Source organism: Bradyrhizobium sp. Arg237L (assembly GCF_029990105.1).
In the GTDB taxonomy this organism is placed as follows: domain Bacteria; phylum Pseudomonadota; class Alphaproteobacteria; order Rhizobiales; family Xanthobacteraceae; genus Bradyrhizobium.
The window spans coordinates 1-45,611 of record NZ_JAQMIL010000083.1; the positions used below are offsets into that span (position 1 = coordinate 1).

Annotated in this window: 41 protein-coding genes; 15 read left to right on the forward strand and 26 right to left on the reverse strand. The window is 59.4% G+C overall.

The window, feature by feature from the left end; translation table 11 throughout:
• The first annotated feature begins 523 nt into the window (after positions 1-523).
• On the forward strand, positions 524-1,534 hold the full coding sequence (gene galE, locus OZ411_RS35850) for a UDP-glucose 4-epimerase GalE (protein ID WP_282531721.1): 1,011 nt from the start codon (positions 524-526) through the stop codon (positions 1,532-1,534).
• A 260-nt stretch (positions 1,535-1,794) separates the two neighbouring features.
• On the forward strand, positions 1,795-2,886 hold the full coding sequence (gene gmd, locus OZ411_RS35855) for a GDP-mannose 4,6-dehydratase (RefSeq protein ID WP_282531722.1): 1,092 nt from the start codon (positions 1,795-1,797) through the stop codon (positions 2,884-2,886).
• 85 nt (positions 2,887-2,971) lie between these two features.
• On the opposite strand, the gene OZ411_RS35860 is transcribed toward gmd, so the two are convergent.
• The 4 genes from OZ411_RS35860 to OZ411_RS35875 all read right to left on the reverse strand — a co-directional run bounded on the left by OZ411_RS35860 (position 2,972) and on the right by OZ411_RS35875 (position 7,131).
• Positions 2,972-4,291 carry a WcaI family glycosyltransferase gene (locus OZ411_RS35860; protein ID WP_282531723.1) on the reverse strand — a complete coding sequence of 440 codons (1,320 nt, stop codon included), beginning with the start codon at positions 4,289-4,291 and terminating at the stop codon, positions 2,972-2,974.
• 64 nt (positions 4,292-4,355) lie between these two features.
• Entirely contained in the window at positions 4,356-5,333 is a 978-nt protein-coding gene (locus OZ411_RS35865) for a GDP-L-fucose synthase (RefSeq protein ID WP_282531755.1), read from the reverse strand.
• Positions 5,334-5,594: 261 nt separating this feature from the next.
• Positions 5,595-5,867: a hypothetical protein gene (locus tag OZ411_RS35870; RefSeq protein ID WP_282531724.1), complete on the reverse strand. Its 273-nt coding sequence runs from the start codon at positions 5,865-5,867 to the stop codon at positions 5,595-5,597.
• Positions 5,868-6,039: 172 nt separating this feature from the next.
• Positions 6,040-7,131 carry an ABC transporter substrate-binding protein gene (locus tag OZ411_RS35875; protein ID WP_282531725.1) on the reverse strand — a complete coding sequence of 364 codons (1,092 nt, stop codon included), beginning with the start codon at positions 7,129-7,131 and terminating at the stop codon, positions 6,040-6,042.
• Between the two features lie 186 nt (positions 7,132-7,317).
• Between OZ411_RS35875 and OZ411_RS35880 the strand changes: the two genes are divergently transcribed.
• The 4 genes from OZ411_RS35880 (at position 7,318) to OZ411_RS35895 (ending at position 10,948) form a co-directional block, all read left to right on the forward strand.
• Positions 7,318-8,817 (forward strand): undecaprenyl-phosphate glucose phosphotransferase, encoded by a 1,500-nt coding sequence (locus tag OZ411_RS35880; protein WP_282531726.1) that lies wholly within the window; start codon positions 7,318-7,320, stop codon positions 8,815-8,817.
• 13 nt (positions 8,818-8,830) lie between these two features.
• Positions 8,831-9,112: a sugar transferase gene (locus tag OZ411_RS35885; RefSeq protein ID WP_282531727.1), complete on the forward strand. Its 282-nt coding sequence runs from the start codon at positions 8,831-8,833 to the stop codon at positions 9,110-9,112.
• A gap of 112 nt (positions 9,113-9,224) precedes the next feature.
• Positions 9,225-9,872: an FkbM family methyltransferase gene (locus OZ411_RS35890; protein ID WP_282531728.1), complete on the forward strand. Its 648-nt coding sequence runs from the start codon at positions 9,225-9,227 to the stop codon at positions 9,870-9,872.
• 425 nt (positions 9,873-10,297) lie between these two features.
• Entirely contained in the window at positions 10,298-10,948 is a 651-nt protein-coding gene (locus OZ411_RS35895) for a glycosyltransferase (RefSeq protein ID WP_282531729.1), read from the forward strand.
• A 45-nt stretch (positions 10,949-10,993) separates the two neighbouring features.
• Here OZ411_RS35895 and OZ411_RS35900 read toward each other — a convergent pair whose 3' ends face one another.
• The 12 genes from OZ411_RS35900 to OZ411_RS35955 form a co-directional block, all read right to left on the reverse strand.
• Complete coding sequence (locus OZ411_RS35900) at positions 10,994-12,391, reverse strand: hypothetical protein (RefSeq protein WP_282531730.1); 1,398 nt, start codon at positions 12,389-12,391, stop codon at positions 10,994-10,996.
• A 75-nt stretch (positions 12,392-12,466) separates the two neighbouring features.
• On the reverse strand, positions 12,467-13,951 hold the full coding sequence (locus OZ411_RS35905; protein ID WP_282531731.1) for a hypothetical protein: 1,485 nt from the start codon (positions 13,949-13,951) through the stop codon (positions 12,467-12,469).
• 58 nt (positions 13,952-14,009) lie between these two features.
• On the reverse strand, positions 14,010-14,774 hold the full coding sequence (locus OZ411_RS35910; protein WP_282531732.1) for a glycosyltransferase family 4 protein: 765 nt from the start codon (positions 14,772-14,774) through the stop codon (positions 14,010-14,012).
• A gap of 494 nt (positions 14,775-15,268) precedes the next feature.
• Positions 15,269-16,552: a polysaccharide pyruvyl transferase family protein gene (locus OZ411_RS35915; RefSeq protein ID WP_282531733.1), complete on the reverse strand. Its 1,284-nt coding sequence runs from the start codon at positions 16,550-16,552 to the stop codon at positions 15,269-15,271.
• Positions 16,553-16,562: 10 nt separating this feature from the next.
• A complete protein-coding gene (locus OZ411_RS35920) occupies positions 16,563-17,402 on the reverse strand; it encodes a glycosyltransferase (RefSeq protein ID WP_282531734.1) in 840 nt (279 codons plus the stop codon).
• Between the two features lie 370 nt (positions 17,403-17,772).
• Positions 17,773-18,996, reverse strand: a complete 1,224-nt coding sequence (locus tag OZ411_RS35925; protein ID WP_282531735.1) for a hypothetical protein — start codon at positions 18,994-18,996, stop codon at positions 17,773-17,775.
• A gap of 609 nt (positions 18,997-19,605) precedes the next feature.
• Positions 19,606-20,322: a hypothetical protein gene (locus OZ411_RS35930; protein ID WP_282531736.1), complete on the reverse strand. Its 717-nt coding sequence runs from the start codon at positions 20,320-20,322 to the stop codon at positions 19,606-19,608.
• A gap of 25 nt (positions 20,323-20,347) precedes the next feature.
• On the reverse strand, positions 20,348-22,654 hold the full coding sequence (locus tag OZ411_RS35935; protein ID WP_282531737.1) for a polysaccharide biosynthesis tyrosine autokinase: 2,307 nt from the start codon (positions 22,652-22,654) through the stop codon (positions 20,348-20,350).
• A 390-nt stretch (positions 22,655-23,044) separates the two neighbouring features.
• Positions 23,045-23,683 (reverse strand): hypothetical protein, encoded by a 639-nt coding sequence (locus tag OZ411_RS35940; protein ID WP_282531738.1) that lies wholly within the window; start codon positions 23,681-23,683, stop codon positions 23,045-23,047.
• A gap of 120 nt (positions 23,684-23,803) precedes the next feature.
• Positions 23,804-25,297: an O-antigen ligase family protein gene (locus OZ411_RS35945; RefSeq protein WP_282531739.1), complete on the reverse strand. Its 1,494-nt coding sequence runs from the start codon at positions 25,295-25,297 to the stop codon at positions 23,804-23,806.
• Positions 25,298-25,333: 36 nt separating this feature from the next.
• On the reverse strand, positions 25,334-25,918 hold the full coding sequence (locus OZ411_RS35950; protein WP_282531740.1) for a hypothetical protein: 585 nt from the start codon (positions 25,916-25,918) through the stop codon (positions 25,334-25,336).
• A 101-nt stretch (positions 25,919-26,019) separates the two neighbouring features.
• Positions 26,020-27,219: a polysaccharide biosynthesis/export family protein gene (locus OZ411_RS35955; RefSeq protein WP_282531741.1), complete on the reverse strand. Its 1,200-nt coding sequence runs from the start codon at positions 27,217-27,219 to the stop codon at positions 26,020-26,022.
• A gap of 302 nt (positions 27,220-27,521) precedes the next feature.
• Between OZ411_RS35955 and OZ411_RS35960 the strand changes: the two genes are divergently transcribed.
• The 3 genes from OZ411_RS35960 to OZ411_RS35970 all read left to right on the forward strand — a co-directional run bounded on the left by OZ411_RS35960 (position 27,522) and on the right by OZ411_RS35970 (position 29,881).
• A complete protein-coding gene (locus tag OZ411_RS35960; RefSeq protein WP_282531742.1) occupies positions 27,522-28,082 on the forward strand; it encodes a hypothetical protein in 561 nt (186 codons plus the stop codon).
• 142 nt (positions 28,083-28,224) lie between these two features.
• Positions 28,225-28,500: a hypothetical protein gene (locus OZ411_RS35965; protein WP_282531743.1), complete on the forward strand. Its 276-nt coding sequence runs from the start codon at positions 28,225-28,227 to the stop codon at positions 28,498-28,500.
• A gap of 106 nt (positions 28,501-28,606) precedes the next feature.
• Entirely contained in the window at positions 28,607-29,881 is a 1,275-nt protein-coding gene (locus tag OZ411_RS35970) for a hypothetical protein (protein ID WP_282531744.1), read from the forward strand.
• A 70-nt stretch (positions 29,882-29,951) separates the two neighbouring features.
• Here OZ411_RS35970 and OZ411_RS35975 read toward each other — a convergent pair whose 3' ends face one another.
• Positions 29,952-30,569 (reverse strand): transglutaminase-like cysteine peptidase, encoded by a 618-nt coding sequence (locus tag OZ411_RS35975; protein WP_130584203.1) that lies wholly within the window; start codon positions 30,567-30,569, stop codon positions 29,952-29,954.
• Positions 30,570-30,837: 268 nt separating this feature from the next.
• Between OZ411_RS35975 and OZ411_RS35980 the strand changes: the two genes are divergently transcribed.
• Positions 30,838-31,575: a metallophosphoesterase family protein gene (locus tag OZ411_RS35980; protein WP_282531745.1), complete on the forward strand. Its 738-nt coding sequence runs from the start codon at positions 30,838-30,840 to the stop codon at positions 31,573-31,575.
• A 96-nt stretch (positions 31,576-31,671) separates the two neighbouring features.
• On the forward strand, positions 31,672-32,301 hold the full coding sequence (locus OZ411_RS35985; RefSeq protein ID WP_282531756.1) for a hypothetical protein: 630 nt from the start codon (positions 31,672-31,674) through the stop codon (positions 32,299-32,301).
• A gap of 210 nt (positions 32,302-32,511) precedes the next feature.
• Here OZ411_RS35985 and OZ411_RS35990 read toward each other — a convergent pair whose 3' ends face one another.
• The 5 genes from OZ411_RS35990 to OZ411_RS36010 form a co-directional block, all read right to left on the reverse strand.
• Positions 32,512-32,838 carry a hypothetical protein gene (locus OZ411_RS35990; protein ID WP_282531746.1) on the reverse strand — a complete coding sequence of 109 codons (327 nt, stop codon included), beginning with the start codon at positions 32,836-32,838 and terminating at the stop codon, positions 32,512-32,514.
• A 993-nt stretch (positions 32,839-33,831) separates the two neighbouring features.
• Positions 33,832-34,653 (reverse strand): DUF2182 domain-containing protein, encoded by an 822-nt coding sequence (locus tag OZ411_RS35995; RefSeq protein ID WP_282531747.1) that lies wholly within the window; start codon positions 34,651-34,653, stop codon positions 33,832-33,834.
• A 49-nt stretch (positions 34,654-34,702) separates the two neighbouring features.
• Positions 34,703-35,332 (reverse strand): DUF1326 domain-containing protein, encoded by a 630-nt coding sequence (locus tag OZ411_RS36000; protein WP_282531748.1) that lies wholly within the window; start codon positions 35,330-35,332, stop codon positions 34,703-34,705.
• Positions 35,333-35,541: 209 nt separating this feature from the next.
• Complete coding sequence (locus tag OZ411_RS36005; protein WP_282531757.1) at positions 35,542-36,915, reverse strand: SagB family peptide dehydrogenase; 1,374 nt, start codon at positions 36,913-36,915, stop codon at positions 35,542-35,544.
• A gap of 94 nt (positions 36,916-37,009) precedes the next feature.
• Complete coding sequence (locus OZ411_RS36010) at positions 37,010-39,256, reverse strand: TOMM precursor leader peptide-binding protein (RefSeq protein ID WP_282531749.1); 2,247 nt, start codon at positions 39,254-39,256, stop codon at positions 37,010-37,012.
• Between the two features lie 873 nt (positions 39,257-40,129).
• Between OZ411_RS36010 and OZ411_RS36015 the strand changes: the two genes are divergently transcribed.
• Entirely contained in the window at positions 40,130-40,999 is an 870-nt protein-coding gene (locus OZ411_RS36015; protein WP_282531750.1) for a VOC family protein, read from the forward strand.
• 59 nt (positions 41,000-41,058) lie between these two features.
• Here the strand turns inward: OZ411_RS36015 and OZ411_RS36020 are convergent, their stop codons facing one another.
• From OZ411_RS36020 to OZ411_RS36030, 3 genes are all read right to left on the reverse strand, one after another.
• Positions 41,059-41,493 carry a hypothetical protein gene (locus OZ411_RS36020; RefSeq protein ID WP_282531758.1) on the reverse strand — a complete coding sequence of 145 codons (435 nt, stop codon included), beginning with the start codon at positions 41,491-41,493 and terminating at the stop codon, positions 41,059-41,061.
• 189 nt (positions 41,494-41,682) lie between these two features.
• The gene (locus OZ411_RS36025; protein ID WP_282531751.1) at positions 41,683-42,060 is read right to left on the reverse strand and encodes a hypothetical protein; all 378 of its coding nucleotides are present in this window, start codon (positions 42,058-42,060) and stop codon (positions 41,683-41,685) included.
• A gap of 341 nt (positions 42,061-42,401) precedes the next feature.
• The gene (locus tag OZ411_RS36030) at positions 42,402-42,647 is read right to left on the reverse strand and encodes a hypothetical protein (protein ID WP_282531752.1); all 246 of its coding nucleotides are present in this window, start codon (positions 42,645-42,647) and stop codon (positions 42,402-42,404) included.
• 370 nt (positions 42,648-43,017) lie between these two features.
• Between OZ411_RS36030 and OZ411_RS36035 the strand changes: the two genes are divergently transcribed.
• On the forward strand, positions 43,018-43,968 hold the full coding sequence (locus OZ411_RS36035) for a hypothetical protein (protein WP_282531753.1): 951 nt from the start codon (positions 43,018-43,020) through the stop codon (positions 43,966-43,968).
• A 29-nt stretch (positions 43,969-43,997) separates the two neighbouring features.
• Here the strand turns inward: OZ411_RS36035 and OZ411_RS36040 are convergent, their stop codons facing one another.
• Positions 43,998-44,258 carry a hypothetical protein gene (locus OZ411_RS36040; RefSeq protein ID WP_282531754.1) on the reverse strand — a complete coding sequence of 87 codons (261 nt, stop codon included), beginning with the start codon at positions 44,256-44,258 and terminating at the stop codon, positions 43,998-44,000.
• Positions 44,259-44,538: 280 nt separating this feature from the next.
• Here OZ411_RS36040 and rfbA point away from each other — a divergent pair, with 280 nt between their 5' ends.
• A complete protein-coding gene (gene rfbA, locus OZ411_RS36045; RefSeq protein WP_130584238.1) occupies positions 44,539-45,414 on the forward strand; it encodes a glucose-1-phosphate thymidylyltransferase RfbA in 876 nt (291 codons plus the stop codon).
• A gap of 12 nt (positions 45,415-45,426) precedes the next feature.
• A partial coding sequence (locus tag OZ411_RS36050) for an NAD-dependent epimerase/dehydratase family protein (RefSeq protein ID WP_282527841.1) occupies positions 45,427-45,611 on the forward strand: 185 nt, incomplete at its 3' end.

Below are 45,611 nucleotides of genomic sequence, written 5' to 3' on the forward strand. Positions count from 1 at the left end.
AACAAGCCGGAGCTCGTGGTGGTGGTCGAAAGCCCGGTCAGCGAGCAGCGCATGCGCGACATGTTCGAGACCGTGGATAGCGTGCTGCGCACGCATCCGGAGGTCGGCGAGTACAATCAGAAGATTTGAGATGGCGGCGCCCGAAGAGCTGAGCGCTTCGCTCGCCGCAAACAACACTGTCATCACCCCCGAACGCGGGTGATCCAGTACGCGGCGGCCTTTCAATCGAAAACGAACGCCTCTGCAATACTGGATCGCCCGGTCAAGCCGGGCGATGACAGTGGAGTGACAACTTACGCGGCCGCTCCGATGCAATCGGCCATTACCTATCGGAGCGGCGCCGGCAACAGTCTTGGTCTGGCTAGGGTTAACAACAGCGTCAAATTCTCTCCGATCGACCTTGACAGGGCAGCTTCTATCCCGCTGTCTACCCCTCACATCGCACGTTTGCTTTCAACAGCTCTAGATTGTAGTGACTGTCTGCGCCGCGGACAGCTCCTTGAGAACCCAATCTAGCGGAGAAATGACGATGATCCTTGTGACCGGCGGGGCCGGCTATATCGGCTCGCATGCTTGTGTGGCCTTGCTGGCTGCGGGTGAAGATGTCGTCGTATTCGATAATTTCTCCAACAGCAGTCCGATTGCCCTGCAGCGCGTGCAGCAGATTTGCGGCAAATCGCTGATTGCCGTTGAAGGCGACATTCGCGACGAACGCGCGATCGAGCAGGTGTTGACGCAATACAACTGCACGGCGGTCATGCATTTTGCCGGGCTGAAATCCGTTCAGGACTCCGTTGCGGAGCCGCTCGAATATTACGATCAGAACGTCATCGGATCGCACCGGCTGCTGCGCGCGATGCAACGGTCGGGCGTCAAGACCATGGTGTTCAGTTCATCGGCCACCGTCTATGGCACCCCGAAATTTCTGCCCTATACCGAAGACCATCCCCTCAATCCCGTGAACCCCTATGGGCGCACCAAGCTCATCATCGAGGACATGCTCCGCGACCAATATGTCAGTGACCCAAGCTGGGGGATCGCCATATTGCGCTATTTCAATCCAGTCGGCGCACACGAGAGTGGACTGATCGGCGAGGATCCCCGCGGCGTCCCCAATAACCTGGTCCCCTTCGTGGCTCAGGTTGCAATCGGACGACGCGAGCGACTGAACATATGGGGCGCCGACTACGACACGCCTGATGGAACAGGCGTTCGCGACTATATCCATGTCATGGACCTCGCGCTCGGACACCTGTCCGCACTGAAGGCATTGGACAGTCCGAAATGCTTCTCGGTAAATCTCGGAACCGGTACCGGCAGCAGCGTGCTCGAAGTCGTTCGCGCGTTCGAAAAGGCGTGCGGCAGCACCATACCCTATGACATCAAATCGCGTCGCCCGGGCGATATCGATGCCTACTACGCCGCCACCGAAACCGCATCCCGGCTGATGGGATGGACAGCGGCCAGATCGCTCGAGGCGATGTGCGCGGATCATTGGCGCTGGCAGAGCAACAACCCCAATGGATATTGCTGATCGTGACGACTGAAGGCGCCGCTGCGCACGGCGATATCCCGCCTCGCGCGCAGGCCATGATCAAGAATGGTTGCCGATTCTCATTGCGCGCAGCGCCGCCTTTTCAGGCAGAGCCCTGCACAACGTGGTGCCTTTTACCAAGGGACACGCTTCCCGATTAATCCTATTGGTCCATCGCACAACATGATCCGCCGGAAATGTCTATTCTGGCGGAATTATTGCGTTATGTAACGGCGCTGAAATCTCTGTTTGGGGGCTTTATGACGAAGAAGCGGGCTTTGATTACCGGCGTTACCGGTCAGGACGGCGCCTATCTGGCAGAACTGCTTTTGCAAAAGGGATATGAGGTCCACGGCATCAAGCGTCGGGCTTCGCTTTTCAACACCGATCGAATTGACCACATCTATCTCGATCCCCACGAGGCCAATCCGCCATTCCGTTTGCATTATGGCGACCTCACGGACTCTTCGAGTCTGGTCCGTATCGTCGGGCAAGTGCAGCCGGACGAGATCTATAATCTCGCGGCGCAGAGCCACGTGGCCGTTTCATTCGAGGAGCCGGAATACACCGCAAATTCCGACGCCCTGGGCACGCTGCGCCTGCTCGAAGCCATCCGCATTGTCGGCCTGGAGAACAAGACACGCTTCTACCAGGCCTCGACTTCCGAATTGTACGGACTTGTGCAGGAAATCCCGCAGAAGGAGACGACGCCTTTTTACCCCCGCTCGCCCTACGCCGTCGCCAAGCTCTATGCGTACTGGATCACGGTCAACTACCGTGAAGCGTATGGAATGTACGCCTGCAACGGCATCCTGTTCAATCACGAGTCCCCGGTCCGCGGCGAGACATTCGTGACGCGCAAGATCACGCGGGCGCTGGCGCGCATCCATCTCGGGCTGCAGGACCGCCTCTACCTCGGCAACATGGACGCGCTGCGCGACTGGGGGCATGCGCGCGACTATGTCGAGATGCAGTGGATGATGCTGCAGCAGGACAAGCCGGAAGACTTCGTGATCGCCACCGGCAAGCAGTATTCAGTGAGGGATTTCGTCAACCACGCCGCGGCCGAGATCGGAATCAAGGTCCGATGGGAAGGCAGCGGGGTTCGCGAGAAAGGCTATGACGACGCGACTGGCAAATGCATCGTTTCGGTCGACCCCCGCTATTTCCGGCCGTCGGAAGTCGCGACCCTGCTCGGCGACCCCTCCAAGGCAAAGCAGAAGCTCGGCTGGGAGCCGAAGACCTCGTTCGAGGTGCTGGTCAAGGAAATGATGCAGGAAGATCTTGAATCGGCCAAGCGGGACGAACTGATCAAGCAGCACGGCTTCCGCTACTACGCGCGGCACGAGTAGGGAAAGGGCCGCTGAACGGGGACCGCTTGCGGCGATTGATTGCTCGAGCGCATTGGTCATCCAACCGCTCGAGCGTCTGACCGCCTTATTTGCCCGTCACGCGCACCTGCTCCTTGACGGGAAGCAACAGCGCTTCCGGCTGGAGCCGTGTCCCACCGCTGCTCTGCGGCCTGGTGCTATCATCATCGATGGAGAGCATCTCCCTCAGCCACTGATGGATGATGCTTTCCCTGTCCCAACGTTCGAGCGCGCGCGTCCTGCCCTGCTTGCCCAGGACATTTCGAAGCGGCTCATCTTCGCCGAGCGTTCGGACAGCCTCGGCCAGCGCATTCGCATCGCCCGGCGGAACGACCAAACCGGCGCCTTCCACTTCATCGGCCAGCCCAGTGCCAGATCCCGCCATAGCGATCACCGGCCGACCGGACGAGAAGATGGCTCCGAGCTTGGAAGGCAGCACCAGATCTGCCGCCTCTGCTCGCTGCGGGATCAGGTGAATATCCGCGCTCGCCATCAACGCGGCAAAACGATCGTTGGGCTGCACCCCGAGGAAATGGATGTTGCCGCGCCCCTGTGACATCTCCAGGAGCTTGGGCTTGTGAGGTCCCTCTCCGGCGAGAATGAAATGAACGTTGGGGTGACTTTCCTCGATAACGGAGGCCGCCTCGACGACGAGGTCCAGCCCCTGCTTGTTCGACATCGTTCCCGAGTAGAGGGCGACGACGTCGTCTTCTCCAATCTTGAGCTCAGTCCGGAAATTGACCGTTGCGGGACCCGGAGTGATTGCGTCGGTGTCGATCCAGTTTCGGACCTCCCTCACCTTCTCCTGCGGAATTCCCTTCTCTTTGAGACGTCGCAACATCTGCGGTGAGATTGTGGAGACGCGGTCGAAGGATTTCAGGATTCTCGCTTCCGCGCGCAGCATCAGCCGACGGAGCCTTTGGTCCTGCAAAAGACCGAGGTCAAAGGCCGCGTCCACCTCAAAGTCCTGCACATGAAGCCAGGACTTCGCCCCGGTCAGGCGCGCGGCGACGGCGACGAGGGCCGCTGATGTCAGCGACGGAGCCACCGAAAGCATGATGTCGGGTCGCCACGAGAGCGCCGTCCGCACCAGAGGGATCGCACTCGCCAGCGCAAACGACGCATGGTGAACGAGCCGCTTGGCCCCTGACGGACGAGCGGGCACGTAGATTGGCGTACGGATCACCTGCACGCCATTCAGCTTTCTCGACCGGAAGTACCAGGATCTGAAGCCCCGAGGAATTCGCCACGCTGGATAATAAGGCGGTGCGGTGATCACTCGGACGTCGTGGCCTTCGGCCACGAGACTTTCGCAGAGCTCAGTGTTGTATTTCGCGACACCGACAAGATCGGGCGCGTAGTTGATGCCCACCAGAAGTATGCGCATTAAATGCAGACCAAATCAAAGATGTTAAGTTTCTTAGTTTTTAGGCGAGATACCGCACTCTTGTTCAGTTTGACGCGTTTGGACTAAGCGCGAGGTTGCGGCCGTATCCCCGGAGAAAATCGGCGTAGGCCGCGGCGAGGCCGGCACGCATCGAAATCTGCGGGCGCCAACCGAGTTCGCGGATACGCGAGCTATCAAGAAGCTTGCGCGGGGTGCCGTCGGGCCTGCTGATGTCGAAGACGAATTCGCCCCGATAGCCGACGACCTCGGCGACCAGAGCCGCGAAGTCGGCGATCGAGAGTTCGTCACCGCTGCCGACATTGATCGGCATGTCCTGCGAGTACCGCTTCAGAAGGAAGGCGCAGGCATCCGCCAGATCATCGACGTTGAGGAATTCGCGGAGTGGCGTTCCGGTGCCCCATACGGTAACCGTCGGCGCTCCCGCGAGCTTGGCTTCATGAAAGCGGCGGATCAACGCCGCCGGAACGTGGCTGTGGTCCGGGTGATAGTTGTCGCCCTTGCCATAGAGATTGGTCGGCATGGCCGAGATGAAGTCGTCGCCGTATTGACGGCGATACGCCTGGCACATTTTCAGCCCGGCGATCTTGGCGATCGCGTACCACTCGTTGGTGGGCTCAAGCGGGCCCGTCAGCAGTTGGTCCTCGCTGATCGGCTGCTCTGCGTGCTTGGGATAGATGCAGGAAGAGCCCAGGAACAACAGGCGCTGAACCCCGATCGCGTGACTGGCACGGACCACGTTCAATTCGACCGAGAGATTGTCGCAGAGAAAATCGACCGGGAAATTGTTGTTGGCGCCGATACCACCGACTTTTGCGGCGGCGTGCACCACGACTTCAGGCCGGTTTGCCTCGAACCAGCGAAGCGTCGGCTCTTCCTTGGCGAGATCGAGCGTGCTTCGGTCGGCCGTCAGGACCGTGCAACTCTCGGTTGAAAGGCGACGTACGATCGCTGAGCCGACCATACCTCGGTGTCCTGCAACAAAGATTCGCTTACCTGCAAGATCGTAATGAAAGGGCGCCATCATGCGCCCCCTTCCGCGTGCCCCGCGCGGAAAAACAGACAATCAAAAGTCATTTCAAAAAAAGCCCACTACGCACTGCGCGCTTGCAGCCCCAAGCGCGGGAACTTGCTAACACAAGCTTCACCATTAGACAGCCCCGTGCCCAACGTCACCATAGTTCATGGTGAATGCAGAGAGCCGCACAAACTTGTGGCAACACACGGCGCAAGAAGGCAGCAGCGATTTAGCTATTGCGCCGGTGAAGCAGCTTCGTGCGGTGATCTAGTAGGCGCGCCGAAGGACTGTTGTGCCGGGATTCACGCAGACACGATCCCAATACCATCCGTACGGCGTTTCAACGCGGACGCGTGGACAACGACGCCACGGCACATAGCCGTAAGGATAAGGTTGCCCCCAGAAGGTAACGGCCTGCACGCCATTGTCTGCTCGAAGCATGGCTGCCGTTGCCGGCATCTGAACGGCGGCCGTCGCCGAACTTGCCATCATGGCAACGCCAAACGTCAACCCAATAACCCCAGCGAATGTCTTGAGCATCAAAACCCCCTAGCCCCAACAGCGCATCCCAAGGCCCCGCCGTTGCTGGCAGTCATAGGGACGCGAGAAATCACGGAAATAAAGCCCCAATGGCGTTAGCTTTATCAATGCCAGGAAGCGAGCGCAACTTGACCATGACGATCTGCGCGCTTCTGTGGTTTATCGGCATCGGTCAGGGGTTGCCGGGCCACGCCCCTGGGCCTTCGAGATCGGGCGAACGGCGGTAGACGTCGCGGACGAATCCGTAATTTACCGCTTGCGATAGCGGTACCGTCTCCTCCCCCAGCTTTGCGAACATCAAAATGTCACGCAACGTTCGCCAGCGGCTTTCGTCATATTCGGCGATTCGCATCCCTGTCGGCGAGACGAGGTCGCGCTGCTGCTGAAGGTCGAAGGTAACGCGCTCTGCCCGCAGGCGAGCGGGATCGAATCCCACGATCAGCGGCACGCTCCGTGCATAATCACCATAGGCGAGCTGCCAACCGCGGATGATGGCTCGCAGGGCCTGGCCGACGATGGAGGGGCGATCGTGGACGAGATCGGAGCTGGCAAAGTAGACTTGGCCCGGCACGTGGATCGCGTATTCCTGCGGCCTGATCATGTTGAGGCGGGGCATGGCGGCGTCGGAGGGCATTGGCCGCGCGCCGATGTCGGTGATGATGGCGTCGACCTCGCCTGCGCGCAGCGCCTCCAGATTGTCGCGGTCGGCGACCTTGGTGATCTGGCTTCGCGGCAGGCCGAGCTGCGCCATCATGGCGTCGAAGATCACCTCGCCCTCGCCTCCCCTGAGGACACCGACCCGCTTGCCGACGAGGTCGGCGGGACGCCGCAGCCCGGAGCTCTCGAGGGTGAGGATCACGACGGAGGTGTCGAGGAAGCTGGCGGCGAATGCCGTGACGGGCACGCCGCGCCAGGCCGCCAGCAGGAACTTCTGCCCGGTTGTCACACCGATGGCATGCTCGCGTGCGACCATCTCGACAAAATCCGCGGTGGCCTTCTCCGCGACCGTGATCGTATGACCATCCTGGGCGAACAATCCCTGCTGCTTGGCAAGCATCTCGCCGGCGAAGCGCGCACCGAAGCGGCCGTCGAGGAAGATCGTTGTCTCATTGCGCGCAGGCGCCGGCTTCCGCGCAGGAGCAACGTCGTCGCGTTTGAACGCCAGATAGGCGGCACTGAGGACGACGAGCGCAGCGACCGCCAGCCAGGCCTGGCGATATCTGCGTCGCGCGGCCTTGCGCGGGCGTCTGGACGTCCTGCTCAATGGGAAACTCCGCGAGATTTTCGCAACGCGCGCACGGGTGAGATGCAAATGGGATACAATGCCAGCATATTGAGTAAGGTTACCGTTCGGTATCCCTTGTTTTCGTTTACGTTTGGATTGATACGCTGAGGCCCGGCTGAGCAAGTATTTTCATCGATTTTGTTTTGGCTGGCGGATACTTTTTTCATGACGATATTGGCGACGCGTCCGGCCTCCCTACCCACGGGGGGCCCACCTCTCCAGCCGGCACAAGTTAACGGCCAGCTTCCGGAATGGTCCGGGCGGAGCTGGCTGCGGCCCGCGCTGGTGGAATGGCTGGTGACGCTGGCGGATGGGCTGTTGATCTTCGTCTGCGGTGTCGGCTGCACGGTAGCATATCACCTTTCCATGCAATCGACGCTCGGCAAGACCGACATCTACGCTGCCGCCAGCCTCATGGTGGCGATCAATTTCGGGCTGCTGGTGACGGTGCAGAAGGGTTACGAGCTGACGGCGATCACCGATCTGCCGCGGCAGCTTCGGATCACGCTGACGACCTGGACCGGCGTGTTTGCCGCGCTGCTTGCGATCGCCTTCACGATGAAGGTGAGCGAGGAGTTTTCCCGCGGCACCACGATCTCGTTCTACCTGGTCGGGCTGATCGCGCTGTCGCTCTGGAAGACGGTGGCGGCGCGCTGGACGCGGCGGGCGCTGCGCGAAGGCGCGTTTGCCAACAGCCGCGTGGTCGTGATCGCCGAGCAGGGGCTGCAGGCGACCTCGGCGGCGATGCTGGAACTGTGCCAGCACGGCTATCGGCTGATGCGCGTGTTCGAGATCCGCTCGAGCGAGCTCGCCTCGCCGCTCCTGATGTCGTCGATCGGCCCGCGCTTCGACGAACTCGTCGCCTACGCGCGCGAGCAGCGGATCGAGCATGTGTTCCTGCTGATGAACTGGAGCCGCCAGCACGCCATCGACAGCCTGCTGGACGGGCTGAAGATCCTGCCGATCCCGGTGCACCTGGTGCCCGACGCCAACGTCTCGCGCTTCCTGAAATACCCGCAGGTGCACAGCGGCAGCGCCTGGACGGCGGAGCTGCGCCGGGCGCCCTTGAGCTGGAAGGAGCGTGCGGTCAAGCGCGCGCTCGACTTGGCTGGGGCCTCGCTCGCTTTGATCGTGTTCGCGCCGATCATGCTGTTCACCGCGCTCTTGATCAAATGCACCTCGCGAGGTCCGGTGTTCTTCCGCCAGACCCGCAACGGCTTCGGCGGCCGGGCGTTCCGCATCTTCAAATTCCGCACCATGCGCGTGCTGGAGGACGGCCCGACGATCCGGCAGGCGACGAAGAACGACCCGCGCGTGACGCCGATCGGCAAATGGCTGCGCCGGACCTCGATCGACGAGCTGCCGCAGCTCTTCAACGTGCTGAAGGGCGACATGTCCCTGGTCGGCCCCCGCCCCCACGCCGCCGCCCACAACTCCGAATACGAGCAGATCATCGGCAACTACGCCTTCCGCCACCACGTGAAGCCGGGCATCACGGGATGGGCGCAGGTGAACGGGTATCGGGGGGAGACGAGGACGGTGGGGATGATGGAAAAGCGGGTGGAATATGATCTGTGGTATATCAATAATTGGACGGTGTGGTTGGATCTGCGGATCCTGCTGGGGACGCTAATGGTTACATTTACACGGCCGACAGCCCACTAACGAGCTAAGCGGGATGGGATCAGGTCTGAACCGGGCGCTTTCGCGACCGTCCAATCAAAATGTCGAAAACAACCCCATGCAAAGTAGCAATCACGCCTTCCGGCATCACGTGAAGCCGGGCATCAGCGGCTGGGCCCGGGTTAATGGTTACCGCGGGGAGACCCGCGGGCTCAAGCTAATGCAGAAGCGCGTGGAGTTTGACGTGTGGTATATTAATAATTGGAGCTTGTGGTTGGATGTGAAGATACTGATGCGGACTGCAATGATCGCCTTTGCCCACCACGCAGCCTATTGATCACCCGCCGACTTCCCGCCGCGTTTTCCTGATGAATCTTTTTCTGATCCGAATCCGGAAACTCCTGCATGCGCTCGGGTCCCCGTTAGGGAGACGAGCCCTAAGGCTTGGCGTGGCTGCAAGCATCGAACACAGCTCATCCCTCGGCGCAGTTGATTACAAGACTATTGTTGACGTCGGCGCGAACGTTGGACAGTTCGCACTGTTCGCACGCGAACGCTACCCGACCGCAACGATCTTCAGCTTTGAACCACTTGAGGATTGCTGGGGCGTTTTCAGCCGCATCTTCGAAGGCGATAAGCATCTGCAACTCCATCGCTGTGGTATCGGTCCCTCGAACGAAGACGCTGCCATCAACGTCACGAACGAGAACGATTCCTCTTCGATCCTTGCGCCAGCTCCTACACAAGTCGAAGTTTTCGGAACAGCAGTCCATACAACGAAGAAGGTGGAGTTGCGACGGCTCGCGTCCGTTTTGGATAGCGGGCAGATCGCCGCTCCGGCGCTGCTCAAAATAGACGTTCAAGGCTTCGAATTGGACGTATTGAGAGGATGCGAGGAATTGCTGACGTGCTTCGATTCGATCTATGTCGAAGCCTCTTATGTCGAACTTTATCAAACGCAAGCGCTCGCTGGCGACGTGATCGAATTCCTGCGGGCGCGAGGATTCGCGCTTCGCGGTGTGTTCAACCAGCATCTGGATAGATCCAGAGGCCCACTACAAGCCGATTTCCTGTTCAAGCAGGCGCACAAATCGTGATTGGTCAGGCTTCCTACGTCGTGGCGATTGGCCAACTCCCGCCACCTGTAACCGGGCTGTCCTACATAACTTCGCGCATGATCGATGTAATTAAAGAGACCCACCCGGTCCAGACCGCGAATACCGCCGCCGAGCCTGGGCTGAAGGGACTATCAAAGCACACCCGTAGAGTCCTTCGAGTCCTTGCTGGAGGGATTTTGCTCATAAGACATTGCTTCAGGCCTAATCGCCTCTGCTACCTCGTCTGTGAAGGCGACTGGGGGCTGATTTACATAATCTTCCTTGTAGCTCTGGCTCGCGTTTGCGGCTATCCAACACTATTACACCATCACAGCTTTGCCTATATCGACCACCCAAGGAAGTTGATCCGCGCTCTCCTGCGCGCCGGCGGCCCCAGTCTTTCGCATGTATTCTTGTGTACCCTCATGAGCACGAAATTTGCTTCAGCTTATGGTATCCAACCCCGAGCATGTGTCGTTTCAAACTCAGCTTTCGTTTCCCCTGAAGCTGAGTTCGAGGTTCCGGCCGGACCGCTAACAATTGGACTCCTAAGTAATCTGACCAAAGAGAAGGGCCTCCACACTTTTCTCGAGCTGGTACGAATACTTCGGGCGGACGGTTTTCCAGCAAGAGCCATTCTGGCAGGACCAGTTGAAAGTGACCTGGATCGCAATCTTGTCGATGCCGCATCGGACGATATGAACGAGATTCTCGAGTATCGCGGACCCCTGTATGGCTCTTCGAAAGAGACGTTTTATCGCGATATCGATGTGTTCGTATTTCCAACGGAATACTCGCACGAGGCCGAGCCGACGGTGGTGTTTGAAGCGCTAGCGGCGGGTGCACTCCTCATCGCATTTGACCGGGGCTGCATAACCAGTCAGGTTGGAACGAACGGGCTTGTCCTTCCAGCTGGTGCGAACTTCATCGAGAATTCGGTTGAGTATCTTCGAGAAGCAGCGCACCAGCTCACGCCCCTCCGCAACGAACGGTGTTCACGGATCGAGGCATACCGCAATCTTCATTCATCCAGCTCTGTCGTAGTCAGGCGACTATTTCGCGAGTTGGCCGGATAAGAGCGATGGCCGGCGTCGAAGCTTCGTGTCAAACGGCGACTTTACTTAGCCAGCTGCCTTCCTAGTACGAGGCAGCGCACCTGCTGCACGATGATCCTGCCGCGTTCGCACAAGCATTGGCTCGCGCTGGAGCCTCACTCCCCCGACAATGATCAAAATAGCCGCGGCGATCATCGAGAACGCCCAAAAGTACACTACGGTTACTCCTCCGTCTCTCAAGATAGTCTTGAAGTAAATGAGGAATATCCAGAAGAAAGCGAACACGAGCGGGCTCGTCGTCCTTACCGCTGTGTCGTAGAGACGACTTTGAACGACTCCTAGAACAAACATCATTGGAATGAGCGAAATAAATCCATAGACCATATAAACGTCGACGTACAAAGTCGTCGTCATCGACGTAAAATTCCCATATTCATTGAGATTTACAATCGATGTGAATACTGGCTTATCTGGCCAAAGCTGTCGCGGGATTGGCCAATATAATAGTCGAAGATATTGAGTGCCGTACGAGTAGCCAGCTCGTTCGTCTACCACCATCGCAGCAACCGTTGCACTGTCGAACTCTACTACGTCCATCGAGCTCTTGCTGCCGCGATCTGCCACATACGAGGTCCAGATCGACGAAATATCGGCATCCCCGAGCACAACTCGACGTACGACGTATCGATCATGCCCGACGATGTCGAACAACAACGCAGCGAACAATACTCCAGCGACGATCAAAGCGCCTGGATATCTCCTTCGCGCCTCGATCAGCGACACAAAAAATACGCTAACGAGAACGACGACGAACGAAAGGCGCTGCGCGCCGATATACGCTCGAAGGGCCACAAATGCGGCTATAAAGAGGATGGAAAGCGTTCTTATAGACCCCTTGCATAGATACAGCACGATGCAAATAATGGGAAGAAATTCGGCCAACGCCAACGTGTAACCGGATATGCCAACGAGACGCTGTCCTCCCTCCGCGTCCCTCGTGACTTGGAACGCATTGACCGACTGGAGTCCTGCCTCGCCATAGGCACGATAAGTTCCGTAAAGTCCGGCTACGCCGAGCACGAGCACGGCGGCGTAGAATGCGAAAGGTCGCAGCACAACGAAACGGACGGGAGAGAATGCCGGAATGAGGTTCTTGGTACGCTTCGCAAACGTAAAGCCAAGGAATGCCGCGATGAGAGCGACGTTCGCAATCGCCGTTACGCGGATAATATCTTCGGCAGTCGGAGTGATTCCGACGCGCAGCCAGATGAACGATTTCCCATCAATGTAGATCAAGAATGGTCGAACAATGAATCCCACAAAGTGGTAGAGCAGGTAAACTACGAATGGATGATAGATAGGAGCCTGCCAGACCCTCACAACAACAAAGCCAATCGCGAACCACACCAGCAAATTGAACAAGGCCGCATATATCAACGGCGTGTCTACGAGATTCTCTACCATGCTAGCGCTTTCGGCGAACTCATAAATCTACTCTGATAGCTAATTCTGCATGATCAGATTTTCGTACCATGCGGTCTACGACTCCAGTTTGACGGAAACGTTAGACGCGTCGTCTAGATTGCCATATTGAGATACGAGTTGGGCAAAACGAAACTGGCTCGCGGGCTGTTCTAGCTTAACTCTTATCTTGATATCCTTGATCAGATTTGGAACGCCCTCTCCCGCAGTAATGGAGACGACACACGGCATACTCTTCCTGCGACAACGCGCCGAGATGCTAAGAATCACATCTGATATCTTGGGATAAACTTTTGTCGACAGCGCCAGGAAGCTGTCGGTCATATCGATCTGTCCTCTTATCCAGCTCCCAATATACACGGGTCCGCAATCGATGATCCTGATATCGAGATCGACCCATGGAATTTCTCCTGGCGAGAACCGCGTCGGCTCATTCCAACCACCGCGAACCTTGCTCGGCTTTGCCCTTCCGCCCTGAAGCCCACCCAGGCGCCTACAACTCTCGAAGGTACAGTCCTTTAACCTTCCGTGGGCTCCACCCCAGCCCTCCCAACCCTGATTACCATCGAAGAAATAACCTCGCTCTATGTCCAAATTTGTTCCGCAGGGGTTGAGAATATCGGCGTTGGTTTGACCCATAACTATGTCCCGCCCGGTGAATGACCCGTGATGGGAACCTCCTTGATAGAAAACTTCTCCCCGAAAGCGCACGACTTTCGAGCGCATCAGCGTCCAATCACCGGTTGCCCGGTCGTTTTCGGCCCAGAGGCCTTTGTGCGTGAGGTCCCAGCCGTCGCCGCTCGAGACATCAGCGGGGAAGTTATATGTGTTAGTTCGATCGCATCCCCCGTCCAGTTCTATATCGACGAGTGTCACTGAGGGTAGGTTCGAACGATCAGAAGCTGGCGACGGCCGCCCCTTTAGGAATATGCCGGGCCCTCGCCAAACCTTTCCGTTCACGGTTTGCCAGTTCGATTGAAGCTCGCCGCCATCATGATTCCGAAATAGAATTCGACTCTTGTTCTTTTCTCCAACAAGAGCGATTTGCCGCTCGATGATGATAGAGTGGCCATCATATGCGTTATTTTGCCTCGGATCGCTAGTTCGCTTTGGGCACCAGACGGCATAGGCGTGCCGCCTAAACCGTACAGTTCCCGCACCAAACGTCTCGGCATACCTGATAGCTTGCTGTATAGCTGGCTGATCATTGGCGAGACCATCTCCGATGGCCCCGAACGCTTCAACAAACACAGTGTCGGCGCTCAGACGGAAATTTCGTCCGTCCGAGGCAGCAAAGGCTGCTGATGGGTACTCCGCTAAGAAAGTAGAGTCGACGCTCGCGTCGCTTTCGAAAATCAGGTTTACGGGATCCGGTCCGTCTCCCAGGCACTCTATTCGCGTTACGGAAGACGGAATTCGCTCGTTGCGTAGCTGCCCGATCGGAACCGGTCGCTTCGAGGCCTCTTCCCAGTATCCAGATCCACTCGTCAGCCACCCGACCGCCAGTCCTCCCAAGACAACCCGTCGATCCAGCGGCTTCATAGTGCTCAGGTTCCTTGCCTTGTGGACGTTCACAACGGGAAACGCCCTATCCGCGAAGCTAAAATGGGCTTGCAAGCAACGATTCAATGGACGATTGATAACGCGCGAACGTGTATTTTTGAGCCTCTTGCTGCGCATTTGCTTTGAAAGCGGACAGCCTCTCACGATCGGATATTAGTTGCATCACAGCTCGCTGGAGCGCTTCTTCTGTCAGCTCCGGCAGCAAAATGCCCGTTTCGGGCGTGACCGCCACACCAGCATTTTTCGATTGAATCAGCGCCAATCCAGAAGCCATTGCTTCATAGAGCACGATAGCGGAGCCCTCGAAGTAGCTCGGAAAGATCAGGACGTCCGCGTTCCTCATGATGGAAGGAACATCGGCACGAGGAACAGTCGGCTGGTAGCTTACTCGTTCTGAGTATCTCGAAAACACAGCTCTTGGTACAAGTAGATCTCCGACAATCTGCAAAGAAGCCAACTCACGTGGAATTTTTTCGAAAACTTTCAGAATGAGATGAATCCCTTTCCGGACCCCGACCTGGCCAAGAAATAAGAAACGAACAGGCCCGGAATAGGACTCATCATCAACTCTATTGGGCCCTCCAAACAGACGGTCGTCGAAACAATAATTCAAAACGCGTAGCCGATCGCCAACCGAACGATCGGACGCGTGTCTCCTCACGGAGTCAGCTGCAAACGGCGATCCCGTCACGATGACATCCGCAAGGCTATACTCCTCGTCATCTCGTTCAATACGATCAGCAGGTATCTGGTACGGTGTGCTGGAAAAGAATTCCGGATACTCTTCGTACACTTCATCCATTATCCGATTATGCTCTCGTCCATCGCCTATCGTCCGATCGAGGATGCAAGCCCTTCCGGCGGCTTTCGCTGCTCGAAACGCTTGCACTGACGAGCTGCTGTATCCCCATAGATCAAAGCTACTAGAAGATTCGATCTCGGATCTCAGCAGTTCTGCAAATCTTGCATTTCCAAACTGATCTATCCTCCGCGCCAAGTGCCGGAAACCCGCGCGATGGGCCAATCGTTCAATCCACTCGGAGGCTCCGATTGTCCTGACCAGACTTGTGTCGAGGGCGGGATTGCTGAATCGACGAAACTCGTAGTGTACCCTCTCCCGCATCGGCGACGGCATCATCCGTTCAATCCGATATGGCCACCTGTCTGGCTGATAGAAAATCGATGTTGCATAGAATTTCAAACGACCAAGCCGCTGTAGCGCTAGCGCAGTCTGCCACGAATGCTGTGTGCCAGGATGGAAGACGGCAAGCTCTTCCACAAATGAGGTTCTGCGAGTCAACACACGGCCTCTATCAGCTGCGGTTGCCCCTTGTTCGCCGCTACAACCTCGGCCAGTGCTTCGCCAAAGTGTATCTTTGTACTCCGATAGTCTTTGACGGCGCGATCTATTCGCGCGGAAAGCGCGTCTTCTTTTTTCAGGCTCTCAATCACCAGGCGGCTTAACAACTCGGGGCTAATTGAATCAATGTCAATAACCCGGTCTTCCAGGCGGAGATCCTTCATGATGAACTCCGTCTTTGGGAGGTACGAAATAGCGGTTAACGGCCGCGCTTCCATCATCGCGAAAATGCAAGAATGAAAACGTGTCCCGACGAAGATGCGCGCCCTTCCAATGGCTGCCCGAAGGATCTCCGGCTCTGTTTCTGTCTTGTGCACGAGAACATGTGCACCGGAGCGAGCTGCAACTCGGTGGGCTAAATCAAGGTCAGTCGCCACCTGATTGAAGATGACAGTCCTTAGACCGTGCTCGCGATAGAGCGAGCCAAGAACCTTTACTAGGCTCTGCTCGTATCGCGCCCTGTATTCAGCCACATTTTCCTGATGAGGAAACGGCCAATCAACAACCGTTACGCCAACGAACGACTCATCTCTCGCTAATCCGATCTGCTCAAGGACATTGTCCACCTCCGAACCGTTCTTCGTCACCTGCAAATTCCAAAAAGCGCTGTCGCCGGCGACAACGATCTTGTCCGAAGCGATGCCCAATCGTTTGACGAGGAACTCCCGAGAGTAGCCTTCGCGGACACAAATCAATGCACACCGCGACAGAACGAAACGGGTAATTGCTGTTCCGAGCGTCGATCTGATCGGCCCAATACTCTGCGGTGCCAGGATCACCTTGGATCCAAGCAGAGTCCCAATATGGATGTGCAACAATGCAATAATGTACGACATGTTGGTGTCGTGGATGTATCCGCCGGGAGCACTCACGACGGTGTTTGCGGTCCGGTAACTAAGTAACGTCTTCACCTGACTCTGCGGTAGGACTTGGGCTAACCGAAACCAGCCGGTCGCACATGCAAGCCACGCCACCAAGAGATACACGAGTTGCTCAATACGCCCTATTAATCCCGAAAAACGACGAGCATTTCCGATACGCTCACTCCAATCGACATCTGGATGCACTGCTTGAGCGGACGAAACTCCTTCAAACAGCACCCCCATGATCGCTGCGTTTTGATCGACCTTCCGCATTTGTTCGATGCATTCGTCCAGCAGGACAGAATCCCCACGATTGGACCTGCCAAATGCATTTACGATCAAGTATTTCAAAGCCATGCTATTCTCGCTATTTTCCTGGACTTGACTCGACAAGTGTTGCGATACCCCCGGCGAATCGGGGCAGCCCCCACTGATCGATCATCCTCATTGCCGATTGGGACATCGCTTCTCTCAAGGCTCTGTCAGTCAGAAGTTGACGCAAGAACCCCGCACCGACCTCAACATTCCCTGGGGGGAATACAAACCCTGACTTACCGTGCTCGACGATTTCACCGGCAACGCCACATCTGCTCGTAACGATACAAGGAATGCCTAGGGCCATCGCTTCGTTCACGCACAGTCCCCACTGGTCGTACTCGGATGTAAGAAGCAGAGCCTCAGCTCGCCGATAAAAGATAGGCATGATACTGTTCGGTACGTCACGAAGGTGACAGATCATGTCCTCAATGCCGAGTTGCTTCGCTGTCTCGGAAATCATCGTCTCTTCGGGCCCCGCCCCGATGAGCATGAAGTGAACACCGAGTTGCTGGGCGCCGCTAGCGGCATAGACGTGCAGTGCCACATCAACACGCTTGCGATTCACGAGACGACTGACGCAAATGACGTATCGTTCAGGCAGGATCCCTCTGCGGAGAAGCAGCGGAACTCTCCGCTGAAGTTTAACGGCCTGTGCTCGAAAGAACTCATTATCGACCACGTCATAACCGATTTCGATCGGGCGCATCACGCCGAGCGATCGAAAATAGACGCGGTGCCTTGAGCCCGCGACAAGCGCACCGTCGAACAGGCGAAGCAATCCGGACTTGATCCTTTCGGACCAAGAGCTCCGCCTTTGATCATCTGCTTTGCTATCCGACATAAAAAAGATCGGTACGCCGTTGACTCTGGCGAACAGAAGCGACGTCAACGACAAAACATCAGAATATCCGATTGTGAAAATATGGCTTGGGTTGGCCGTTCTCAGCGCGCGCCAAAGACCGAGAGCGACCCCACTCTTACCTGTCGAACTACCCAGCTTGATACAGTGTATTCCGGTTGTCAGGGCCGCGGCTCTTCGCTGCCTGTGCGCGTAGAATGCGGATGACCTCGATGCTTCGATCGCGACCAACTGGCGACCGACTGAGCGCAGATGCTCCTGACATGACGAAAGTCTGCTCGCATGGTAATCTCCAATGTGATTGATGACGAAGCAAACTCGACGCTCATCGTTGCGCAATTCTAGCTCTGGCGGAGCCGTAAGACGCATGCTCGACATGAATGACATTGTTAGGCCCGCATCAACTTCGTTTGGTGCTCAGCCCGACGTGCGCCCTTACTTTCAGGGCGCGTAGAAAACGTCGCAATTCATGAACCTCAAAAAGAGTGACGCGACTTTGTCGCAACGTGACGCCACACATGCAGACGTCGAGAACCAGAATCGATACTCCAGCGCCAGTCTCACCAAGCCAGAGCGACGCAAAATAGCTTAACGGTATTGTCCCTAGGGCAAGGATCAGAAACGGGTACGCAAAACTGGCGTGGCGATTGGTGGCGATGGTCAAACTCGCCAAAGGATTCCAAAAGCCACCAAGGAGTACCGTTGCGGCCATGACAAGCGTGAGACTATGCGCCGGTCGTATGACACCGTGAGTCCACATCGCAACGATATCCGGTCCAAGCCACGCGAGAATTACCGAAAATGGAACAACGATGGCAAAGGCAGTGATGAGGATAGTTCCCACCATTGCGATACGCGCTTTGTCGTCCTTCCTGGCAACAGCAGCCGAAAACTCTGGCATCATCGCGTGCGTTAACAACTGGGTGAGCTGTAGGCCGACGCGTGACAACGTTCGAGTCGCAGAGAATAGAGGCACAACGGCATTTGACGTTGCCGCTCCCAGCGCCAACGCCGTCCCTTGCAGATAGCAGGCTTGGCCAATTGGAAAGGCAAGAAGGGCCACAGCGGGCGCCCAGAGCTGACGAACCTCCGAGCGATGCGCTTTCGAAAAGCCGATTCTGAGCCACGGGACTTTTGCCCGCAATAAGAAATTTTGGATCACAAGGGCGCAGAGGCGACAAACAAGGAGCGCGCCGGCTGCGTGAACAGGGCCATAACCCCACATCACGAGCACCACAATGATGGCGTTCTCCAACAAGACGGTATTGGTCAACCAAAACACTCCCAAAGCGAACAAACCAGCACAGCGAAAGCCTGCCAGGAAGATGCTGCCCTGAAGACAAAGGATCCCGTAAATGACAAGTAGGAAAAGCGTCCAACGCGCCCCGTCGGCGCTGAACCCATGTGAAGCGGGATAGAGCTTCGCCGGCACAAGCCACACGACCGTCAAAGCAACCACCGCCACCGTTGCCGACGAAACGAGCACAACGACCCACGCACTCTGGAATACCCGAACGACTTCCTCAGTTTCCCCGCGGGACGCCAACATCGTCATGCGAGTACCCGCCGCCGTCGCAAAACCAAGATCACTGGCAGAGAGGAAACTCGGGATCGTCGACAGCAAGACCCACCCGCCGTATACCTCGATTCCCCAATGGAGCGCCAAAACCGGTACAAGCAAAAGCTGTACGCCAGCTATCACAAGTTTATCGTAAGCGTTCGCCACTATCCCCAAACTCAAGCGTCGGAAGTTCAACGATCGTCCCCTTACCACGGCCCCTACTTAGTCCTTCTGTCGGTCCACGTTGAGTGCGCAGCCAAAATCATCGATCACGCGGAGTAATATTGTATCGAAAGAAGGAGATTCCCTTCATACTTCCCAAGATCGTATCGACTCTTCTATAAGGCTCGAGGTCGATTGGATTGCACCGATCGGAACCAAAATAGCATACCTTTAGCTTAAAGATCCGAGGACAATTGTTCTTGATGCTTACGACGTGATCGAGCATCGTCGGGTTTACAACCTGCGTCCGAGCGGCTGCTTCAATATCGAGACATGGTCGATTCAGGGCATCTCGTGCCGTGAGAGAGCTGGATTGCTCAGGACGCCCCTGCATCGTGATCTTTGGAATCGTCGAACTTGTTTGAGCATCAACTTCCGACACGAATACGCTCGTTATCGCGACTACGGTGGTGAGTGCGGCAAGAGATCTGGTTACCACTGAAAACACGCTCACCTCGCGCGACCGTCTTGATCAATTCCTGGAATCGCTAATTTAAGCCCATCGCGAGAAAGGCGACGCGCAAGACTCTCTCGATCTGCAATATCCAGCCGTTCTACTCCGGCGAGTAGTCGTGCCCGATGTCCCCATCCGACAGTCGTTAGGTTGATCACTGCTTGTTCTATGAAGTCTGCATCGACTAACTCGGCAAATTCAGAAACGACCGCTGTCTGTGTTGCATCGCTCAGCATCGCAAAGATCGCAAGAGCCAACCGGTTACGGCGAAGTGCAATCCAACCTTCAAGCGGACCAACCGCATAAGACTGATCGATATAGCCGAGATACTGAGCATCGAACCCGTTGCGTGCGGTTTCCGCGGAATACAGCATCATCCAGAGAAAGGAATCGGTTGGATTCAGCGAAAGCGCGGATTTCAGGGTTGCTTGGGCGGCATCTCCCTCCTCTGGGCTTTTCCGCTGCAAAACCTCTTCGGCCGTGCTCAACCTGAGAAGAGCTTTCGCCTGCGAGAACTCCGGCGATACAAGGAACTGCTGCGGAGCCACCTCCATCCGCTCCAGCATGTTTTCCAGAACACCGGGTTTGAAGCGCTGATCCGCAATGATCCCTGCGATGATGTCCCGAGCTGACGTCGTTAGCCGGAATGACGGCAGCGCAGTTAACGACCAGAGGACGCCAACGAGGCCACACAGCATCAGCAGGCCACGCAAGGACACCCGCTGCATCACCTGAAGTCTATTCCACATACCCATAGCGGGCGTAATATTTCTGGTAGTAATAGCGGCCGTGATAGGATTCGTAGCGCGCCAGCGCCTTGGTATCGGCCTTGTTCAGGACCACGCCAAGCAGCTTGTTCTGGATCTCGGGCGACCCGCGCAGGTTGTGCCTAACCACATCGATCTTGGTCTTGCCCCACTCGACCACGAACACATAGGAATCGACGAACGACGACGTCACGCGGACGTCGACCACGGGGGCCATCGGCGGCATGTCGAGCACCACGTAGTCGAACTTCGAGCGCAGCAGGGTCATCAGCGCGTGCATCGCCTTGGAGGCAAGGATCTCGTTGGTGTGCAGGAGTTTTGACGTCGTGCCTGCGGGGAGGATCGAGAGCCTGGTGACGGGATCGACCGTCAGCGCCTCCTCGAGCTGCACCTTCTGCGCGACGACGTCGACGAGGCCGGCCTGCGCTGATGGCACCAGCGCGCGCGACAGCGAGGGGTTGCGCAGGTCGCAATCGACCAGGAGCACGCGCGCGCCGCTATGCGCCATCAATTGCGCGAGGTTGGTCGAGAGCGTGCTCTTGCCTTCGTTCGGCAGCGTCGAGGTCACCGCCAGCACGCGGTTCTCGCGCACGATCGAATTGAGATCGACCGCCACCTTCAGCGTGCGCACGGCCTCGGCGAAGCGCGACAGCGGATTCTCGACGACATAGCGGAGCAGGTCCGGCTCCGGATTGTTCTTCGGCTTGGCGAGCTTGCCGGCGAGCTTCGACTGCAGGCCGGCCGGGAGCTTCGAGTGCAGGCCGTCCGGAAGCTTCGACGGCAGGCCGGCCGGCGGCGCCAGCGAGGGCAGGATCGCGATGCAGTTCGTCCCCAGCACCTCCTCCACCTGCGAGGTGGTGCGGAACACCTTGTCGGTGAGCTCGCGCGCCATCGCCGCGCCGAAGCTCAGCATCAAGCCGCCCATCAGCGCGGCGGCGAGGATGATCAAACTCTTCGGAGAGCTCTTCTTCAGCGGCGCGGTCGCCGCGCTGATCACGCGCGCCTCCGTGATCGGGAAGGATTGCTGCTGCACCGATTCCATGTAGCGCTGCAGGAAATTGTCATACATCGCCTGGTAGGATTGCGCGTTGCTCTCGAGCTCGCGCAGCTGGATCTGCGCCTGGTTGGTGAGCTGGGATTCGGAGACGACATTGGCGAGGCTGGTCTTGATGCTCTCCTCGCGCGTCACGGCGATGTCGTAGTCGCTCTTGTAAGATTCCTGGATGCGCTTGAGCTCGTCCTGGATGTTCTTCTTGATCTCGGCCATCTGGTTGCGCAGGTTGACCGCGGCGAGATGCTCGCTGCCATATTTGGTCGACCAGATCGATTCCTTCGAGGCCATGTCGACATATTGCGCGCGGAGCTTGACGATGGTGTCGTTCTTCAGCGCGTCGGCGACGTTGGCGTCCGGAATCTCCTGCTTGAGCATGTCGTTCATGCGGTCGAGCCGCGCCTTGGCTTCCGCGGTCGACGCATGCGCCAGGATCAGCTGGCTGTTGACCTCGGCGAGCTGCTGCTCGTTCATCAGCCGCCCGCCGGTGTCCACGATGTTGTTGGCGGTCTTGAAATCGACCACGGCGCGCTGCGCGGCGGAGGCCTGCGTGCGCAATTCCTTGATGCGGTCCTGCAGCCAGACGCTGGCGCGGCGGGTCGCCTGGTACTTCGCCTCGAGCTGGTCGACGATATAGGCGTCCGCGATCGCGTTGGCGATCTTCGCCGCCTTCGCCGGATCGAGCGAGGTGAAGCCGATCTCCATCACATAGGTGAGGCCGAGCCGCTTGATGGTGCGGTTCTTCTCGAACCGCTCCAGCGCCTTGCGCGTCTGCTCGAATTCGGACGGCGCGCTGCCGCTCGAGAACAGGCTGCCGATCCCGCCGATCACGGTACCGAGCAGGCCGCCGCCGCCACCGGTGAATTCGGGATCGTCGATCAGATGCAGGTCGCGGATCACCGCCAGGCTGATGTTCTCGGATTTCAGGATCTCGACCTGGGTTTCCACGGTCGCCGAATCCACCGCGATGTCGCCCAACACCGACTGCTGCTGGAACAGCTGCACCTTGCGGGTGTCGATCACCATCGAGGCGCTCGAGGTGAATTGCGACGCGGCGGTGAACAGATAGAGCAGCGCGAGGATCAGGCAGGCCGAGACGATCGCCACCATGGTCGGAAACTGCCGCCTGATGACTTCCAGATAGGAGGTCAGCGTCTGCGACGGGGAGCTCTCGACTTCGATATATTCGCGGTTGATTTCCGAGGTCGGCTTATTCACCTGCAGCATCTGCAATTCCTGAAATCAACCAGCGTTCAAGTATCGATGGATAACGGATCGGGATTTTAATCTGGATCGCCCCGCGGCCCGCGCGAGCGAGGGAAATACCGTGCCCCAAAGCGCGATGCCGTGCGGCAGAATAGCATGGCGCAAGACGGGGATGAACTTAATTGATGCGGTGCAGTCGCACTCCACACACGAGATTTCGCGTGAAGCTTAACGGCGCTGGAGCATGATCCGGAAAAGTGGGCACCGGTTTTTCCGAAGAGATCATGCTCCAACTCTAGAGTTCGCGCGCGACCATGACGCTCGTTTGACACCCCGTCCAAATACGGAAGAGCGGCGCACTGGCGCCGCTCTCGAAAGCCGATTGAGATGCGTCGACTGAGCTGAACGCGCTCAGCGGCGCGGGCTGACGCTGCTGCTTGTGCTACCGACGGAGCCGCCGCCGATGTTCGAGCCGGAGTTGGCATAGTGCAACCCGCCGAACGTTCCAGCGCCGCCATTGTTGCCGCCGAACGCAGCACCGAAATTACCGGTCGGCCCGCCGGCGCCCGTGCCACCGCCGCCACCACCGCCACCACCGCCACCACCGCCGCCGGCCGCGGCGATCGCGACGTCGCCGGTCGCGGCCTGATAGGCGGCAATCACGTCCTGGTTGTTGGTGCCGGCGATCGCCCGCTGAATCTCATCGGCGAAGGCCTGATCGTTCCGCGCGGCAAGCCGTGCAACCTGTGCGAGACCCGCCACGATCGCCTTGACCTGATCCTTGCTGGTCGCCGAATCCTTCAGGAGCCCGATCAGCACCGGAAGCGTCGTGGGATCGGACGCAGCGAGGTCACGCACCCGCGAAATCATCGCTGCGCCGGCTTGCGGATGCTGCTGCAACAGACCCGTGGGCGAGCCCTTGAATTCCGAAATGATCTGCGCCGCAAGCTGCTGCCGCGGCGGATAAACGGCCGCGCTGGCTGCCGATGAAATGGTCGCAACGATTGCCGCCGCCGCGGCCACCCGCAGCGCAAACTTAACAACGCTCATATAATTCCTCCTGAAATCAGCCGCCCCTGAGCGCGAGAATATCGCTATGCGCAGCGCAACGTAGCGGAACCGGTTCCCGCTGTCCACCCATTCTAAAAACTTCGTTAAGCGGCAAGCGCTTCAAAAATAGACAGTTTTATGAAATTCGCGGGCGTGGCCAGCAATCTGCCGCGGCTCCGGCTGCCCGGCCATGTCGGCGCTGCCGTCCTGCGTCTCGCCCGGCTTGATCCCGGCCTCGCCGGAGCGAAACGATTGCGCCAGCCCAGCGCCAAAAAGCGCAAAGAATGGAATGCTGTAGCCGGGGACCTGCAGAGTAAAGTCGAGCATCGAATGCAACAGCGAAAGGCAGGCGGTGGCTGCTGCCGCGAGCGGAATGATGACGTCCCGTCGCCGCCCGAAGACGCCCTTGGCGAGAACGACGAACATGACGATCCAGCCGGCGGTAACCAGCAGCATCAGCGGAATACCGACCTCGGAGGCAAGCTCGAGCGGCGTGGAATGCGCGGCATCCCAGACGCCGCGAATCGAGATGTTCGGGCTGCGATACGGCGGGAAGGCCCATTGAAAAGTGCCCATCCCGGTCCCGAACCAGGGATTGTCGGCGATGATGCGCAGCGTCGACTTCCACGCTTCCACCCGCCCCTCGTCCACCAGCCCCTGCGAGTCAAACCGGCTGGAGACCCGCCCGCCGAGCAGTTGCAACAGGCCCAGCGCGACGACGATACCGGAGCCGAGCGAGATCCATATGCCGGTGCGCGGTGGCAGATCCTTCCGCAAGAATACGGTGAACGAAACGATCATCGCCAGCAGCGACAGGCCGACGCCGGCGCGCGAGGTCGTCATGAACATCGCCATCAGGCAGATCAGAAACGCCAACGCCTGCGGGATGATCTCGCGTGGTGGCACGTCGGCCAGGTCGCTCGAAAGACGTCCCCAGATCAGGCGGCGCTCCGATATCCGTCGCCGGATCTTCTCGAGGATGAGCAGCATCCAGATCACCGCGCAGGAGCCGAAATAGGCGGCCGCGGTGTTGCGGTTGATGAAGGTCCCGGTGACACTGCCGAGATAGGCCGTCTTGTCGCGCCACAGGATCATGGTGGGCTCGATCAGGAACGACAACACGCCGTAGAGCGCGTAGATCGCGCCGGAGGCTGCGATCACCCACAGGATCAGCCGCGCCCGCTCACGCTCCGCCCCAAGGATCAGACCAAGCAGCAGCGCCAGGATGTTCGCGAGCGGCGCGCCCAGCGCAAAGAAGGCTTCGTTCTTGACGATCGAAGCGGATGGCGCAATCGGCGTGCCGAGCAGGTCGGAGGCCTGCTTCCAGATCGGGTGAAACGGCGCAAGCCAGGGGTGATCGGAAAGCTGCTCGTGCAGCACGAAGGCGTAGCCTGCAATGATCACCCCGATACCGGCGATGGTCCATGCATGCTCGCTTCGAAGCGCGCGGGTGGAGGCGAGCGTCAGCGCGAGACCCAGGCAGAGGCACCAAAAGGCAATCGAGAGGTCGTTGGTGGAGCCGAACGGGAACGGCGCGCCGGCAACGACAAAAACCAGGATGCTGGTGGAAAGCAGGTTTCTCGACCACCGGATATTGAGCCTGCCTAGCCGCATGAGCCTCTTCGCGCGAATCTCATTATTTCAAGTTTCTCAGAAGAAGCAGTCGAACGGATAAATCTTCAGGTCGACGTTCAGCCGGCTGTCCCTCGTTTGTGCGCGCACCGCATAGAAGGAGCCGCTCTCGTCGCTGCCCTGCCCCAGCTTGATGCCCGGCGTGAGCTCGTCAGAGGGCACCCGGAGTCCGATGTGACGATTGATGGACGAGACCTCGATGCCGTTCTTGTCGTCGCCGAAATTCGCCTTGATCTTCGTAACCGTGACTTTCGGCAACCCCCGTCGCTGGTGACAGGTCTCCTCCTCCCAGATCTTGGTTTGCGCAACGAGCGGTGTGCTTGCGTTTTCTGGAACGACGATATCGGAAAAGGACGGTGAAAGCATGCCGAAATAGCGCGATTCCTGGGAGTTGGCCGACAGACGCACCGTAAAGGAAAGCGACCCCTTCGAGCCGCGCAGCCGCTCCATCACAGGAGCATTCGGCTCGGCGGAGACGACGACATCGATCCGGTGGCGAACGCCCAGCGTCTCAGACCGGGCCCGGCCTTCGCTTGCCAGCAGGCCGATCACCACGCACGCCGCAGCAACAAGGCTACCCCGCCCGAGCCGAACCAACAGCATGTGGCCTCTTCAGATGTGAGCAACACGAAGTTTGCTCATAAACGCAAAACGGCACCGAGACAAAGTCACGGTGCCATTTTGTTTGCCTGGCCGAGGTGAAGTTACGGCGCCAGCTTGATGTTGTTGCGGAAGATCAGCGCGTCGTTCGAGAGGTTAACCGCATCGCCGCCGGTCGCCATGACCACCCGCAGGAAGGTCAGGAACTTCGCAACTTCGACCTGACGCGAGTTCGAGACGTAGAGGATGTCCTGGTTCTTCATCATCACCTTGGTGGCGAGGAAGAAGCCACCGGGATCGCGCAAGTTCACGCTGAAGATGACCGGGATCGTGTCCGAGGTGTACTTGCTGATGTCGATGCCGAGCTGAGCCGCCACATTCCGAGGCTCGCGACGATACAGGAACACCGCCGCCGGATCGGCCTGGGAGTCGAGCAGACCACCCGCCTTGCCAACCGCTTCCCCGAGATTGATGCGCCAGGCGTCGAAATTGAATTCGCCACTCTGACCGCTCGCGCCGAACGCCAGGAATTTCTGCTGTTCGCGGTAGACATAGATGCTGTCGTCAGGACGCACGTAGATATTGTTCTCCGGCGCCATCACGAGATTCTCGAATGGCACGGTCGCGCGCTTGCCACTGCGCTCCAGCATCACCCAGGTCTCGAAGCCCTGGCCCTTGATGCCGCCCGCACGGGTGATCGCGTCAAGCACCTTGTCCTTGGCACCGGCAGCGCTCGCCGGGTAACGCGCTGGCGTGTTGACCTCGCCGAGCACGCTGATGAGCTGAGTGCGCTGGCTCGCCATCGCGACGACGGCCTGCGGCTCGATCGCGCGATTGCCGATCCGCTCGATGATTGCCCGCTGAATCTCGACGGCGGTACGGCCGGCGGCCCTGATCTGACCGGCATAGGGCACGGTGATGAAGCCGTCGTTGTCGACCGATTGATCGGGAATGGTCACGAAGTTACCCGGACGCACACCCGCTTCCGCCGGGATGAAAAGGCCACCCGCGGCGGCTTCGAAGATCGTGACGCTGACGACGTCGCCAATGCCGAACACGATGCTCGCCGGCGGCCGCTGGTCGGTGAACACGCCCGCGAGGCCCTTCGGCTCGTGGGTGTGAAGGATCTTCACCGTGGTCGTATTGATCGGAATGAGCTCGTATTGCGGCCCATTCTCGGTCGTTTGGGACAAAACATCGTCGGTGAGCGGCCCGGATCCCGGATTGGTTGAGCAACCAGCAAGGGCCAAAGTTGCCAACAAGACAGACGTGCTCAAAAATGAGCTTTTTGCAAACGAAAACATGAATCGCCCCAACTTCCCCAATACAGCGAAGTCGTACGGCGCCATTCGCACTGCGACAAGACGTTCAAGCTCTGAAGAGATGGTTAACGGCGATTTGGAACCGCAAGTGTTGCGCCAGCGCAACTATTGGGTAGGTTTCGTGACAGGCCTTGATCAAATATGCAACATTTGTGACAGCCAACCTGCCCTTTGGGTGAGCACATTCGTGCAAGCGCGAAGTCCAAGGGTCAATCGTCCGAGTTTCCCAACCCGGGAGGGTTTGCTAAGCTCAGGCGATTTATCGCCTCGGAGCGACCTTTTTCATGCTTCCAGCCTTGGGACTGCTACTGGCGCTCGGGCAAGCTCCCGCCGATCCGGCAAGCCAATTAACTTATGAGAACGCTGTCTGTCGCGCGGTGGGCTCGGCGCCGGTCTGCCGGATGACCCCGATACCTGTGGCCAATATGTCGAACTGGAAGTTCACCCGGGCCCAGGGGATCAAGCCGGACGAGAGCTTTGTTGCCATCATGAAGACGGCCGACGCGCTGCAGTCCGATCCGGATTTTGCCGGCCTGATCATCCGCTGTGCGCCGAAGGGGAAGATCGAGGTGCTGGTGGCGCTGATCCGGCCATTTCCGCCGCGCAGCCGTCCCCAGGTGACCCTTGCCTCAGCGGGCTTCTCCCAAAGCTTCGAGGCCACGATGGCCGCCGCAGGGGCAGCGGTGCTTCTGCCCGAGGAAGCAGGCGTCCTGGCCGCCGGCAAATGGCAGACCACACCGTCATTGACGGTGACCGTCAAAGAAAACACCAGCGAAATCAAAGGTATCGTTACGCTCAACGGGCTCCGCGAAGCCTACAGCACGCTGCTTGCGAGCTGCAGCTAGCTCACGCGAACCGGTATCCACCCTCGGATCAAGTCCGAGGGCATGCTTCGCTCGAAAACGCTCCAGTAAGCGCAATCTGCCTATCTGACTTAAGCGCGTTTTAAGGTCTGGCGCCGACACTCCGAAACAGGAGTGTGTGCGTATGGCTCAGGCTGCAATATTCAGTTTTCTCTTTGGTGCCGTCTTCGGATTGCGCTTCAAGGTGCTGGTGCTTTTGCCGCTGACGCTTGCAACCGGTGCAATTGCGCTGCTGCTCGCCCCGGTCCTTTCCTTGACGCTGGTCGAAAGCCTCACCGGCTTTGCGATCGGCGCGCTCGCCCTCCACGGCGGATATCTGTTCGGATCATTCACGCGCTTCGCCGTCGCGGCGGCGCGGGCGGCCCGCATCGTCGCGCGCCCGCTCAAGACGGCCCGCTGATCCCGCATCGCGCTTTACGGATTCAACTGTCGCGACCGCTTCTTTGAAATGAAGCCGACGGGAGATATGGTGCCGACTCGGTTCAGGCATTTTCCGAGCAATCCGATTGTCCGTCGCTTATTTCGCCCTCCTCTTCGCGCTTGTTTCCACCACCATCCTTGAGCCTTCCAACTCCGGCTTCGTCGCCGAGCTCGGAATGGCCGCGGCAGGCGTGTGCCTGCTGGCGGCATCGATGGGCGCGAGCAAGGCGGATCGCGAGCATTTCCTGCGCACGACGGCAAACCTGCGCTGGGTGCTGATAGCCATTCCGCTCTGTTTCGGCGCGCAATTGATTCCGATCGGGTTGTCACTGGCCCATCCGATCTGGACCACCACATACGATGCCCTGCAGGGACTCCCCTTCGGATACGTCACGGCCGACTTCAGCCGAACGCTCGGCGCGTTCTTTCTGGCGCTCGCATCTGTCGCGCTCATCGCGGTGACGATCGCTCTGGGCAGGGATCGTCGCCGGGCCGAAGTCATCCTGTTCGTGTTGAGCGGCCTGACAGCGCTCGTGGCCGTGTTGACAATCATCGATCATCGGCTGCACGGAGAGAGCATCGGTCCGGATAGCTGGGATTTCGCGACCAGCTTGAGCGGCCTTGGCGTGGCGCTCAATCTCGCCGTCATTCAATTGGCCGCGGAGCGAGCCGAAACGCGTCACGCGATCATCCGTTCAGTTGCCGTCGGCATGCTGGGGCTTGCGGGCCTGCTGATCAACGGCGCTGTCATCCTGGGATATTCCAACACCAACGGCGCGGTTGCCTGCGCGCTCGGCGTCGCGTTGTTTCTGCTCATCCTGGCCATCCGCAGGCTGGACCTGTCGGTCCTGGCCGCCACCGCGATTTGTGTGGTCGCGGCCGTTGGCGCGGCCCTCGTGCTGACCTGGATCTTCGAAAAAGGCTCCGGATCGCCGCTGCTGCGGCTTCTCCCGATCCAGCCCGGTGAGACACGCGCCGTACTCGACCGCCTGTTTGCCGACACCCGCTGGTTCGGCGCCGGCGCCGGAGCCTTCCCGTCCATTGGCCGGATCTATCAATCCGGCGATGCAACGGGACCGCTGGCGGCCCCCTCTGCAGCCATCGCGCTATTTGTGGAAACGGGCTGGATCGGGTTTGCACTCGCGATCGCGATCGTGCTCTCCCTTCTCACGCGCCTGGTCTCAGGCGCGCTGCGGCGTGGCCGCGATTCCTTCTTCCCGGCGGCAGCCGCCGCCTGCCTTTGCTTCGGCGTCGTGCAGGGGTTTGCTGATCCCGGCCTGCTACGCACGGGAGCTATCATCTGCCTTGCAGCGATCGTGGGGCTTGGCCTTTCGCAAAGCGTCAGCCAAGCCGCACGGTGAGCTAAAGCATGATCCGGAAAAGTGGAAACCGGTCTTCCCTCGCGACAAACGCCAAGCGTTTGCGCGGAGATCACGCGTTGCGATCGCCCAGGGATGCCCAGTAGTTCGGATTCTTGGGCATCTGGATCCGCACCCAGCGATAGGGCTTGCGCGACCAGGGCGTGATGTTCTGGGTCAGGTTGTCGAGGACCAGGTCGCCGCTGAACGTGCGCACGACGACGACCAGGTGATGCTCACCCCAGCTCGTCACCACCTCGCTGAGCAGGACGGCACGGGCCGGCCACCCCCTTGCGATCAGCTCGTGGCGCTTGGTCACCGCATAGTCGTTGCAGTCCCCGCTTGCGGGATGCAGCAGCCACTTCTCGCCGGCGAGCCCCTCGAGATTGGCCTGTGGCCGAATCCCGGTGTTCACCGATTGGTTGACCTCCTTGAGGTCGGCCCAACGCTCGGCGGTGAGCTTCAGCCGTCCGCCTCGGAACACCATACGGCGCGGTTTGCACTCCCCCGCATATTTGAGGCAAAACATCGTGAACGCCATCGGCGGCAATGTCGGCGCATCGAACTTGATGTATTGGATAGCCCCCCGCAGCGCCATTGGCGTGCCGACAAAGCCGGCCTTCGCCCCGTGCTGCAGCCCGATCGTGAAGATGGCGGCGGCAACCGCCAATATCTTTGCAACTCCGCGCATTTTGCGCCCCCCGTTCTTGTTGCGGGGAAGCTACAAAAGACCTCTTGAGATACAGCTCATTCGCTGCGCGGCCCTTTAGTCAAAACCGAAGCAACTCTTTCTGAAACAATTAACGATATCGGTCCGAAATGGGCTCTGCTAAGAGCCGTGGCAGGATTGATCGGCTCTGGTGTTTTCGAGCGAAACGGACGTCGGTTCGCGATGAAGAAAACGCGTCAAAACAAGAATCTGGAGCTTCGGCTCCAGAGGCAGGCGAGTTGGCTTAAGGATGGGTCTGACCCGACGCTTTCGCAAGAACATCAAGCCCCGGCTTCCCGATGGCGTCCGCGTCTATGCGATCGGAGATGTCCACGGACGGGCCGATCTTCTTCAATCGCTCTTAACCGTAATTGACGTTGATCTCGACCGTTCGGCGCCGGAGCGCGCCATCCAGGTCTTCCTTGGCGATTACATCGATCGCGGGCCGCAATCGCGGGCCGTGCTCGATATCCTGATCCGGCGCAGCCAAAGTCACGAAACGGTCTGCCTCAAGGGGAACCATGAGGTCTTCCTGCTCGACGTCCTGAAAGATCCGGCCAAGCTGCAGGAGTGGCGCCATTACGGCGGCCTGTTGACGCTGATGTCCTATGGCATGACCCCGACCATGAACCCGACGACGGAACAGCAGGTCGAGCTCATCGAGGGATTGAAGCGTGCCTTGCCGCCCGAGCACCTTGCGTTCATCGAGCAGTTGCCGAATTCGTTCACCTGTGGGGACTTCTTCTTCGTCCACGCCGGCGTTCGTCCCGGCGTTTCGCTCGACAAGCAGCAGGAGCAGGATCTGCTCTGGATCAGGGAGGAGTTCCTCAATTCCGAGGAGCGATTCGGCAAATACATCGTTCACGGACACACGCCCGTCAGCGCGCCCGACGTTCGGCCGAACCGCATCAACATCGATACGGGCGCATATGCGACCGGCAACTTGACGCTGCTGACGATACAGGGTGATAGTCTGCTCGCGATTTGAAGTTTCAATTGGGTTTATCCGGCACCGACGAACGGTGCTCATCCACAAATTCAGCCGATGAATCAAATGACCTGGCTCCGCGCCACGGGAACGTGCATGGCGGTGGTACTGATCGCCTATGCTGCCTTCAGCTTCTGTGCGGACCTAAGTCGGTCCAAGCTTCGTGCAGACGACTTGTTGACGGGCAGACTTCACGGCGAGGCCGCGACGACAGGCTTTGCCTCCACCATCCTCGCCGCGCCGTTTCCATTCGATGGGGATTTTCTCGCTGATCATGCCATCGCGAAGGCAGCGCAGGTTCTGAAGCAACCCGCACTCGATCCTGCCGCCCGGGCGGAGGACAGTCAGGCAGCTCAGGGCGCCGTCGTGGCCGCGCTGAGCGTTTCGCCGATCAGGCCGGTGCTTTGGTTGACGCTTGCAACGTTGAAAGCGCAGACCGATGGCACCGCCCTTCCCGCGCTGAAGGCGTCCTATCTCACCGGACCGGTGTCGTCCGATGTCGCGTTCATGAGACTTCAGGCCGTCACATCGAGTTCGGCCGCATCAGATGAAGAGATGCGCCTGCTCGCCTTGTCGGATATCCGTACCGTGCTTTCGAACCGCTCCCGTTTCGAAGCCCCGCTCATCGCAGCCTATGTGCAGGCGACTGCGGCCGGCAAAACCCTGCTGATGGAATCCGCGCAGGCCCTGGATCCGAAGTTCGGCGCCCTGCTGCGGCGCTACTAGACTCGTCCAGGGGGCTCATTAACGCTGAGATCTCGGCTTTTGGACGGTGAGCAGAATCCATTAGCTCGATCCGAGCCCTGCCGGTCGTGACCCAAGCCGAAAGCCGGGTGACCCGTCAACGACATTGGTCGAAGCAAGAACAGATGACCCAATTGCGATCCTACAAGTCAGTCGCAACGGTGCTGAACGGGCGTTTAATGCACCGTTCAGTCAATATTCAAAACGGAGCTGATAGTCCGCAGAAGCATTTGCCACGAAGGAGAAGGCACCAAAATGAAACGGCTTCTGATAATCGGACTTACCGGCTGTGCCTTTGCACTTGCGCCAATTATGTCGGCGTCGGCTATGCCCGCAGCAACACCCTATACGCTGGGTGGCGCCGATGACGCGGTCATTCAGGTCAGAGGCGGCCATGGTCATGGGCACGGGCATGGGTGGGGCCATCACGGCGGTCGCGGCCATCACTACGGTTGGCACCGGGGCCATCACTACGGTTGGTACCGCGGCCACCACCATGGCTGGCGGCATCATCGCCATTGGCGGTGACTTTCACTTCGGGCCTAAGAAAGGGGCCGCAGTAGTTGGCGGCCTCTTTTCGCTCGCCCCAGTATCTTGGACGCAATAATCGAATGCGCAGCTCGAATTCGTCCTCGATCTTCGCCGCGGTGTGTCCTTGTCAATTGCATGCCCCGCAAATGGATATCCGGGCACGCCATCGCGCTTCGAAGGTGTCAGAGTCTTTCAGTGGCACCGCTTGTGCGTCTATTGGATCTCCAGCCTTCGCAATGAGGACGCCGCCAGCTTCTGGAGAACGAGGTGCGGCAGATGCCTCCTTGGGCCACTCGAGCAGCGATTTCGAAAGCATGGGCTTGCCCGCGTACCAGCATTTTCTTCCGTCGATGAGACGATAGGACCACCACTGCCCCTGCGGATTTGATGGCATCGCGGCGCTGCATTGTTGCTTTGCCTGCACATTTGACGTCCCGATCAACGGGAGCACAGAAATACAAGCGGTCAAAGCTAACGATTGTAGCGGCTGTCTCATAAGCGCACCCAACCGCTTCGTTGCTGCAATCGGCTTACAGCAACGATCAAGTCGGAGCGTTCGAAAGTTTCCACCAACTTGCCAAGGATATGGACATCATCCTTGGGGCACGACCGGACGCATTCGTCCAAAATGAGTTGGGCTTCGCCAATTGCCTGTAGAGCTAATTGTTGATCAGTCATGACTGGCTACTCATCAAAAAAATGCCCCGACGAGTTAGCGAACGGAGAAATCAAGCCATTTCTGGGAAATATCCTCGCTCTTCTTGGAGGATTCGATCAACTTTTGTTTCAGAGTGGCGGCTTTTACTGCCCGGATCGACCTGTATGAGAGGCCCCTCTTTATGAGGAGACGGTTGTCCGCACACGGCCTAGCCGACGGCGGCTCGTAGGCGTGGACAGCAAGTAATGGAGGGACAGTAAGGTCGAGTTACACTTGCGCTGTTGCTGATGGCAATTCGAACCGAACGGTAAGCAGGTTGCTCATCACTGCGGCAAGGACACCAGCAGCCAGGCGCCCGCGGCCACACATGCAATGCCGGCAGCACGCGCGATCCATCGTCCGACCGGCGTAACTTTCTCCAAAAGGACAAGCAGCGCCAAAAGCGCAATCCAAAGCACGTTCATCACCCCGCCTATGAACAAAAGCGCCATCAAGACCCAGCAGCAGCCGACACAATAGCCTCCGTGCCGAAGCCCCAGCAGCAGGCAGCCTCGCGGGTCGTCGCGAAAGCCGCCGTGGCGCATCAGGAATAGAAACGGCGACTGGCATTGGGCGAGACAGACGTCCTTGAGCGGTGTCCATTGATAGACTCCCGCCGCGATCAGCACGATTGCGCCGAGCAGGTTGCTGGCGATCGCCATCCGGGAATCCAGCAGGGCTGCCCGCTCGACCACCCATTGGAGAAAGGTTGCTGCCAGCGAGAAGCCGCTCCAGGCGAGGAGATAACCGGCCGCAAACCAGCCGGTCGCGGCGAACGGCTTGCCCTGCGCTTTCCCCTGTCGACCCACGCGGGCGTACATGAGGATCATGGGCGCTGCCGAGGGGGCCATCATTCCGACCATCATCACCGCCCACATCAGGAACACATACGCGAACTCGATCGCTCGCCATGGCTCGTTGGCCGGCAACATGATTCCGATCCCGGCCGGGATCATGCGGAACCCGGTCATGTCCATGCCGCCCATGTCCATGTCGTTGGCGAGCCAGAGCACATAGCTCCATGCCAGCGCGACAATGATGCCGATCGCGCCGCCGACGATCCAGCGATCGCGCCGCAGCACGGTTTCCAGGGTGCTGTCGGTCATTTGCGATTGACGTTGCCGGCCTTGTCGCAGGACCGTATCAGGAGCTGCATCAAGCCTGGTTCGACCAGCGGATCGGCGCATAGAGGCCGTTCTTGCCGGAATTATCCCAGCGCATGCCATGATCGCTGAACGTATTGCCGGAGGCGCCGACTGCCATCACCATCCTGTCGGGGCTAACCGGATGGCCGATGTTCGCCCACATTTCCCCGCTCGGATGCATGGTCGGCAACGGATCGACGGACATGTGCAGAATACCCGGGATTTCCGCGGACCGCGTCTTGCCGTCGATCCGGAATGTGATTGGGACCTTCTTCACCCCCAGGTTCTTGCTGATCAGCGGTGTGAATGCGGCCATAGGACCACCGGCGGCGCCGGTGAAGATCGCAGCTAGAGCCTCTGTCTGCTCATCGTCGGCGCGCTGATCGATATAGGCGGCCACCGACCAATCTCCGTCTGCCATGACCCCAGGTGCGTGGAGGATAACCAGGACATTGAGTCCATCGAGCACGATGTCGCCATAGCGGCCACTCTCGACGTGGAAGATCAGCGGTACGTTGCAAAAGCCCTCGGTCGGTCGCGAGGTCAACGGGGCGGCCGCTGACACGAGGCACGGACACACGATGCTGCAACTGCAATTCTCGAAATAGTCACCGGAAAGGTGCCATGGGACGTCCGCCATCGCTCTCTCCCGCTAGGCCGAACCCGACAGATTGCTTCCGAATGATCTACGTGTGGTTGAAAGTTACGCTGCGTGGGGAGGAACCGCAAGCCGATTCCACTGTAGACCTGCTCCAACACATGCCGCGGAGGCGCTGAAGCCACACCGCCGGGCCCAGCGGCAGGTCCTCACCCGGCTCAAGAAGGAGTTCGCTTCCTTCCGTTGCCTCTCTAGCTTGCGGCCAGCGGTTTCTTGCCGCGTCCGAGTGCGAATTGGCCGACCGGGCTCTCTACATGAAATTCGAGCTCCGTCATTTTTGCAAACAGATCGATGTTGATGGTGCCGATGGCGCAGCCGCCAAGGCCCATCTCAGTCGCCGCCAGGTAGAATGTCTGGATCAGGGTGCCAACGTCCTTCAGGATCAGCGAATATGCGATCGAGCTGTATTTCCAGGAGATCCGCCCAAAGCGCGCGGCGATCGTGATCAGGACCTGCGGCGGACCGGGCGCGTCCATGGCAAACTCGGCCGCAGTCGAGAGCGCATGGAGTTGCTGGGCTGAGGCGCCGATCGCTACCAGTGCGTGGCCACCCGCGTCGTAGTGATAAAGTCCGCGTGGCAGCCCCTCGCAGTTCGAGACAGTCAGGTACAATTCCAGTTCGTAGGCGCTACCCGCCGCCGGATAGGGTCGTGTGCTGTAGGTCACTTCGGGACCGCCGTCGAAATTTGCGCCGCTCCATTCCGACAGCACGCGGGCTGTAGCGTCGAGAAACTGCGCGAGCTCGGCGAGCGTGATCGGGTGCTCGTCGTCGAAATCCCGTATCGAATGGCGTTCGCGCAGCAGCTTCGCGAAGGGTGAGATCGGCTCCGAGGTGGAGAATTGGCGCAGGTCGATTGTCTTGCCGGGCCAAGGTGGACGTACCGCGGGCAGCGGCGGAACGACGTTCGCGTAGGCGAAGGTGCCGCCAACTGGATTGGCATGCCGGCCTTCCGTGCTCCGCGTGTGAAACAGGAGATCGTGAAAATCCCAGAGAACGAGATTGCCGTCGCCTTCATTCACGCGAAGGCCATCGCCACTCTTCGCATCGAGCTTGAGCAGGATTTGGCTGTCAAGCAGCAGTCCGAGTAGATCGAGGTTGAAGGAGGCCGCGTGGCGGCGAAGCTTGCTGATCTTTTGCGGCCGTGACAGTGCAGCGAGCGTGGCCGCGATGGCGGGATCGCTAATCCGAAACAGCGCGCCGGCGCGTGGCGATTCCAGCACCATCTCGTTGCCGCGCCGGCGCAGATAGGCGAAGCGCGACAACACGACGGTGTCACCATTGCCCAGCTTTGCGCATTGCGGCCAGTATTCAGCGACCTGCGGCTCGATGACCACGAGGTCCTGCTCGTCACGCGGAGAGGACAGGCGGTATTCGACAAGCCCGTGCCGCGCCAGTCGATGCACCAGGACGTCGACTTCCCTCGCAAGCGCGCTCTTGCCGGCAAAGGAAGCGAGCGGCAGACCGGTAGCCAGATGTCCCGCGCGGTCCATCGCGGCCGCGCTGAATGTTCCCAGATTGACCGAATAGTCGCCCAGGGAGGTGGCGATGCTTCCATCCGCCTGCATATGAAGGGAGAAACGACCGTTCAATCTGATAGCAATGAGTGGCGCGATCTTCCTGGTTGGCTTTTTCCGGGGAGCGCGCACCAAAGACCAACCCTCAGGTGTGTGGTAGGAACGGAGTGAGTTCGCTTTCCAGTCGTGGACGATCCAATAATCCAAGCTTCACCGGAACATCATAAAGCCGGCCCGGCGCGAAGCGGCGATAGAAATGCCGCAAGCCTGGAACGAGCACTCTGACGACGGGGACCTCGACGTCGGGCCGCGTCTGGTCGAGCACGAGGAAATCGTATCCGGCGCCGGTGGCGATCTCGACGCAGGCATTGACCTGGTCGCGCGTATTGTCGTGAACCTTAAGGCTCGGCGCCGGCGGGACGATCGGATTGTCGCTGGGGATCAGGAATGGATAATCTTCCAGGCGCAGCGGCGTGACACCGTCAAGCGTCGGCTTCTCGCCGCTTCCACCGCCCATCATGCCGATTGACATGAACTGGGTCAGCTCGGTGAGGGAACGCAGCAGGGCTATGCGGCGATCGAAATGCGCGCCGGAACCGAACTCGATATTTTCGTGCCCGTTCTGCATCCAGTGCGTGATTGCCACGTAAGCGGGAATGCCGAGATCGCTGGTGATGTCGAGCACCCAAAGCCTGCGTCCGGCATCGGCAAACTGGGCTTGCAGATCCTGCACATAGGAATCGTCGAATTGCTTGAGGTCGACTTCGGCACGCTCCAGCCGGTTGTACCACCAGATGGCATAGGCATCGCGTTCGACCAGTTCGAGGAAGCCTTGAACGATGGCCTCCTCGCGGGTGTTACCGGCCGCGCATCCGTTGGAATCGGTATGGAAGCCGCCATAGAAGAAGTACAAGAGGCCGGTCGGAAGATATTTGAAGCGCTTGTCGCGTAACGACCAGACCGGTGACCACTCGGTCTTGGTCGAGGGATCGAGCGGCTCAGGAACCGGATGTGAATCGTCCGGTGACGGGGCATGTCTGCTTTGAAACTGTGTTTCGCTGAAAAGCTGGACGTCGTTGGGAAGAACGGCGTCCCCGGGAGCGAAATCGATAAAGCGGCGCTCCGTCGTGATCTCGTCACCCTGGAAAATGCCCGAGTAGCGCTCGATTGCTTCCATCAACGCGCTGGCCTCGCCCTGCTCGGCCGTGGAGCCCTTGCCGAAGCTGCCGCCGCTCAGTCCCGATCTGAGCTGGTCGATGCTTTGGGCCGGCGCAGAGAAATTGTGGTAGGCGTAGAAATTGGTGTTCATCGGCAGATCGGCCTCGATCCGCTCGAGCCGCGTCACCACGCCGGTCAGCGGGCTTACATGTTTGCGGAAACGCGCCACGGTGGCTCGAGACGTCACGGTGCGGTATCCGCCGCTGGTCATGATGAGCTTTCTGCCCTCGGCAATCTCGATCGGCGTCGCCGCCCGGCGCGGATTCTGCAGCTTCTTGCTGCCGCAGGTGGGACATTGCGGGCGCCGCGCGACATAGTGCTTGGCGATGACCGCACCAGTCAGGTCGAAGCTTGCAATGTGATCGCGCAGATCCGTGCGAAAGCCGGAGGCAATCGCTTTCGCGATTTCGACGGCAGCGAAGTGGATGGCGGTCTGCCCGATGGTGTCGTTGACCAGAGGCGATACGGCGACCGCACGCGCGGCTCCGCGGTCGAGAAACCCCTTGATCTCCCGATTGCGTATCATGCGATCGAACAGACACGTCCAGCAGGCACTCTCGCCCGGTTTGAACACGGGTCCCACCAGCGGAAACACGCCCGACGGTTGCACCAGCAGCCAGGGCGTCTTGTCGGCTACGCGCTCGCGGTTCATCTCAGCCAACCGCCGGTCAAGATAGTCGTTCACCAGCGTGATCACGAGCTTAGGCGAACGCTTGGCGAAGTGAACGCCGAGTTTGCTCAAGGCGGCGGTAAGTTCGCTCGCGCCTTTGACATCGATCGATTCCACCTGCACCGGGCAATTGCGGAGATTCTGTTCCGCGAGCTCGAGAGGCAGGCCGAGGCTCGCCCAATATCCAGCAACGGCGCCTGCGAATCCGTGCGATGCCGCTGTCACGACATATCGGCGCTCGATCAGCCGCCTGATCGCTTCCTCGATCTTGTCGGGCGGGAAGCTCTTCGAAAGCTGGCGAATGAGCTCTGGCGCGGCCTTTCCATTCTTTCCGATCGCCGTGGCCAGTGCACAATAGAGTTCGCCGTGCAGGAAGAACTTGCGATCCTCGGAATAGAGGCAGACCGCATCGGGAGGCAGTACATAGGCGGTGAAGTTTGGCGCGAACTGCAGAATGTCTTTGCGGGTCTGCTTCACAACACGGGTCTTGCGATTGGCTGTCATGGGGTCAGCACGCGGATCCTGTTGCCATCATTTCAGATCGCCAGCGCACGGCGAGCCAAGAGCGTTGCAACGAAAACAGAAATGGCCGGGTCGATCGCGAGCCCGGCCAATGAAATCGTGGCTTGTCGATACACAATCAGGACGCGCCGCCGCCTAGCACCAGCGGCACCGGCCCCACGATGCGCAGCAACCTGCGCATGTTACCCACGGCACTCCTATCCCTATTCCAATGCCACAGCCACCACATCCGAAGCCGCATCGGCAGGATCTGCATCCACAGCCTCCGCAGCCGCGACAACCACCGCATCCGCGGAAGCCACCGCATCCCCGGAAGCCACCACATCCACGGCAGCCACCGCATCCGCGCTGGGCTAGCTGCACGCCGCTGCCGAGGTTTTCGTTGTCGAAGAGATGGAAGGTGGCGAGGCTGACGTCGGCAAGTTCCTCTTCACCGAGCGTGATCATCAAGCCAGGTGAGAAATTCGGCCGCTGTTGAACATCGCCCGTTGGTACGGCCGCTGCCGATGCGCTCCCCGCTAGCGAAAAAGTCAGTCCGGCGACTCCTAGTGCCGGTACGGCGGTTTTGGTTACTCGCCTCTTTTTCGAAGCTTGCTTCACCCGCGCCATGGTCGCATCCTCCAACGTTGCAAGAAGGATCTTCGTTTAAGTGATCCTACGCCGAGCAAATAAGGCAGGCAAGATTGATGCACACACGAAAATGTAACGACACTCGTTCAGATAGCATTCATCTTCATGAACGAAGTCGCCGCATTTTCTTCGATCGCAACGAAGGTCCGCACCGCAGCGCGGATTGCAACGCGCGCGACTTGATGCAGTGCGCAATCGTCGCCAGGCTTGAGCGGAGAAATTGGCTTGATCAATCAACTCGGACATTTCGCCTGGTATGAACTCCTGACGACGGACGTCGCGGCAGCAGGTGCCTTTTATGGCGAGGTCGTCGGCTGGGGTGCGAAGGATGCGTCGACCCCCGAACTGACCTACACGGTGCTTGCTGCCGGCGACGTTCCGGTTGGCGGGCTTATGGATCTCCCGGAAGAGGGGCGGCGATTGGGGGCAACGCCGAGATGGGTCGGCTACGTCGCCGTCGATGACATCGATGCGACAACCACACGGATCAGGCGTCTTGGAGGCACGATCTTGCTACCGCCAACGGGCAGCAATATCGGCCGAATTTCAGTGGTTGCCGATCCGCAAAGAGCGACCTTTGCGCTGGTCGCTGGGCTGACATATGGCCAACGGCAACCCGTCGGGTTGGACGAGCCCGGGCGTGTGGGCTGGCACGAGTTGCTGGCTGAAGACCGGAACAAGATCTTTGATTTTTACGGCGAACTTTTTGGCTGGCAGAAGGCCAACGCTGAAACCGATCCCACAGATTTGTATCAATTGTTTTCGGCGGCCGGACAGACGATCGGGGGCATGCTCACCAAGCTTCCGAGCGTGTCGCAACCGTTTTGGCTCTATTACTTCAATGTCGACGACATCGGCGCGGCTGCCAAGCGCGTGAATGCTGGCGGAGGCCGGATTCTCCAGGGGCCGATCGAATTGCCTGATGGCTGCTGGATCGCGCGATGTGTCGATCCCCAGGGCGCGCTGTTTGCGCTGCAGGGTGCCCGGGGTCAGAAAGTCGTCGAGCGGCCCTCCGCCTCGGAAGTCGGTTGGTCCGCCAAGTGGGGTGGCGTTGTTTCCCAGGGCAGGATGGTGCTCCCCAAGCCGAAGCGTTAGATTCTCGTTTTGACGCGTTTTCTTCACGCGAACCGGTGTCCACTTCGCTCGAAAACGCTCTAATTCATCAGAAATTTGTAGGCGACGATCAGAGCCACCATGGCTGCGAAAATTAGCAGGGCCGGCACGGATTTTCGGACGGCTGGCCGGTCGGGGGCGGCCGCGGACAGCCGAGCGGGCTGTGGCTTACGCTGTCCCTGCGACCGCACGGCGCCGTCATCCACCGACGTCACGAGGGCTTCCAGTTCTGGCGCCGGGCCAAGGCCGCCCATCTCGCTATAATAGCTGGCGTAGACTTCGCGAACCGCCACCACCTTCGACTCGGCCTCGCTCATCCGCTCAAGCCTGGCTCGATAGTCAAGCAGGAACGCTTGCGCATTTGGAGGTAAGTCATCGAAGCTACCGAGCTTGGCCATCATGAGCCAAGTGGCAAAATCCGCCTCAGCTTTGTGGCGGGCTTTTCGGGCGATGCGGGTGCTCGGGCGTGAGGCCATAATTTTCTGACCGATTTGCAGCGCAAAATCGTGGGCATTGATGGCGTTCGTTGGACGGTTCGCTCGGATGTGCGAGTTGTCCAGGCTCGCGTCAAGCACCTCGCTTTGGGTTCTTTATGTGCAGGCCGCGCCGGCCGGCAAAACCCGGCTGCTGGCGACCAGCCAGCCAACGCGGCCCTGCCACCGGGCTCATCGCGCGGACAAAGGGACGAAATCTTCCTGGCGCCGCGGCTGGTCGATACGGCCGCGGAAGACAAATAGTCCCTTGTTGGTTGAGACGATGTCGCCGGTCTGCAGGCTTTCGTCGTTGAGCACGCGCTCGGTGGCGATGAGGTCGGGATCTTCGGGAATCGGCATGTAGAGCTCGGGGTGCTCCCGCCTCTCGCGCGCGACTTCCCGGGCCCTTCTTTTCGCGTCCTCGATCCTCTGCCGCCACGCGTTGCGGGATATTTCGGGCTGCAGCAGACCATCATCCGTGGCGCTGGCCGCGACATCTTCCTGAGCCTGGGACAGGCTTGCGCCATCAAGGATGCTGAGCGCAAGGATGATGGTGGCCGCCGCCTTCAATCCGCTCATCCCGCTGCCACCGCGCGCAACCGGAGATAGGTGCGCCTTAATATACGCCGCCGCTTCCCCGCACGCCGCTTCGAGAAGGTATCGCGCGCCGTACCCCTAGCGGTGGCGAGGGTATCTGGGTCGGTACGTTGGGCGTCGCGGTCGGACGCGCAGGCTGCTGAGGTGGATTCACCGTGAAGACCTGGTTCGTGCTCGGGGTCGACGGGTCTCGGACCCCCTGCGCGGCAGCGGCGCATGGGATGATCAATACAGCCGCGAACAACAATACGCCCTTCATCGCCTTGCCTCCTGAGCGACGAGAAACGCCTAAGCCCGCCTACGGTTCCCGCGATCTAATATCGCGGGAGTGCGACAAGTTTGCCGTCCCGGTACACCCGCTGGACGGCCATGCCCGCCGGCAGGCTACCGGTTGCAACGTTGCGGATCGCCGTGGGCCGTGACGCGCTCTGACCTGTCTGCGCCTTCTGCGCGCGCTGCGAAGCCGACATTGGATAATTCGGCGGATCCTTGATGCCCTGCGCCAGTGCCGGCTGCATCAAAACTACTGAAAGACCCAGAATTGGCAGGATGCCGCGCATATCAAGTACCGATTAAAGAATGACTCCCCGGAATGTTGCAGGTTTTCCGGCAAAAGCAAGCGCCTTATGTCCATCCGTCCTCAGGCGGACGGTGGCGGCATCCACAGATCATGCATCGGACTTTGAGGTCCGCGCTCTTGCTGCTAGGCAGAGGGAAGATGTTTGATCGATTGCAATGACTGCTTCCGGCGACCCGTCTGACACTGCACAAAATTCGGCGATGAGGGCGGAGTTCATTCGCATTCTCTCCGCGCGGGTGCAGTCCGTCGCCAATGATCCGACGCAAATGCGTGAGCTGGTCTATGAACTGGCCCGCATCAGGCTGCTCGAGCAATTCGGACATGGCGACGCCAGACATTCGCGGCAGACCATGGAGGTGCTCGAAAGCGCGATCGGCGAGGTCGAACGCTTCTCTGCCGAGCGAAGCCAGGAAGTCGTACCGCCCGCGTCGCCCACCAGCCCAGGCACGGCCAAGCCACAATTGCCGCAGCGCCCGACTGCGGCGCCCTCCCCCTTCAACCAATCAAAACGATCGGGCGTCTTCGGTACGGCCATTCGGCTGGCAGCGGTATTCCTCGTTCTCGCGATCGCTGGCGCGGCCGTCTTCTACTGGCCATCGGCACGGTCCAGTATTGCCGCGCTCCTGCACCGCCCCCCGCCCGCGCCGGCACAGAGCGCGCCTCCCGCGCCGCGTGAAACCGCGCCAATCGAGCGTCCGCAGGCAGCGGCCGAGGCACCAGCCGCTCCCCCTGCTCCCGCGGCCGAACACAGGTTTCCGCTTCCCAGCACGTTCGGCGTTTTCGTCCTGAGCGACGGGCAACTGCAGGAGTTGAAAGTGCTGCCGGGCAAGGTCCCGGACCGGCGGGTGGCCATTTCGGCCGCGATCCCGACGCCGCCCCAGACCAGCGTTCCGGGCGGAGATGTCAAATTCATTACGTTCAGGCCGGAGTTGGGTCCGGATTCCGCCGGCCCGGTCGAAGTTCGTGTCGTCGCCAAAGTCTCGCGCACGATGGGTGTCGACAGCACCGGCACGGCGAAGATGACGCCGGGCGGCGACTCCTGGGTTATTCGCAGCGCATCCTTTCCGTTCAAGATCGGCCCCGTCGAGGACCAGCCCAAGATGCTGCTGATACAACCGGAGAATGACGGCCTGGTCCTGTCACCCGGCCGATACGTCCTGGTCGTCAAGGGGATCGGATATGACTTTTCGGTGTCGGGACAGGTGACCGATCCCAATCAATGCGTCGAGCGCTTCAACGCCGCCAACGGCGCTTTCTATTCGCCCTGCCCGACGCGCGAGCAAAAGCCTTCCAAGCGTTGAAAGGGATTGCAAGCGTTGAAAGGGATTGGCTACTTCGCGTCCTTCGCAGGTTCGGCATCCATCTTGCCGCCGTTCGCGACGCACTTATTGAAGAATTCCCGCTGATCCTTCCCCGTCCCCTTGGCGCTGCCGGCGGCCGGGTTGCCGATCTGGCGCGGAGGAAACGTCTTGGCCACCAGGGCATCGCAGGCCCGCGCAACCTCGACGGAAATCGCATGCGCCTGGGTATTGCATGCGCACAAGACAACAAAAGCAGTGATCAAGCCGACGAGATTAGCCCTGGCCATCATAGCGCAACCCACGTGTCTTACCGGTCCCGGGACCGGTTGAAATCTGGTCAACGGTCAGCGCGTTCTTGGTCCAGCGCCACGTCCCATGAGTGGCATATCAACTCCGAAATCGCCACGCAAACGCGCCAAACTGGCACGGCGGGAAGCCCGGCTCGATGACACCCCTAAAATAATACCGTCAAATTAATCGAAGCAATAAATATTCATATTATATTCGGCTTTATTTTTATAATGAAATCGGATTATTTATAACCCGCTTCATATTTAAATCGGATTGACCATGAAGGGCATTATCCTCGCCGGTGGGACGGGGTCGCGCCTCTACCCGGCGACGACGGTGGTCTCAAAGCAGCTCTTGCCCGTCTTCGACAAGCCGATGATCTATTATCCGCTGTCGACGCTGATGCTGGGCGGCATCCGCGACATCCTGATCATCTCGACGCCGCCGGACAAGCCGCTGTTTCAGCGGCTGCTCGGCGACGGCAGCGAGATCGGCGTGCGTTTTTCCTATGCCACGCAGGAGACGCCGCGCGGACTTGCAGACGCCTTCATCGTCGGCCGGGAGTTCATCGGCACAGATCCCGTCGCACTGATCCTGGGCGACAACATCTTCTACGGCCACGGCCTGCCGGAGATGCTGTCCGCGGCCTCGCAACGCAAGAAGGGCGCGACGGTGTTCGGCTATGTCGTGAAGACGCCCGAGCAATACGGCGTGATCGAACTCGACGGCAGCGGCCGCGCACTCTCGATCGAGGAGAAACCGAAGCAGCCGAAGTCCAACGTCGCCGTCACCGGGCTATACTTCTACGACAACGACGTCGTCGACATCGCGGCCAAGGTCAGGCCATCGGCGCGCGGCGAGATCGAGATCACTGACGTCAACAATGCCTATCTCGCGCGCGGCGATCTCTATGTCGAGGTGCTCGGCCGCGGCTTTGCCTGGCTCGACACCGGCACGCACGCGTCCCTGGTCGATGCCAGCTATTTCGTCCAGATCCTCGAACAGCGCCAGGGCCTGCGCATCGCCTGCCCCGAGGAGATCGCGCTGCGCCAGGGTTACATCTCGCTCCAGGCCTTCGCCAGGGTGGCGCAGAAGACCGCCAAGAGCAGCTACGGCGAATATTTAATGTCGGTTTATCGTTCTTTCGAGCATTAGAGGCAGCTCATCATGCGTTTCAAGGGCTCGACCATTTTTGTCACCGGCGGCGCGGGTTTTATTGGTTCCGCCGTCGTGCGTCATCTCTTGCGCGACAGTCACGCCCGCGTGGTCAACATCGACAAACTCACCTATGCCGCCAATCTCGACTCGCTGCCGGCAGCGAAAGAGAACCTGAACTACGCCTTCGAGAAGCA

Coding starts and splice junctions, on each gene's coding strand:
- galE (WP_282531721.1), top strand. CDS start 524: ATGACGATGATCCTTGTGACCGGCGGGGCCGGCTATATCGGCTCGCAT.
- gmd (WP_282531722.1), top strand. CDS start 1,795: ATGACGAAGAAGCGGGCTTTGATTACCGGCGTTACCGGTCAGGACGGC.
- OZ411_RS35860 (WP_282531723.1), bottom strand. CDS start 4,291: ATGCGCATACTTCTGGTGGGCATCAACTACGCGCCCGATCTTGTCGGT.
- OZ411_RS35865 (WP_282531755.1), bottom strand. CDS start 5,333: ATGGCGCCCTTTCATTACGATCTTGCAGGTAAGCGAATCTTTGTTGCA.
- OZ411_RS35870 (WP_282531724.1), bottom strand. CDS start 5,867: ATGCTCAAGACATTCGCTGGGGTTATTGGGTTGACGTTTGGCGTTGCC.
- OZ411_RS35880 (WP_282531726.1), top strand. CDS start 7,318: ATGACGATATTGGCGACGCGTCCGGCCTCCCTACCCACGGGGGGCCCA.
- OZ411_RS35885 (WP_282531727.1), top strand. CDS start 8,831: ATGGGATCAGGTCTGAACCGGGCGCTTTCGCGACCGTCCAATCAAAAT.
- OZ411_RS35895 (WP_282531729.1), top strand. CDS start 10,298: ATGAGCACGAAATTTGCTTCAGCTTATGGTATCCAACCCCGAGCATGT.
- OZ411_RS35900 (WP_282531730.1), bottom strand. CDS start 12,391: ATGGTAGAGAATCTCGTAGACACGCCGTTGATATATGCGGCCTTGTTC.
- OZ411_RS35905 (WP_282531731.1), bottom strand. CDS start 13,951: ATGAAGCCGCTGGATCGACGGGTTGTCTTGGGAGGACTGGCGGTCGGG.
- OZ411_RS35910 (WP_282531732.1), bottom strand. CDS start 14,774: ATGGATGAAGTGTACGAAGAGTATCCGGAATTCTTTTCCAGCACACCG.
- OZ411_RS35915 (WP_282531733.1), bottom strand. CDS start 16,552: ATGGCTTTGAAATACTTGATCGTAAATGCATTTGGCAGGTCCAATCGT.
- OZ411_RS35935 (WP_282531737.1), bottom strand. CDS start 22,654: ATGCTGCAGGTGAATAAGCCGACCTCGGAAATCAACCGCGAATATATC.
- OZ411_RS35940 (WP_282531738.1), bottom strand. CDS start 23,683: ATGAGCGTTGTTAAGTTTGCGCTGCGGGTGGCCGCGGCGGCGGCAATC.
- OZ411_RS35945 (WP_282531739.1), bottom strand. CDS start 25,297: ATGCGGCTAGGCAGGCTCAATATCCGGTGGTCGAGAAACCTGCTTTCC.
- OZ411_RS35950 (WP_282531740.1), bottom strand. CDS start 25,918: ATGCTGTTGGTTCGGCTCGGGCGGGGTAGCCTTGTTGCTGCGGCGTGC.
- OZ411_RS35955 (WP_282531741.1), bottom strand. CDS start 27,219: ATGTTTTCGTTTGCAAAAAGCTCATTTTTGAGCACGTCTGTCTTGTTG.
- OZ411_RS35960 (WP_282531742.1), top strand. CDS start 27,522: ATGCTTCCAGCCTTGGGACTGCTACTGGCGCTCGGGCAAGCTCCCGCC.
- OZ411_RS35965 (WP_282531743.1), top strand. CDS start 28,225: ATGGCTCAGGCTGCAATATTCAGTTTTCTCTTTGGTGCCGTCTTCGGA.
- OZ411_RS35975 (WP_130584203.1), bottom strand. CDS start 30,569: ATGCGCGGAGTTGCAAAGATATTGGCGGTTGCCGCCGCCATCTTCACG.
- OZ411_RS35980 (WP_282531745.1), top strand. CDS start 30,838: ATGGGTCTGACCCGACGCTTTCGCAAGAACATCAAGCCCCGGCTTCCC.
- OZ411_RS35985 (WP_282531756.1), top strand. CDS start 31,672: ATGGCGGTGGTACTGATCGCCTATGCTGCCTTCAGCTTCTGTGCGGAC.
- OZ411_RS35990 (WP_282531746.1), bottom strand. CDS start 32,838: ATGGCGATGATGCCGCCAGCCATGGTGGTGGCCGCGGTACCAACCGTA.
- OZ411_RS35995 (WP_282531747.1), bottom strand. CDS start 34,653: ATGACCGACAGCACCCTGGAAACCGTGCTGCGGCGCGATCGCTGGATC.
- OZ411_RS36000 (WP_282531748.1), bottom strand. CDS start 35,332: ATGGCGGACGTCCCATGGCACCTTTCCGGTGACTATTTCGAGAATTGC.
- OZ411_RS36005 (WP_282531757.1), bottom strand. CDS start 36,915: ATGCAGGCGGATGGAAGCATCGCCACCTCCCTGGGCGACTATTCGGTC.
- OZ411_RS36010 (WP_282531749.1), bottom strand. CDS start 39,256: ATGACAGCCAATCGCAAGACCCGTGTTGTGAAGCAGACCCGCAAAGAC.
- OZ411_RS36020 (WP_282531758.1), bottom strand. CDS start 41,493: ATGGCCTCACGCCCGAGCACCCGCATCGCCCGAAAAGCCCGCCACAAA.
- OZ411_RS36030 (WP_282531752.1), bottom strand. CDS start 42,647: ATGCGCGGCATCCTGCCAATTCTGGGTCTTTCAGTAGTTTTGATGCAG.
- OZ411_RS36035 (WP_282531753.1), top strand. CDS start 43,018: ATGGAGGTGCTCGAAAGCGCGATCGGCGAGGTCGAACGCTTCTCTGCC.
- OZ411_RS36040 (WP_282531754.1), bottom strand. CDS start 44,258: ATGATGGCCAGGGCTAATCTCGTCGGCTTGATCACTGCTTTTGTTGTC.
- rfbA (WP_130584238.1), top strand. CDS start 44,539: ATGAAGGGCATTATCCTCGCCGGTGGGACGGGGTCGCGCCTCTACCCG.